This is a genomic window from Hahella sp. CR1 (assembly GCF_029813005.1).
Classification (GTDB): Bacteria; Pseudomonadota; Gammaproteobacteria; order Pseudomonadales; family Oleiphilaceae; genus Hahella.
In genome coordinates, this window is sequence record NZ_JAPELK010000010.1 from 1 (window position 1) to 56,658 (window position 56,658).

Annotated in this window: 58 protein-coding genes (1 of these 58 only partly in view); 34 read left to right on the forward strand and 24 right to left on the reverse strand. The window is 52.4% G+C overall.

Features of this window, described 5'->3' with window-relative positions:
* The 12 genes from ONV78_RS21865 to ONV78_RS21920 form a co-directional block, all read left to right on the forward strand.
* Window positions 1-1,650 (forward strand): RHS repeat-associated core domain-containing protein (locus ONV78_RS21865; protein ID WP_279506375.1); only part of this gene is annotated, 1,650 nt, incomplete at its 5' end.
* Window positions 1,650-2,120 (forward strand): hypothetical protein, encoded by a 471-nt coding sequence (locus tag ONV78_RS21870; protein WP_279506376.1) that lies wholly within the window; start codon window positions 1,650-1,652, stop codon window positions 2,118-2,120. The genes ONV78_RS21865 and ONV78_RS21870, both read left to right, overlap by 1 nt.
* Before the next feature lie 80 nt (window positions 2,121-2,200).
* A complete protein-coding gene (locus ONV78_RS21875; protein ID WP_279506378.1) occupies window positions 2,201-2,623 on the forward strand; it encodes a hypothetical protein in 423 nt (140 codons plus the stop codon).
* A 107-nt stretch (window positions 2,624-2,730) separates the two neighbouring features.
* Window positions 2,731-3,000: an immunity protein Tsi6 family protein gene (locus ONV78_RS21880; protein ID WP_279506380.1), complete on the forward strand. Its 270-nt coding sequence runs from the start codon at window positions 2,731-2,733 to the stop codon at window positions 2,998-3,000.
* 379 nt (window positions 3,001-3,379) lie between these two features.
* Window positions 3,380-3,892 (forward strand): hypothetical protein, encoded by a 513-nt coding sequence (locus ONV78_RS21885; protein ID WP_279506382.1) that lies wholly within the window; start codon window positions 3,380-3,382, stop codon window positions 3,890-3,892.
* A 64-nt stretch (window positions 3,893-3,956) separates the two neighbouring features.
* Window positions 3,957-4,670: an SMI1/KNR4 family protein gene (locus ONV78_RS21890; protein ID WP_279506383.1), complete on the forward strand. Its 714-nt coding sequence runs from the start codon at window positions 3,957-3,959 to the stop codon at window positions 4,668-4,670.
* A gap of 550 nt (window positions 4,671-5,220) precedes the next feature.
* Entirely contained in the window at window positions 5,221-6,069 is an 849-nt protein-coding gene (locus ONV78_RS21895; RefSeq protein ID WP_279506385.1) for a hypothetical protein, read from the forward strand.
* Between the two features lie 65 nt (window positions 6,070-6,134).
* The gene (locus ONV78_RS21900; RefSeq protein WP_279506386.1) at window positions 6,135-6,479 is read left to right on the forward strand and encodes a hypothetical protein; all 345 of its coding nucleotides are present in this window, start codon (window positions 6,135-6,137) and stop codon (window positions 6,477-6,479) included.
* Between the two features lie 3 nt (window positions 6,480-6,482).
* Window positions 6,483-6,968 carry a hypothetical protein gene (locus ONV78_RS21905; RefSeq protein WP_279506388.1) on the forward strand — a complete coding sequence of 162 codons (486 nt, stop codon included), beginning with the start codon at window positions 6,483-6,485 and terminating at the stop codon, window positions 6,966-6,968.
* The gene (locus ONV78_RS21910; protein WP_279506389.1) at window positions 6,962-7,219 is read left to right on the forward strand and encodes a hypothetical protein; all 258 of its coding nucleotides are present in this window, start codon (window positions 6,962-6,964) and stop codon (window positions 7,217-7,219) included. The genes ONV78_RS21905 and ONV78_RS21910 overlap by 7 nt, the downstream gene beginning before the upstream one ends.
* Window positions 7,220-7,464: 245 nt before the next feature.
* The gene (locus ONV78_RS21915) at window positions 7,465-7,950 is read left to right on the forward strand and encodes a hypothetical protein (RefSeq protein WP_279506391.1); all 486 of its coding nucleotides are present in this window, start codon (window positions 7,465-7,467) and stop codon (window positions 7,948-7,950) included.
* Window positions 7,951-8,038: 88 nt separating this feature from the next.
* The gene (locus ONV78_RS21920; protein ID WP_279506392.1) at window positions 8,039-8,302 is read left to right on the forward strand and encodes a hypothetical protein; all 264 of its coding nucleotides are present in this window, start codon (window positions 8,039-8,041) and stop codon (window positions 8,300-8,302) included.
* Window positions 8,303-8,370: 68 nt separating this feature from the next.
* Here the strand turns inward: ONV78_RS21920 and ONV78_RS21925 are convergent, their stop codons facing one another.
* Together ONV78_RS21925 and ONV78_RS21930 are read right to left on the reverse strand one after the other, a co-directional pair.
* A complete protein-coding gene (locus ONV78_RS21925; protein ID WP_279506394.1) occupies window positions 8,371-11,499 on the reverse strand; it encodes an efflux RND transporter permease subunit in 3,129 nt (1,042 codons plus the stop codon).
* Window positions 11,496-12,590 carry an efflux RND transporter periplasmic adaptor subunit gene (locus ONV78_RS21930; RefSeq protein ID WP_279506396.1) on the reverse strand — a complete coding sequence of 365 codons (1,095 nt, stop codon included), beginning with the start codon at window positions 12,588-12,590 and terminating at the stop codon, window positions 11,496-11,498. Before ONV78_RS21930 ends, ONV78_RS21925 begins: the two co-directional genes overlap by 4 nt.
* Window positions 12,591-12,901: 311 nt before the next feature.
* Between ONV78_RS21930 and ONV78_RS21935 the strand changes: the two genes are divergently transcribed.
* The gene (locus ONV78_RS21935) at window positions 12,902-13,945 is read left to right on the forward strand and encodes an amidoligase family protein (RefSeq protein WP_279506398.1); all 1,044 of its coding nucleotides are present in this window, start codon (window positions 12,902-12,904) and stop codon (window positions 13,943-13,945) included.
* Entirely contained in the window at window positions 13,918-14,619 is a 702-nt protein-coding gene (locus ONV78_RS21940; protein ID WP_279506400.1) for a gamma-glutamyl-gamma-aminobutyrate hydrolase family protein, read from the forward strand. Before ONV78_RS21935 ends, ONV78_RS21940 begins: the two co-directional genes overlap by 28 nt.
* Here the strand turns inward: ONV78_RS21940 and tcyN are convergent.
* From tcyN to tcyJ, 3 genes are read right to left on the reverse strand one after another with little or no spacing between them, the layout of a single operon-like run.
* The gene (gene tcyN, locus ONV78_RS21945) at window positions 14,595-15,371 is read right to left on the reverse strand and encodes an L-cystine ABC transporter ATP-binding protein TcyN (protein ID WP_279506401.1); all 777 of its coding nucleotides are present in this window, start codon (window positions 15,369-15,371) and stop codon (window positions 14,595-14,597) included. The two genes, ONV78_RS21940 and tcyN, sit on opposite strands and share 25 nt — an antisense overlap.
* Before the next feature lie 5 nt (window positions 15,372-15,376).
* Window positions 15,377-16,045: a cystine ABC transporter permease gene (tcyL, locus tag ONV78_RS21950; RefSeq protein WP_216740278.1), complete on the reverse strand. Its 669-nt coding sequence runs from the start codon at window positions 16,043-16,045 to the stop codon at window positions 15,377-15,379.
* A complete protein-coding gene (tcyJ, locus tag ONV78_RS21955) occupies window positions 16,042-16,842 on the reverse strand; it encodes a cystine ABC transporter substrate-binding protein (protein WP_216740277.1) in 801 nt (266 codons plus the stop codon). Before tcyJ ends, tcyL begins: the two co-directional genes overlap by 4 nt.
* A gap of 297 nt (window positions 16,843-17,139) precedes the next feature.
* Here tcyJ and ONV78_RS21960 point away from each other — a divergent pair, with 297 nt between their 5' ends.
* Window positions 17,140-18,078: a hypothetical protein gene (locus ONV78_RS21960; RefSeq protein ID WP_279506404.1), complete on the forward strand. Its 939-nt coding sequence runs from the start codon at window positions 17,140-17,142 to the stop codon at window positions 18,076-18,078.
* 135 nt (window positions 18,079-18,213) lie between these two features.
* Window positions 18,214-18,720 (forward strand): hypothetical protein, encoded by a 507-nt coding sequence (locus tag ONV78_RS21965; protein ID WP_279506405.1) that lies wholly within the window; start codon window positions 18,214-18,216, stop codon window positions 18,718-18,720.
* 51 nt (window positions 18,721-18,771) lie between these two features.
* Here the strand turns inward: ONV78_RS21965 and ONV78_RS21970 are convergent, their stop codons facing one another.
* A complete protein-coding gene (locus ONV78_RS21970) occupies window positions 18,772-19,944 on the reverse strand; it encodes a low temperature requirement protein A (protein ID WP_279506408.1) in 1,173 nt (390 codons plus the stop codon).
* 406 nt (window positions 19,945-20,350) lie between these two features.
* Between ONV78_RS21970 and ONV78_RS21975 the strand changes: the two genes are divergently transcribed.
* From ONV78_RS21975 to ONV78_RS21985, 3 genes are all read left to right on the forward strand, one after another.
* On the forward strand, window positions 20,351-22,339 hold the full coding sequence (locus tag ONV78_RS21975; RefSeq protein WP_216740274.1) for a methyl-accepting chemotaxis protein: 1,989 nt from the start codon (window positions 20,351-20,353) through the stop codon (window positions 22,337-22,339).
* A 324-nt stretch (window positions 22,340-22,663) separates the two neighbouring features.
* A complete protein-coding gene (locus ONV78_RS21980; RefSeq protein WP_127970261.1) occupies window positions 22,664-22,921 on the forward strand; it encodes a YjhX family toxin in 258 nt (85 codons plus the stop codon).
* A 73-nt stretch (window positions 22,922-22,994) separates the two neighbouring features.
* The gene (locus ONV78_RS21985; RefSeq protein ID WP_279506412.1) at window positions 22,995-23,546 is read left to right on the forward strand and encodes an N-acetyltransferase; all 552 of its coding nucleotides are present in this window, start codon (window positions 22,995-22,997) and stop codon (window positions 23,544-23,546) included.
* 148 nt (window positions 23,547-23,694) lie between these two features.
* Here the strand turns inward: ONV78_RS21985 and ONV78_RS21990 are convergent, their stop codons facing one another.
* Entirely contained in the window at window positions 23,695-25,623 is a 1,929-nt protein-coding gene (locus ONV78_RS21990) for a M66 family metalloprotease (protein WP_279506414.1), read from the reverse strand.
* 660 nt (window positions 25,624-26,283) lie between these two features.
* Here ONV78_RS21990 and ONV78_RS21995 point away from each other — a divergent pair.
* Window positions 26,284-26,817, forward strand: a complete 534-nt coding sequence (locus ONV78_RS21995) for an IS630 family transposase (RefSeq protein WP_279506416.1) — start codon at window positions 26,284-26,286, stop codon at window positions 26,815-26,817.
* A gap of 35 nt (window positions 26,818-26,852) precedes the next feature.
* Here the strand turns inward: ONV78_RS21995 and ONV78_RS22000 are convergent, their stop codons facing one another.
* From ONV78_RS22000 to ONV78_RS22020, 5 genes are all read right to left on the reverse strand, one after another.
* Complete coding sequence (locus tag ONV78_RS22000) at window positions 26,853-27,281, reverse strand: hypothetical protein (protein ID WP_279506417.1); 429 nt, start codon at window positions 27,279-27,281, stop codon at window positions 26,853-26,855.
* 254 nt (window positions 27,282-27,535) lie between these two features.
* The gene (locus ONV78_RS22005; protein ID WP_279506418.1) at window positions 27,536-28,189 is read right to left on the reverse strand and encodes an HAD-IA family hydrolase; all 654 of its coding nucleotides are present in this window, start codon (window positions 28,187-28,189) and stop codon (window positions 27,536-27,538) included.
* A 222-nt stretch (window positions 28,190-28,411) separates the two neighbouring features.
* Window positions 28,412-29,179, reverse strand: coding sequence for a hypothetical protein (locus ONV78_RS22010; protein ID WP_279506419.1), 768 nt, complete (start codon window positions 29,177-29,179; stop codon window positions 28,412-28,414).
* 2 nt (window positions 29,180-29,181) lie between these two features.
* Window positions 29,182-29,931, reverse strand: a complete 750-nt coding sequence (locus tag ONV78_RS22015) for a hypothetical protein (protein ID WP_279506420.1) — start codon at window positions 29,929-29,931, stop codon at window positions 29,182-29,184.
* Entirely contained in the window at window positions 29,928-31,076 is a 1,149-nt protein-coding gene (locus tag ONV78_RS22020; protein WP_279506421.1) for a hypothetical protein, read from the reverse strand. The genes ONV78_RS22015 and ONV78_RS22020 overlap by 4 nt, the downstream gene beginning before the upstream one ends.
* A 501-nt stretch (window positions 31,077-31,577) precedes the next feature.
* On the opposite strand from ONV78_RS22020, the gene ONV78_RS22025 reads away from it, so the two are divergent.
* The 5 genes from ONV78_RS22025 to ONV78_RS22045 all read left to right on the forward strand — a co-directional run bounded on the left by ONV78_RS22025 (window position 31,578) and on the right by ONV78_RS22045 (window position 36,223).
* A complete protein-coding gene (locus tag ONV78_RS22025; protein ID WP_279506422.1) occupies window positions 31,578-32,222 on the forward strand; it encodes a hypothetical protein in 645 nt (214 codons plus the stop codon).
* Window positions 32,223-32,720: 498 nt separating this feature from the next.
* Complete coding sequence (locus ONV78_RS22030) at window positions 32,721-33,305, forward strand: hypothetical protein (protein ID WP_279506424.1); 585 nt, start codon at window positions 32,721-32,723, stop codon at window positions 33,303-33,305.
* The gene (locus ONV78_RS22035) at window positions 33,302-33,535 is read left to right on the forward strand and encodes a hypothetical protein (RefSeq protein WP_279506426.1); all 234 of its coding nucleotides are present in this window, start codon (window positions 33,302-33,304) and stop codon (window positions 33,533-33,535) included. The genes ONV78_RS22030 and ONV78_RS22035 overlap by 4 nt, the downstream gene beginning before the upstream one ends.
* 249 nt (window positions 33,536-33,784) lie before the next feature.
* Entirely contained in the window at window positions 33,785-35,590 is a 1,806-nt protein-coding gene (locus tag ONV78_RS22040; RefSeq protein WP_279506428.1) for a carbohydrate-binding protein, read from the forward strand.
* A 237-nt stretch (window positions 35,591-35,827) separates the two neighbouring features.
* Complete coding sequence (locus ONV78_RS22045) at window positions 35,828-36,223, forward strand: hypothetical protein (RefSeq protein ID WP_279506430.1); 396 nt, start codon at window positions 35,828-35,830, stop codon at window positions 36,221-36,223.
* A gap of 673 nt (window positions 36,224-36,896) precedes the next feature.
* On the opposite strand, the gene ONV78_RS22050 is transcribed toward ONV78_RS22045, so the two are convergent.
* Genes ONV78_RS22050 through ONV78_RS22060 form a run of 3 tightly spaced genes read right to left on the reverse strand, consistent with a single transcriptional unit; the run spans window position 36,897 to window position 38,685 of the window.
* On the reverse strand, window positions 36,897-37,391 hold the full coding sequence (locus ONV78_RS22050) for a hypothetical protein (protein ID WP_279506433.1): 495 nt from the start codon (window positions 37,389-37,391) through the stop codon (window positions 36,897-36,899).
* A gap of 18 nt (window positions 37,392-37,409) precedes the next feature.
* Window positions 37,410-38,006, reverse strand: a complete 597-nt coding sequence (locus tag ONV78_RS22055; protein WP_279506436.1) for a hypothetical protein — start codon at window positions 38,004-38,006, stop codon at window positions 37,410-37,412.
* A 10-nt stretch (window positions 38,007-38,016) separates the two neighbouring features.
* Complete coding sequence (locus ONV78_RS22060) at window positions 38,017-38,685, reverse strand: HupE/UreJ family protein (RefSeq protein WP_279506766.1); 669 nt, start codon at window positions 38,683-38,685, stop codon at window positions 38,017-38,019.
* A 280-nt stretch (window positions 38,686-38,965) separates the two neighbouring features.
* On the opposite strand from ONV78_RS22060, the gene ONV78_RS22065 reads away from it, so the two are divergent.
* The gene (locus tag ONV78_RS22065; RefSeq protein WP_279506438.1) at window positions 38,966-39,349 is read left to right on the forward strand and encodes a hypothetical protein; all 384 of its coding nucleotides are present in this window, start codon (window positions 38,966-38,968) and stop codon (window positions 39,347-39,349) included.
* Between the two features lie 65 nt (window positions 39,350-39,414).
* Entirely contained in the window at window positions 39,415-40,149 is a 735-nt protein-coding gene (locus tag ONV78_RS22070; protein ID WP_279506440.1) for a hypothetical protein, read from the forward strand.
* Window positions 40,150-40,178: 29 nt separating this feature from the next.
* Here ONV78_RS22070 and ONV78_RS22075 read toward each other — a convergent pair whose 3' ends face one another.
* Window positions 40,179-40,565 carry a helix-turn-helix domain-containing protein gene (locus ONV78_RS22075; RefSeq protein ID WP_279506444.1) on the reverse strand — a complete coding sequence of 129 codons (387 nt, stop codon included), beginning with the start codon at window positions 40,563-40,565 and terminating at the stop codon, window positions 40,179-40,181.
* Between the two features lie 78 nt (window positions 40,566-40,643).
* Here ONV78_RS22075 and ONV78_RS22080 point away from each other — a divergent pair, with 78 nt between their 5' ends.
* The gene (locus ONV78_RS22080) at window positions 40,644-41,396 is read left to right on the forward strand and encodes an SDR family oxidoreductase (RefSeq protein ID WP_279506446.1); all 753 of its coding nucleotides are present in this window, start codon (window positions 40,644-40,646) and stop codon (window positions 41,394-41,396) included.
* Window positions 41,397-41,574: 178 nt separating this feature from the next.
* Here the strand turns inward: ONV78_RS22080 and ONV78_RS22085 are convergent, their stop codons facing one another.
* On the reverse strand, window positions 41,575-41,934 hold the full coding sequence (locus tag ONV78_RS22085) for a hypothetical protein (protein WP_279506449.1): 360 nt from the start codon (window positions 41,932-41,934) through the stop codon (window positions 41,575-41,577).
* 388 nt (window positions 41,935-42,322) lie between these two features.
* Between ONV78_RS22085 and ONV78_RS22090 the strand changes: the two genes are divergently transcribed.
* The gene (locus ONV78_RS22090) at window positions 42,323-42,613 is read left to right on the forward strand and encodes a hypothetical protein (protein WP_216736163.1); all 291 of its coding nucleotides are present in this window, start codon (window positions 42,323-42,325) and stop codon (window positions 42,611-42,613) included.
* Between the two features lie 43 nt (window positions 42,614-42,656).
* On the opposite strand, the gene ONV78_RS22095 is transcribed toward ONV78_RS22090, so the two are convergent.
* The 7 genes from ONV78_RS22095 to ONV78_RS22125 form a co-directional block, all read right to left on the reverse strand.
* Entirely contained in the window at window positions 42,657-43,991 is a 1,335-nt protein-coding gene (locus ONV78_RS22095) for a magnesium transporter (protein ID WP_279506451.1), read from the reverse strand.
* A 51-nt stretch (window positions 43,992-44,042) separates the two neighbouring features.
* Window positions 44,043-44,870: a hypothetical protein gene (locus ONV78_RS22100; RefSeq protein ID WP_279506452.1), complete on the reverse strand. Its 828-nt coding sequence runs from the start codon at window positions 44,868-44,870 to the stop codon at window positions 44,043-44,045.
* Between the two features lie 36 nt (window positions 44,871-44,906).
* The gene (locus tag ONV78_RS22105) at window positions 44,907-45,767 is read right to left on the reverse strand and encodes a mechanosensitive ion channel domain-containing protein (RefSeq protein ID WP_216736166.1); all 861 of its coding nucleotides are present in this window, start codon (window positions 45,765-45,767) and stop codon (window positions 44,907-44,909) included.
* Window positions 45,768-45,826: 59 nt separating this feature from the next.
* Complete coding sequence (gene rimK / locus ONV78_RS22110) at window positions 45,827-46,741, reverse strand: 30S ribosomal protein S6--L-glutamate ligase (protein ID WP_216736167.1); 915 nt, start codon at window positions 46,739-46,741, stop codon at window positions 45,827-45,829.
* Window positions 46,742-47,042: 301 nt separating this feature from the next.
* Window positions 47,043-47,648 carry a hypothetical protein gene (locus tag ONV78_RS22115; RefSeq protein WP_279506453.1) on the reverse strand — a complete coding sequence of 202 codons (606 nt, stop codon included), beginning with the start codon at window positions 47,646-47,648 and terminating at the stop codon, window positions 47,043-47,045.
* Between the two features lie 152 nt (window positions 47,649-47,800).
* A complete protein-coding gene (locus tag ONV78_RS22120; protein ID WP_279506455.1) occupies window positions 47,801-48,640 on the reverse strand; it encodes an alpha/beta hydrolase in 840 nt (279 codons plus the stop codon).
* A 157-nt stretch (window positions 48,641-48,797) separates the two neighbouring features.
* Window positions 48,798-49,976: a response regulator gene (locus ONV78_RS22125; RefSeq protein WP_279506456.1), complete on the reverse strand. Its 1,179-nt coding sequence runs from the start codon at window positions 49,974-49,976 to the stop codon at window positions 48,798-48,800.
* A gap of 296 nt (window positions 49,977-50,272) precedes the next feature.
* Here ONV78_RS22125 and ONV78_RS22130 point away from each other — a divergent pair, with 296 nt between their 5' ends.
* From ONV78_RS22130 to ONV78_RS22150, 5 genes are all read left to right on the forward strand, one after another.
* Window positions 50,273-51,979: an EAL domain-containing protein gene (locus ONV78_RS22130; RefSeq protein ID WP_279506457.1), complete on the forward strand. Its 1,707-nt coding sequence runs from the start codon at window positions 50,273-50,275 to the stop codon at window positions 51,977-51,979.
* Window positions 51,980-52,182: 203 nt separating this feature from the next.
* Window positions 52,183-52,551, forward strand: coding sequence for a response regulator (locus ONV78_RS22135; RefSeq protein ID WP_127970285.1), 369 nt, complete (start codon window positions 52,183-52,185; stop codon window positions 52,549-52,551).
* Window positions 52,552-52,583: 32 nt separating this feature from the next.
* On the forward strand, window positions 52,584-52,850 hold the full coding sequence (locus ONV78_RS22140) for an STAS domain-containing protein (RefSeq protein ID WP_216736171.1): 267 nt from the start codon (window positions 52,584-52,586) through the stop codon (window positions 52,848-52,850).
* Window positions 52,851-53,153: 303 nt separating this feature from the next.
* Window positions 53,154-55,286: a chemotaxis protein CheA gene (locus tag ONV78_RS22145; protein WP_279506460.1), complete on the forward strand. Its 2,133-nt coding sequence runs from the start codon at window positions 53,154-53,156 to the stop codon at window positions 55,284-55,286.
* 139 nt (window positions 55,287-55,425) lie between these two features.
* A protein-coding gene (locus ONV78_RS22150; RefSeq protein ID WP_279506462.1) for a methyl-accepting chemotaxis protein crosses the window boundary here: on the forward strand, window positions 55,426-56,658 show its 5' portion. Its footprint extends 426 nt past the window's final position; the window shows 1,233 of its 1,659 coding nt (coding positions 1-1,233); it begins with the start codon at window positions 55,426-55,428; its stop codon lies beyond the right edge, outside the window.

Here is a 56,658-nt window from a genome sequence, read left to right on the forward strand (position 1 = left end):
AAGTCACTATTGCCTGACGGCGGCGTCCTCAGCTTCGGCTATGACCGCCATGGTCTGTTCACCCAGGTCAGCCACAACGGCGACGTATTGGCCAGCATCGAACGGGACCAGGACGGGCGCGAATTACGTCGCCGCCAGGGCGCGGCGGAATCCCGCTACGACTACGACGTCATGGGACGCCTGATTCGTCATCGGGTCAGCCATCGTCAGAGCAAAGCGCGCATCATCGAGCGCAGCTACGGCTATGACGCCAGCGGCAATCTGGCGCTCATCGACGACCTGAAAAAAGGAACCACTCATTACCGTTACGACGCCCTCGATCGCCTGAAAACGGTCGAAGGCTATTGCAACGAAGAATTCGCCTTCGACCCGGCGGGCAATATTCTCGACGGCCAGAATCAGGCCAAGGGCAACCGCCTGAACTTCCATGGCGACCGCCACTTCGAATACGACGCCGCCGGCAACCTGATACTCGAAAAACGCGGCAAAGGCGGCAAGCTGGAGACCCGTTACCAGTACAACAAGCAGAATCAGCTGATCGCCATCGAAAAAGACGGGCAAAAGACCGAATACCAATACGACGCCCTGGGGCGCCGCATCGCCAAACAGGACGCCTTCGGTAAGACCGAGTTCCTCTGGAACGGCGACGTGCTGCTCTCGGAACAGCGCAACCACCTCAACAAAGTCTACGTCTACGAACCCAACAGCTTCCGTCCGCTGGCGTTCATCCAGGACAAACAGGTCTACCACTACCACCTGGACCACCTGGGCACACCGCAGGAAATGACCAATGCGGAAGGCGAAGTCGTCTGGTCCGCCCGCTACAAAGCCTACGGAAACCTGGCGCTGCAAGACATCGAAGAAGTACAGAACCCACTGCGCTTCCAGGGCCAATACTACGACGAAGAAACCGGCCTGCATTACAACCGGCACCGTTATTACGACCCCAGCGCCGCACGGTTTATCAACCAGGACCCCGTTGGACTATTGGGGGGAGGCAACAACTATCAATATGCGCCGAACCCCACAGGATGGGTGGATCCGTTTGGGTTAACTTGTAAGGAAAACAGCTGGAATCAGTTCCAGAAAGACACTAAAGGGCACTTTGCGAACAGTACTGAGGCGGCAAAAAGCTATCAGAAGATGAAGGAAGTCGAGGCTATGTCAAAGCCTAATAGACCGGCTCCTTCTACGTATTTGCCTCAATCATACATTGATGCGCATATAGCGAAGTTTAAACAGGAAGGCTCTGCATTTATTGCTGTGGAAGGATGGATAAGAAGCCCATTGTACCAAAACTTACCGCCACGGAAGTTTGTGGGTCTACGATCAGAAATGGATCAAATCATAGAGAAGTACGAGGCTTCAGGAAAAGATTGGAGAATCCTGCGGGATGATCTTGCCCTAGGTGATGTGGACTTAAGTGGTGAAAAGATTTTATATGTAACAGTATCGCCAGATGACCCCAGGTTTTCCTACGATATACCAGATGGTAATGAAGCCGGCGCTTACCCTAATGAATGGGTTCCTGGCGGGAAAACCAAAGGTGGTGCAACTGAAGCTGCTCTGGTTGGGTCAGAAAATATTTCCCATAAAAATAGTGTTGATGAACTGTCCAAGAGCTTCAAGAACGCTAAAAGGCTGCAATAATGTCAGAAAACTTATTTCAAAAGTCAGTTAACAATAGTGAGACTAATAGCTTCTTCAAGGGTGAAGGGATGTATTACTCACACAATCCTATGGATGGACAGCATTGTTATGGAGTGCGTCTCTCTGGAGATGTCAATAAATTTATTGACTCTGGGTCAGGGAAAGCGGATGAATTTAGCTATTACTTTAAGAAGTTTGTAGACTCACTAAGCCCTGCTTATGAAGATCTTGGGCATCTATTGGCGAACCTAGCGGAGGTGACTAGGTTGAGGCGTCAAGGCTTATTGAGTGGGGTGGAGTTTGATGAGCATGCTGAGTCTGATATCGCAGTTTCAATAAAAAAATACTTCCAGAAGTTAAAGCACCAAGATGATAGTGACCATCTTATTAAGCTATACCTGGGGCTAATCGAAAGAGATAACTCCATTGCTGTAGAGAGTATTCTCAAAGACTACCTCTCGGGAGTCTGATTGATGCTGTAGGAGCGTGTGGATTAATCCTCATATTCCTACATCGCCCAGGAACGAGGGCTGCTGCATTTGGATGAATTGTGAACTCTATCCATGCCACTAGTGGGAAGAATAAGTTGCTCAAAATGAATGTTAGTTCACTTCGCAAGCTTACAGAAGAGGAAGTTGATTTTGGCTTCTGTGAATGCTGCAGAAGCCAAAATCTAAAGTCTTGGGAAAATATTACTCCAGACATTAGTGAAAGTATTAGGGCCGTGGCAGAGTTTGAAGGCGCAGAAGAGTCAATAAAAATGAATGGCTATAGCGAATATCATGTAGATGGTACTAATTATTGGAGCAAGGATGCTCCAGTAGCCATTCACTTTTATCCTTACCATGAGTCATATATAAATGTTTGCATGATTTGTAAGGCGGTATTTTTAACCTATACCGAATATGCAGGCCATGGGCCGCAGAACAGGATCAGATATGTAGATAAAAGGCTTGTGACAGATAATTACTGAATTGGCAGTGATTAGACCATTATGCAGTATGCGCTGAGCCCTGGCAGTAGGCGAACAAAGCCAATCTCCGCTAGGGCTAATAAAGGGAGCTATAAAGCGGTGGTTGGATGAATAAAAAAGAAACACTATGCAAAGCTATAGCAATAAATGAAGAAAGGCTTAAGCAAATACCAGATTTTGAAATTTATCATAGTATAGCTAGGCAGCTTAATTATTTGCTTACGATAATTGATGGAATGGAAAAAGACAAAAGCAAACTAGATAAAATAATTCTTGGGCACTTCGCTGTTAGAGAATTTGAAGAGTCAGACCCAGAATTGTCGCACTTCTTGAAGAAGTGTCAAAATGTTGCATTTGATTTGGAGCTAGAAAGTTAGATATAGGCGTAGCTGATCTGTCTGGAAAAGGTGTTAAGGAGTTTAAGGGAGTGAAACGCATAATTTACTAACCCGTAAATAAGTATCCGATCACTAAGCCATAATATATTTAAGTTCTGGATGCCTAAATAAACTTTGAATCAATGATGGCGTTCTTTTCATGCTCCGAAGGATTTTTAAAGCCATCTTTCTTAATTGGTCTGGACCTGCAATCTTCTGATCTTACCCACCAATGATAGACACCCTGTTAGAAGCTGGTCATCGATAGGCCGAGTTGTGCTTCTTGCTCCTTAATGATTAAAAAGTTCGCTGAAGAAAGACCTGGTATAAATATAAATGTTGTCACGGGTCCCTCAAGAGACTAATTAGGAAATATGGCATGAAAGACTTAACGGATATTTTTCAAAATTACTTGAGTGAATTGGAGAAAGAAGGAGTCGTATTAAAATCTCGGATAAAAGGGTGGTCACAAGAGCAAGTCGAAGAAATTGAAAAGCTTTTTGGTGTGAATATTCCACTGTTTTACAAATTGTTTGTTGGCGCGTTAGGTGAAAAATCTGACTTGCTTATTGATGGCAATGAGTATGAATATAATTCGAATTCCGTAAAGGAAATGAATTTCTATATAAAGGAATATTTTGATGAGATAAGAGAGGAAGGTGGAACTATAGATGAAGATCTATTTCCTGGTAAGCCTTTTTTCATTTTGGGTCGCTATGCGACAGTGTTCTATTTCATTGTGTGCGAAGATGAGATTGATTCAAAAGTTTATCAGTTCGACTCTGAAATATTTCTGGTGAATGAAGCGTGTGGATCACTGATGGAATTTTACGAGTGGCTTGAGGAGCAGGCGATAAATGGAATAAAAAGTGGAGTCAGACGTAGATATTAGAAAGTGAAAAAGTCCCATTAATGATTTTTAGGCTTGTATAAAATATTGTGAATGGTGATTTGGAATGGAGTATGATTGGATTGATCGCCTTGTTTCTCTTTATTCTGGGGTTGCTCCTATATTAACCGAAGGAGCTTCGAAGGAGGACATAGAGAAGCTTGAGGCCATTGTCTCATACCCGCTTCCTTTAGAATACATACAGTACTTGTTAAAGTGCGGCCGCTGGAATGGTGGCATATTGGAATATATTCCTTTTTTAACAGACATTACGAATATCCTCCTTACGTATGAGGAATTTGAAGAATTTCCAGAGGACTTTCCTGAAGGTGGTTGGGTGATAGTCGGTGCAGGACATGCAGGAATCGATCTTGCACTGAACGTATCTAATGGTCTTGTTCATTATAGTAGTTGTGGTGATATTGGTCAGTTCTATGCTGATAGCTTCAAAAAGCTAGTGTGTCAGAAAGCCTATGTAAAATATGAGATATTAAGTTGTGCGGAAAGTGTGCGCATATCATCCTCGGTTAAATCTGTTGAGGAGTGTCTGAAGTGTTACAATAAAAATGAAACGTATAAAGAAATAAGCAGAATGCTGAGGGAGTTTGGCCCTCCAATAGATGAATTGTGTGATCAGATTAGGATTGTTGGAGAAGGTGAGAATATAAAATATTTCGCAGAGATTACTGAGCAAGGAGGACTAATGCTGTATTTTGGTGGTTATGGAGCTGATAAGGCGGGACAGAAATATGCGAAGATTATTGGGGCAAATATAAATTGAGATAACGCTGCTTCTGAATAGCTGAAGGCGCAGTCCTCAGTAACTTAGAGATTAATGATTTTTTAGCCATACTCCTACGAATGCTTGCTGGCTTCATGACCTGTATATAAGGTGTTTATGAATTCCTGCTTTAGCTGTATTGAGTTTTGACAGACTTTTCCTGAAAAATCAGAGACCTGAATTTTTGTTACCGTAGTACTAAGTGGAAGTGTTATTTTAGGTTTTTACAGCGGTTTAAGTTGATAGTTGTATTGTATCTTTCTGTCTCTAGGTTATTAGGCTAGGATGAAGGAGTGCAGAGCTTTAAGATGTGTGGCGAAATCAGTCGTTGAATGGGAGTGGTTTTTTAATTTTTACGTGATGCTCGGCGCTAATCAGTAAGGTAAGTATCTAAAGTAGTCCATAAATCCTGCAATAATTTTACTCTTTTCTGATCAGAATTTGGTGAGCAGTTAAAAGCTGTACATCCTTGTACGGTTGAGCTGAAATAAGGCAGATTTAGTAATTGATTTTTTGAAGCGGCATCCTGATTAAATTACTGGAAACATATATGAAAATGCCTGAATTTATAGGGACTGGCTGGCTCACTTTAGAGCAAGGGACTACTTATCAATATCCGATACCTGAAGCCACTAAAATGGCGCTTAGCGAAGTGAACTGTGACCCCTGGCTTCGGCTTATTTTTGTATTTGAAGAAGCTAAAGAGGGACGTTTTAAGCACGTCGATTTGGTTTTGGATATCTTGAAAACGCCTGATTTGTTTGATCTTCACGAATATGCGATTAGGTTGCTCGGTTTTTGTGCACCTATAAGCGCATTAAGAGAGCTGTCTAAGATGGTGATTGAGCTAAACTATGATTTAAGAGTTGAGGCATATGATGCGTTGAGAAACTCCGGAGGGCTTGAATTTATTGAGGACTATTTGGAATTCAAACGTAAGGCGTCCGGTGATGAGCTCCAGATTATTAAGGATAGAATTTCAGATATATTAGAGAATAATGAATGCATTTTCTCTGATGACTACAACGATATAACTGCGCCCAGCTATGAAAAGATGGCCAGGGATAAAGTGTCCGAACTTAAAAAATTATACGGAGAAGACTCATTTGTGCTCCAAGGGCAGGAAGTGAATGTGGAGTTTATATCGAAGCAGTTAGAGGCTGAGATCGACTTTGTTCCCAATGAGGATGATGGCGCTTTCTTTTGTAATGGCTTGTTTATAACTTATGTAGAGCTTTTCGAAGCTATGATAGGTGTCTCTAGTTCTAATATGATTAATGACGAGTTAATGCCAAACAAGGTTGCTATTATGTCTATACTGAAAGAGTTTGAGAATAATTTTGACATCAATAAGTTTTCACGTCGTGGAAGAATATTTTTTGGACATAAAATAGACTGATCAGCTTGCTCATAATCAGAAAAAGAATTTGGCCACTACTCTATCTTTTAAAGGGGGTAAGCGATATGGAACAACTGAATGTATTTCAGGAGCATGGCGGAGTTCTCTACACTAAGATAGGGCGCGCGACTATTACTTTTTTTGGATATCAAATGGCTGTGCAAGAAGGTCGTTTAACTCTACGTCCTACAAGCGTAGAAGTTGATATAGCTGAAGAAGAGGAAAGAGTATTACAGAGCTATATGCAGCCTCTTGAGGCAAAACACCTATACTCTAAAGCCAGATCTGCGATTAAAGAAATGGTTTTGTTGGAAACCGATAAAACAGAAAAGACACTCTTTTTGAAAAAATTAAAAAAGGAGGTTAGTGCGCTCATAAATGAAACTGAGTGTAGAAGCCATGAGAGATAAATCTTGACCAGCAACCCCAACACGTTTGAGTACGCCCTCAATCGCAATGAAATAGATGACTTTTTCCGTGGTAAAGGTCGGTATTTCGTGCGTAGTCCGGATTATTTTGGACATGTGCATGGGGCTAATATCAGTGGTCAAGTCTGTCGTTTTGTGGGTGAGTCCGAAGAGAATGGTGAGATATTCGAACAGGCGTTTTTGGCCTATATGACTGGGCTTGACGTGACGGGTGAGGAGCTTTCTCATCTACTGGCGAATCTGTCTTCTTATTCTGCGGAAAAGAACCGGGGACGGATGGCGGAGGTTAACCTCTTTTCGAGTCATGGCAGCCCGGCGGCGCAACTTTTACGGCGTTATTTGGCTTTACTGCATCACGCTGGCCTATATGACGCAGTGAAGCCAGACCTGGAGATTCATGCGAGCTATATCGAAAAGCTTGGAAGCGATGTGGTCTTTGCCTGTATGAGGGAGGTTAACGAGGGATGTTGAAACTTATTTTCCAAGAAGCATATTTTTATATGCTGATGCAAGACGAAGAAAATTGGTATCTGACTTTTCTTTCAGGAGGAGTCGGGATATATGATACCAGCGTGAAGCTAAATGAGCAGGAAATAGCGAGGGTAAGAGATAATCAAGTCGCAGCAGGGCAACTAGCAAGGGAGTTTTTGCAGGATAGCACCTTGTATCAAGGGCGAAGAATTATGCCGTCCATCTATCCAAAACAAACTCCAAAGAACTAAATCGGTTCTACCATCGATAGGTAGGATAAGATAATCGCAAAATGGCCTGTACTGCTGTTTCGACCAAAGACCAAATTGGCTCGTCTTATGCGTCAGGTTTTATATTGAGAGTGAAAATAGGTGCTGTTTTAAGTTTGATGCTTTTTAAGTATGCTCTTTTATCTGTGATTTTTTCATGGGTTGTCAGACTGATTTTTCCCAAACTGAAATTGGCGTAATTTCAAATAAAAGCATAAGGCATGACTATGAGAAAAGGCAGTGGAAAGCAAGTTCTTAATTGCATTATTAAGGAGCTGTCGACTAGGTTGACGCCTAATGAGGAACTGCCTAGGGCCACTGATCGTATAAGGGCGGGGATGCTTCTTCATGGTTCTACCTCTGATGAATCACTTAATCTTGTGAGTAAGCTGCATTGGGCAAGCACAGAGAAAGAGGGAGAGGTTATACGTCAAGGCATAGCTACGATAAATGGAAATGTCTTTGTTGCTGATTTATTAGACAGTATCTGGGCTAACGAAAATATTAGAGGGATGATACTGTCTGAATTTCCACATTTAACACAAGACGATTATGAGGCCTGTCTTTTTTCTATCTGGGCAATAGTAACTTCAACTCAGATGTTTACTCAGCTTCTTTCTGTTGAAACCGATGATCAAATAGACGTTGATGACTGGGTGCGTGTCGTCAGCAGGAAGCTTTCTTATTATGATGACGAAAGTAGTAATAGATAGATTTTTTTAATTACGGTAATAATCAATTATCAAAAATCAAGGCGTCGGGCAATTGCCAGAGACTTACTTTTTCTTTTGAGGTGGCTTGTTGAAGGTTATTTTCAGAGAGGCGTATTCCTATTTGCTGATGCAAGAAGGTGAGGTTTGGTATCTGACTTTTCTGACTGGCGGGCCTTTTGTTCAGGATATCAGCGTTAGATTGAATGAGCAGGAAATCGCCAGGGTGAGGGATAACCAAGTCGCAGCGGCGCAGTTAGCCAGGGAGTTTTTGCGGGATAGCGCGTTGTATGAGGGGCGAAGAATTACTCCAGCTGTCCACCCAAAGCAAACTCCAAATGCGCCGTCTCATTGATGATAAGAGTGCGCTAGGGATGTAACCCACCGGCAGGCTTCCCTCCCGACGGGTTGATAGGAGTGAATCTAATCCGCCAGATGCTCTATGGCGTGGTCTTCATGCAGTTTGAGTTCTTCTTCTAACTGTTTTTCCACGGCTTTGGGCGAGCGGGTTTTGCGGGCCAGCAGGCTGTACGCTACGGGCACGATGAATACCGTAAACAGGGTGGCGGCGGAGACGCCCCAGAGGATGACGATGCCGATGACTGAGCGGGTTTCTGAGCCGGGGCCGTCGGACAACATCAAGGGGACTGCGCCGGCGATGGTGGTGACCGCGGTCATCAGAATTGGTCTGAGACGGGCCATGGATGCTTCCACCAGGGCATTGTCGAAGGTGAGCCCCTGATCCCGCAATTGGTTGGTGAACTCAACAATCAGTATGCCGTTTTTCGCCGCGAGTCCTACCAGCATGATCAACCCAATTTGCGTGTACAGGTTAAGCGAATTGCCGGTGACATAGAGGCCCAGCATGCCGCCGGCCACCGCTAATGGCACTGTCAGCATGATCACGAACGGGTGCACGTAGCTTTCGAATTGCGCGGCCAACACCAGAAACACAATCAGAATGCCCAATACCAAGGTGGTCGCCAGCGCGGTTCCAGCCTCCCGGAAATCGGCGGACTGGCCTTTGTAATCGATCTGGGCGTGAGCGGGAAGATGGGTTTCCACCAGATTTTCCAGATAGCTCAGCGCTTTTCCCAGGGTGAGGGAATCCTCCAGGTTGGCTTCCAGAGTGATCGCACGCAGGCGATTGAAACGATTGAGATTGCTGGAGTCGGCGAATTCGCGCAGGGTCACCACGCTGGAAAGAGGGATCAGCTCGCCGCTGCGCTGCGACCGCACGTAGATGTTCTGGATGCTGGCGGGGGTGCGTTGCGCGTCGCGTTCGCCTTCGACGATCACATCGTATTCCTGGCCGTTGTCCAGATAGGTGGTGACCGTGCGTCCACCCAGGATCGATTCCAGCGTGCGCCCGATATCCTGTACTTTTACTCCCAGGTCGGCGGCGCGATCATAGTTGATCTGCACGGACAGGTAAGGGCGGGTTTCCTTGTAATCGAAGTCCACGCCGGCGAGGCCAGGATTGGACGCATCGATTTCCTTGGACAGAATGTCGCGCCATTCCGCCAGCTCCTCATAAGTGCCGCCGCCGATGACAAATTGCACCGGCTTGGAGATGCCGCCGCCAAATCCCTGTCGCATGACCGGGAAGGCGCGCACGCCCGGCAGGTCCGCTAAGGATTTACGTACGTCATCCATGATGTTCCAGGCGGAGCGGCGCTCTCCCCAGGGGCTCAACGCCACCAGGGCGAAACCGGAGTTAAAGTTTTCGATATTGCCGAACCCACGCGGGGCGCGCACCAGCACCCGTTGCGCCTCGCCCGAGTCCACAAACTTCATCAAACGCCGTTCGATCTCATTCATGTAGTCGAGCATGTAGTCGTAAGTGGCGCCTTCAGGGCCGTTCACCAGAATAAAGAACGCCCCGCGATCTTCTTTGGGCGCATACTCTTCCGGCAAATCCTTGTAGAGCCAGACGGAGCCCGCGCAAATCGCCAGCATCAGCACTACAAACAGCCAGCGCACCTTGAGACAGGCCGCCAGCATGGCGCCATAGACACGCTGCACGCCATGGAAGAAATGGCCGCCTTCGCTCAGGTCCTGGGCTTTGTCGTCATTGGGCAAAATCTTTGACGCCAGGGCGGGGGACAGAGTGAGGGCGATGACGCTGGAAAACGCCACCGCGGCGGCCAGTGTGAGGGCGAACTCGGAGAACAGACGGCCGATGTCGCCCTGCAGAAAGGCGATCGGCACGAACACGGCGATCAACACCAGGGTGGTGGCGATAACGGCGAAGCCGATCTGACGACTGCCGCGAAAGGACGCCACCAGTCGCGTCTCGTTGTGTTCATGCATGCGACGGTAAATGTTCTCCAGCACGACAATGGCGTCGTCCACCACCATTCCAATGGCCAGCACCAGCGCCAACAGGGTGAACATGTTGATGGTGAAGTCGAAGGCGTACAGGGCGCAGAAGGTGGCGATCAGGGAGATCGGAACGGTTACGGCCGGCACCAGGGTGGCGCGTAAATCCCGCAGGAAAGCCCATATCACCAGAATAACCAGCCCGATGGCGATAAACAGGGTTTTCACCACTTCGTTGATGGCCCCCTCCACAAAAACGGAGGAGTCGTAGCTGGCTTGCAGGGTCATGCCTTCCGGCAAGGTGGGATTGATGCGCTTGGCCTGGGCCTGCACCGCGCGGGCTACGTCCAGCACGTTGGCGGTGGACTGTTTGGTGACCCCCACGCCGACCATGGTTTCGCCATTGCCGCGAAATATTCCCCGTTCCTCCACAGAGCCCAGCTCCACTTTGGCGACATCGCCAAGGCGGATGAGATAGCCGTCCTGTCCCGCGCCGATCACCAGCTTGCGAAAGTCTTCCGGGGTATGAAAGTTGCGCTCGGTGCGCACGGTGAACTGGGTGTCCCTGGATTCGATGCTTCCCGCCGGCAACTCCACGTTTTCCGCCCGCAGTGCGCCTTCGATATCCGTCACCGTAATGCGCCGCGCCGCCATGGCGCTGCGATCCAGCCAGATGCGCATGGCGTAAACCTTGCCGCCGCCTACCCGTACGCGGGCGACGCCGTCCAGCACCGACAGGCGATCCACCAAATAGCGATTGGCGTAGTCGGTCAGCTCCGGCACGGTCATGTTGGATGCGGACAGGTTCAGCCACAGGATGACGTCGTCGCTGCTGTCCTCTTTGGCGATATCCGGCGGCTCCGCTTCCGCCGGCAGGTTGTCGGCGATGCGGGATACGCGGTCGCGAACGTCGTTGGTGGCGGCGTCGATATCGCGGCCGATGTCGAACTCAATGGTAATGCGGGAGCGACCATTACTGGACTGAGAGGAGATTGACACGATGCCTTGCACCCCGGAAATGCGCTCCTCGATCACCTCGGTGATGCGGGTTTCCACCACATTGGCGGCAGCGCCGGGATAGTCCGTGGTGACGCTGACCACGGGCGGATCAATGGCGGGATATTCCCTTAACGGCAACCGTTCAAAGCAGAGATAGCCGAAAGCGATCAGCAGCAAACCGATGACGGAGGCGAACACCGGTCGTTTGACGGAGAGGTCTGAGAGCATCATTCCGTTTGTTCCGCCTGCTGCTCGCCTTGCAACAGCTTGGCGACATTGAGGGCGCCGTCATCCACGGCGATGACTTTTACTGCGGAGCCATCGGAGATTTTCACCAGACCATGACTGATAACCAAGTCGCCTTCCTCTAATCCTTTCAGAATCTCCACTTTGCCGGCTTTGCGGGAGCCGATCTCCACCTGTCTGCGCTGTGCTTTCGCCGGTTCTCCTTCGACAACGACGAAGACGTAATGGGCGGTTCCCACGGTGGCGATGGCGCTTTCCGGAATCACCAAAGTGGTGCGCGGACGGGATTGCAGATCCAGTTGCAGCAGCATGCCGGGCAATAGCATACGGCCAGGGTTGTCGAACAGCGCGCGCGCCTGCACGGTGCGGGTCACGGGGTCGACCCGGGGGGAAATACTCTTGAGTTCGCCACTGAAAATCTGTTTGGGATAGGCGCTGGTTTCCGCTTCCACTTTCAGGCCGGGTTTCAGGTTGGCGAGGAAAACGGACGGAATGGCGAAGTCCACTTTGACGACGCTGAGGTCATCCAGGGTGGTCAAAACGTCACTGGGCTCCACCAGGGCGCCGACGCTGATATTGCGCAGCCCCAGCACGCCATTAAAAGGCGCGGTGATCTGATGGGCGGAAATGCGGGTGCGAATGGCTTCAATTTCCGCCTTGCTCTGATCCACCCGCGCCCGGGCGGCGTCCAGATCCGCCTCGCTGCCGACGCGTCGGTTATACAGTTCCTGGGCGCGACGATAAGCGCTTTCACGCTCCGCCTGCACCGCCAGGGTCGAACGCAGATTAGCCTGTTCTTCCTCGTCATCCAGTTTGATCAGTACATCGCCGCGCTTCACGCTGACGCCATCGTCGAAATGGACGCTGATGACTTTTTCGGTGATTTTGGGGGTGATGTTCACTGACTCGTTGGCGCTGATGGTGCCAAGGGCTTCGATTTTGTCGTAGTAGGGGGCGGATTGCGTGGACGCGGCGACCACAGAGGTGGGCGGCCTGCCGGCGGCGAGCGTCGTTCCTGCGATGCAAATACTAATCAGGGTCGCTGTCAGCGCCCCGTTCAGCGTTCGTGAAGACATGTCCTGAGTCCTTAGCCTGAAACGTTAATACAAGCGCATCGTGCGCGCCGGCGGAATCGGGGCGGCCTGGCGTTGTGCTCGCTTCGGACGCTGACGGCGCCGCCAACGTGGGCGTCATTGTTATACGAGAAAGATTATCACTTTGATCTGGGCGCTTCAGCAGAATTATGCGCGCCTGAATTCTTCGTAATCTTTCACCCGAGACAGCGCGTTTTCTGGCCTTTGGAGACATCGGACGCCGCCTTGCGTATGTATCAAACCAATCAATGAAGGCGCGTGAGGCGGATGCCGCAGCCAGCGGACGGCGTCGGATGCTACAATCCAATCATGAATCCGCAGCGCCAGGGCGCAATATCGGAGGTCACTGCATGAATGCCGGCGATAACAGCTTCAAAACCCCATCCATCGTCCGCCGGGGCGACGGTGAGGTGCGGCTGGTCGGGTTTGAGCTGGAGTTCACCGGACTGACCCTGGATCAGACCGTGGCGGCGCTGCAGAGCGCTTTGGGCGCGCAGGTGATCTCCGGTTCGGCGGCGGAGAAAAAGCTGCATGTGGAGTCGTTGGGCCGTTTCAGCGTGGAGGTGGATTGGGACTACTTCAAACGCCAGGCCGCCCGCCAGCAGGGAGAAGAGGAAGACGAGTGGGTGCAGTTGCTGGGGCAGGCGGCGAAGCTGCTGGTTCCGATGGAAGTCGTGTGCCCGCCGTTGCCGATCACCAGCCTCACTGCGCTGGATCCTATGGTCGTCGCCCTGAGGGACGCCGGCGCCCAGGGCACGGAAGATTCTCCCATCGCCGCCTATGGCGTGCACATCAACCCGGAAATTCCCTCTCTGGATTCCGCCGCCATCGCCGCCTATCTGAAAGCGTTCAGTCTGTTGCAGTGGTGGCTGGTGGAGCGTCTGCAAGTGGACGTGACCCGGCGCATCAGCCCTTACATCGATCTTTACCCCGAATCCTATGTGCGACAACTCTTGTCGGACCCGGCGCCGAACCTGGATCGGCTGTTTATTGACTATCTCGCCTATAATCCTACCCGTAACCGCGCGTTGGATATGCTGCCCCTACTGACGGAAATCGACGGCGAGCGGGTGCGGCGCGCCGTGGACGACGGGCGCATTCAGGCGCGTCCGACCTTTCACTATCGCCTGCCGAACTCACTGATCGACCGTCCTGACTGGAGCCTGGCGGTTCCCTGGAACAGTTGGTGGGTAGTAGAGGAGCTGGCGTGTCGTCCTGATGATATTGAGCGACTTAGCGCTGCTTATCTGGATGCGTGGCGTCCGCTGTTGGGCGTTAGTCGCCATGACTGGATAGAGACCATGGAACAATGGATACAAGACTCCGGGTTGGCGTAACCGGCAGCGGCCGCAAGTGGTCGCCGTCGTGGTGGTGCGCGCAGTTGGCGCTGCGCATGGCGGGGGCGCATCCGGAGCGCATCAGCGTGCGCCATGCGCCCAGCGGCATTCCCCTGGACGCCCTGATTATTGGCGGCGGCGACGATATCAGCCCGGAACACTACAACGGCGATATCAATGAGAAGGTCAAAATAGATCCAGACCGGGACGCTCTGGAAATCGCCTGGATTCACAAAGCCCTGGAGCACAACATTCCCCTATTAGGCATTTGTCGCGGAGCGCAATTGATCAACTGCGTGCTGGGCGGGGCGCTGCATCAGGACATTCGTCATATGCGCAAGCTCACCTACAACCGGCCAGGACTGTTGCCCACCAAACAGGTGCAGCTGGAAAAGGACTCACGGGTATCCGCCATCTGCGGCGCCAGAAAACTGCGGGTCAACAGTTTGCATCATCAGGCGATCAAAGTGCCCGGTGCGGGCCTGAAAGTGGTGGGGCGCGATCTGGACTTTATCGTGCAGGCGGTGGAATGCATCAGCGGACGCAAGATTATCGGCGTGCAGTGGCACCCGGAGTATCTGTTTTACCTGCCGTCGCAGTTCGCGTTATTTCGCTGGCTATTGCAGGAGCAACCGCACCGGAAGCACGCTCACGCGTCTTCCGGCAGGGGCTGAGCGGCGTTGTCGCCGAGGAATTTGTTCAGGAACTGGCGGGTGCGCGGTTCCTTGGGATTGCTGAACAGGGACTTGGCGTCGCCTTGCTCAACGATCACGCCGCCGTCAATGAATATGGCGCGATTGGCCACATCCCGGGCGAAACTCATCTCGTGAGTGACGATCACCATGGTGCGCTTTTCTTCCGCGAGACTGCGAATCGTCGCCAACACTTCGCCCACCAGTTCGGGATCGAGGGCCGAAGTGGGCTCGTCGAACAGAATCACATCCGGCTCCATGGCCAGTGCGCGGGCGATGGCGACTCGTTGCTGCTGTCCGCCGGAAAGGCGTTTAGGATAGGAATCCTCTTTCCCGGTCAGACCGACGCGGGCCAACAGACTGCGGCCTTTGGCGTCGGCCTGCTCGCGGGGTTCCTTCTTCACCACCACCGGGCCTTCCATCACGTTCTCCAGCGCCGTGCGATGAGGGAACAGATTGAAGTTCTGGAAGACGAAGCCGACATGCTGCCGCAGCTTACGGATCAGGCCTTGCTGCGGTCCCAGAGGACGGTCGGCGTCAATGTCGAAATCCCCGACGCGGATATGGCCGCCACTGGGCTCCTCCAGCAGGTTCATACAGCGCAGCAGCGTGGTTTTACCTGAGCCGCTGGGACCGATGATAGCGACCACTTCACCGGGCTGAATCTCCAGGTCAATGCCTTTCAGTACGGCTTGTCCTTTGAATTGCTTGGTCAGATTGCGCAGGGTGATCATATCAATCAGGCGTCCTTTTCATGCAGGTTGACCCGGGCTTCCAGGCGATTCTGTAAATGCGCGAGAAGGCTGGCGAGCACCCAGTAAATCAGCGCCGCGGCCAAATACATGGTGAAAATTTCGAAGGTGCGGGCGGTGATCAATTGCGCCTGACGGAACAGCTCTGGCACCTGAATGGTCGCCGCCAGGGCGGTGTCTTTCACCAGCGAGATGAAGCTGTTGCCCAGCGGGGGCAGGGCGGTGCGCGCGGCTTGCGGCAAAATGGTGCGGTACAGCGTTTGCGTGCGGGTCATGCCAATACTGGCGGCGGCTTCCCATTGTCCCCGGTCGATGGAGGCGATGGCGGCGCGCAGGATTTCCGCGGCATAGGCGGCCATATTGAGAGAGAAACCGATCAGCGCGGCGGTTAACGGCTCCAGACGGACGCCCAACTGCGGCAGCCCGTAGTAAATCATGAACAGTTGCACCAGCAACGGCGTGCCGCGAAAGAAGGAGATATAGACCCGGGCGGTCCAGTCCAGGGCGCGGAAACTGGACAGCCGCATCATCGCCAGCGTGAAGCCCAGTATCAGGCCGAAAAACATACCGCCGAGACTGAGCCCGACGGTGTATCCGGCGCCTTTCAGCAGGAATGGGGCGGAGTCCGCAATCAGCTTGAGGCTGCTTTCGATCATTGCGTTACGTCAGCCTTGAACCATTTCTCCGACAGTTTTTGCAGCGTGCCGTCTTCGCGCATTTTGGCGATGGCCTTATCAATAGCCGCCAGCAGTTCCGGGTTGCCTTTACGCAGGGTGACGCCAGCTTCCTGACGGGAGAAAGGCGAGCCAGCCAGGGTGAGCGCGTCGCCGGTTTTATTCAGCAGTTCGAACGCGGCGAAGCGGTCGATCAGAATGGCGTCGATGCGGCCGAAACGCAGATCCTGGTATTTGGTGGGATCGTCGTCGTAGGTTTTCACTTCCGCTTGCGGCGCGTTTTCACGCAACCAGGTTTCATAGTTGGTGCCCAGACCCACGCCCACTTTCATGCCCGCCAGATCGGAAGGGCCGTTAATTTCGCTTTCCAGATCCTTGCGGGTCAGCGCCTGAATGCCGGACACCGTGTAAGGCGCGGAGAAGTCATATTTCTGTTTGCGCGCATCGGAAATGGTCACCTGATTGATCACCACGTCCAGACGCTCGGATTCCAGCGCCGCGAGCAGGCCGTCCCACTTGGTGGTCTGATACTCCGCCTTCACGCCCAGCTGATCCGCCAGCGCTTTGGCGAACTCCACTTCGAAGCCGGTGAGCTGGCCATTTTCATCCTGATAGTTAAACGGAGGGTAAGTGCCTTCCAGGCCAACCTGGATGGAGCCCCGTTTTTGGATGCTTTGCAGCAGGTCTTCTGCGGCGAAGCTAGGGGTGACTAACGCGGAGGCAAGGGCCAGACCCAAGCCGCCAAGTACAAGAGTGCGACGTAAGCGATTGAATTTCATAAAAGCCTCCCATGGCCCGTGATAAAGATCGGACAATTCTAGGTGTCTTCTTATATGCAATAAAATAATTAAAAATTATGTGCTAATTCGTTTTATGAATATTGTTTCTGCGCTTTCGTGACAATGTCACATTTTTGCGTCCAAAAAGTTAACTGCCCCCTGATCCACCCCTTCGTAAACTGAACCCATCCTGATGACAGGCAACGACTCAAATCAGCGTCGTTGCAGCAAGGTTTCCAGCAGGCTGCGCCGTCAGTTCATCGCGGAGCCCATGGATCATAAATGCAGGAGGCAGCTATGAAAACCATTCATTTTTCTATCGCCATCGTTTTAGGCGCGGCGATCAGCGTCGCCGCCATTAATTTATTGGGGGGGCGCGCGGAGCCTGTTAAACGGGGCGTTGAAGTCGCCTCCGTGGCGTCTGTCAAAGCGACTGCTTCTGAGCGCGACACGCCCGTCTATGTCCCGGAAGAGATCCCGACGCAAGAGAGCGCAACCACGCCTGCGGATGGGACTATCGACGTCGCCGCCAACGGATTGGTGTCAGTCAATGTGAACGCTTATCCCTTGTCGTTACTGACTAACAAGTTGGAGGCGCTGACCGGGGTGCGTTTTTATCTGGATGACCGTCTGCGGGATAGCAAGCTGTCCTTGTTGGTGGTCAACGCCTCCATTCCCGACGCCATGAAGCGCCTCTCCCAGACCTATAACCATGCGGATCTTTACCACGGTGAGTCTTTGGCGGCGATCAGTCTGTATCCGAAAGAGCAGATTGAGCTGACGGAGTCTCTTTTGTTCCTCAACGCCAGTCTTTATGCGTCCGCGCCAACAGAGGCAGTGGATGACAATCCGGTGACTCAGTATCGGACCAGCCTGTTGAGCGCAACGTCTGAACAGGTGAGTGAGCTATTTGATCAGGGCCTGCAATCCAGCGATGCGGATACCCGCGCGATGGCGCTGAGCGCCTATGCGGAGCGGGGCGAAGCGGCGCCGTTTGAGCAACTGAGCCGGCTGGCGCGGCAGGACCCATCGCCACTGGTGCGCGCCATCGCCTTCAACCAGCTGATGGTGCAGGAAGAGATTGACGTCTCCCTCAGGCGGGATCTGGCCCTGGCGATGCAAAGCGACAGCGATCCTTTCGTCAAAGAGCAGGCGACAGCCATCCTCGCCTCCCTTAATTCAACCCGCAGCGTGGCGGCTTTGACCGACAACGAGCAACAGGCGCAGACGCCTTAACCGTTAACTGACCTCAAATTTCCAGCGCATTTATCCGGAATTCACAGAGCACACATTCCCTCGTCGTCGCAGTCGCGGTTTAGACGACGAGCGGGCGGTGCGCGCCTCAATACGAGCAAACAAGAGGGCATTACTATGAAAACCAAACAAAGACTCATCTCCTTGACCGCTGGCGCGCTGCTAGGCGCAGCCTCCGCTTTCAGCTTCGCGGATGTGGAATCCAGCGTTTATTACCTCAATCCGGTAATCTATTCAGACGGCGCGGCGCACGCGCTGCCGATCACGTCCAGCGGCGGCACTATCGCCTATGTCTACGCCAGCAACGTGGATACCCGGGCGGTGTTCTTCAACGCGGAATGCGCCGTGCAGTCTGCTGACAATTTCACCTGGTTCGATATCAATCTGGAGGTGACTTATCCCAACGGAACCGTCTCCATCATTGCGCCATCCAACAGCGACAATGCATTCTGCACAGGCCACGGTAATAACATTCTGGGCACCTGGAGCAGCAACGAAACCCATGGAACCTTCTACGCCTCGCAAACCGGCTGGTATCGCATTCGCGTGATCGGCCAGTTGATGGGCTACACCAGTGGCGAACGGGTGCGCATGGATGACATGTCCCTGATCGTGATGGATTAAAGGTGGATTAAGAGAGCGCCAACGCGTATCTCAATCATGTGGGGGCCGGCGTCAGTCGGCCTCTTTTTGTTGTGTTTGCAGCTGGCGCGCATTGAGACGGCTGCAAATGACGCCTTCGAAGACCACCAGCGCCATCAGTCCCAGGGCGGTGGACAACGCCGCCAACTCCCGGCTTGGGTGCAGTAACGGCAGCGACACCAAGGCGACGGCGAGCAGACTGCGGGCGACGCGCACCGGACGATTGGCTGCGCCTTGTAATTGCGCTTGCGCAATGGAGATCGCGGCGAGAAATACCGCGAGGCCGCCGCAATACGCCCACAGACCGCCTGTGACGCCATGCTCTCCCTGTTCTCCCACCATGACTCCCACGCCGGCGGCGACAAAAGTCAGTGCTCCTAGAATGGGCAGGTGGGCGTAGGCATAGGCGACGATAGGCAGGGCTTTGCGCGGCAGATGTTTCCCGTCGATTTGTTCGAAATAGAGCCACCATAATGACACGGCGGCGATGAAGCAGCACACCAGGGTCATCACCAGTGAGCCGCTCCACTCGACTTCCAACGCTCCCAATGTCACAGAGACGATAAGCTCGCCCAGCACAATAATGGTGAACAGCCCTAGACGCTCCGGCACATGCTCCGGGTCGGTGGGAATATGTTCGTGTAAATGCGTGGTGAGCCAGGGCTGGGCGAGGTCGAGCAGCACGGCCGCCGCCCAGAGCCCCAGAGCGACGGGCAGGGGAACGAAGGCGGAAATGATCCAGAGACACACGCTGAACGCGTATACGCCGCCATAGCGGGCCGCGAGGGGTTTGGCGACGGGGACGAAACGCCACACCAACGCATACAGCATCACCAGAATGCTCCTGAGCGCAGCGAACGCCAGGGCGAAAAGGCTGTGGTGACCTTCCGCCACATGAGGCGCCTGCGCCGCCAGCACCAGCATCGCCAGCATTTGCCCGAAGGCGGCGATGCGAAAGGCGGGGTCGTTGTTGTCGAAGCGGTCCGCGTAAAAGCTGAAGCCCTGCCAGCCCAGGAAGATCACGCAGAACAATCCGGCGGCGGCCAGCGCGGCGGCGATGGAAGGGTGATGAATATATACATGGGCGATCTGGGCGATGGACACCACGATCACCAAATCGTAAAACAGCTCCAGCCATGAGGCGTGGCGGCCGCCATCCGGGGTTTCCAGAGTGCGTAAACTGGGACGACCAATGGGTTTGCTCACAATGACCCCTCTCAAAAAATCGTGACGGAATGATAGAAATACATGACGGCTTGATAAAACTGCATGCTGGCTTGATAAAACTACATGGTGGCTTGATAAATATAGCTAGCGAAGCCAATACGGCAACGCCCTGATGGCCCGAGTCGCAAGCCGTTGGCGCAGGTTGCGAATCCCTGCAGACATAACAGACTGAGAATAACCTTTGATGACAGCGGCGTTCTGAATCTGGCGGCCGCGCCTTCGCGTTTATCCCCGATCAGCCTTGGCATTCACGGCCGCAACCGGCGACGTAAAGGGGAAAATCTGGAATTTAGTGCTATATCTTATAGTTAGTCGCGATGCGGCTTTCGCATCCTGAATCGACCCAAAATATCCAGTAACCGAGGCGCATATTCGGGGAGACGTCATGTCCATACGTTACAGATACACCTTGTTTTTAATCGTGTTTCTGGCCATCGTCGGCGTATTTACGGCGTTAGGAATACAGCAGTGGGTAGCGCCCACCCTGGTTCAGGGAGAACAGAGAAACATCAACAGCGTGCTGCATGCGCTGGTGCACGAGATTCTGTCGGAGCTGGCCGAGGTGCAGGCGCAACAGCGAGTGATCACCCAGACTGTGCCTTTGCTGGAGAGCGATCAGATCGACAAGCAACTGGGCGCAATGATCGATCAATACGGCAAGAAGCAGGTGTTCGGCGGCGGCGTCTGGCCTCTGCCGCGCAAGCGGGACAGCAATGTCGTCAAGAACAGCACCTTTATTCATCGCGACGGCAGCGGCAAGCTGGTCACCAACACCTACTGGAATTCCGCGGAGTCGCAGAATTATTACGAGCAGAGCTGGTATAAAGACGGTTTGAACGCCCCTGCCGGGCAGTGCGCCTGGGCGCCGGCCTATCGGGATTCCGCCAGCCCGGAGGCGCGCACGAATTGCTCCATGGGCATTCGCGTGAACGGCGAAGCTTATGGCGTTTCCACTATCGATGTGACCCTGGGGTTCTTTAATGGCCTAGCGGCGGAGAAGGAAAAGGAGCTGAACGGCCAGCTGCTGATCTTTGAACGCGACGGCAAGATTCTCAACAACAGCAGCGGACTGCAGGGCGATGCGATTCTGAAGAACGTCAGCGAGCTGGCGTCACAGTCTCCTTTTCTGGCGGAGGTTAAAGATTATCTGGGCTCCGCGTCCAATCAAGAAACCTATTCCAGCGAGTATGAGAACGCCAAAGACGGCGAGGATTATTCCTTTTTCGTCCGCGATGTCCCCGGCACGCCCTGGTTGCTGGCGGTCAGTATTAAAACGTCTTTGCTGAGCGCGGCGACGGACTCGGTGATGTCCACCCTGGCGGCGATCCAGATTCCCATTGCGTTGGCGATCGTTTTCTTCGGCTTCCTGGCCTTCACGCAATTGAGCAAACGCCTGGGCGTGCTGCGCGCCAATATCGATATTCTCAGCACTGGCGAGGCGGATCTGACCAAGCGCATTCAAATCAGCAGCCACGACGAAGTGGGCAATGTCGCGGAGTCGGTGAATAAGTTCATCAAGTATCTGGCGGCCATGATCGGTGAGTTGTCGGTTTCCAGTAAACAGATCTCCGGCATTGTGTCGGAGGTGGAGAAGCAGAGCAGAGAAAACTATCGCATGATGAACAAGCATGCGGGAGAAACTGAGCAGGTGGTCACCGCCGTCACAGAGATGGCCGCCACTGCGGAATCCGTCGCCAAGAACGCCACGGAAACCTCAACGTTCACAGAAGAAGCCAGCCGCTCTGCGCAGAAGTCCAAAGAGACGGTGTCGCGGGCGCGGGTGAGCGTGGTGGATCTCAGTCGCCGGGTGTCGGAGGCGGTGGAGAACGTCAACACCATGCGTCAGGAAGCGCAGTTGATCAGCAATGTCATCAATGTGATTCGCGGCATCGCCGAGCAGACCAACCTGCTGGCCCTTAACGCGGCCATCGAAGCCGCCAGAGCAGGGGACCAGGGCCGGGGCTTCGCCGTGGTGGCGGACGAGGTGCGCGCACTGGCCGCCCGCACCCAGAACAGCACGGAAGAAATCGACGGCATGTTGAATCGTCTGGAAAGCGGCGTGTCCGTCGTGGTGAACGCCATGTCCGGCATGAAAGACAGCAGTGAAGTGGTGGTGAAGGACAACGAAGAACTCACTCAGGGCCTGGACAAAGTGCTCAGTTCTTTTGATGAGATCAACGACCTCAACACCCATATCGCCACCGCCGCGGAGGAGCAGAGCCAGGTCAGCGATAAGATCAGCGAGAACATGTCGGAAATCTCAATGATCATCAGCGAGTTGACCAAGCTGGCGCAGGATTCCGAGGCGTCCATGAATCAACTGTCCAGCGCCAACGAAGGGCTGAATGGACTGGTGTCGCGCTTCAAGTTATAACGCAGCCCTTTTTTCTCACCCCAGTCGCCGCTGGAAAGCGCCTCCGGCGGCTTGACGCCTGCAGGAAAAATAGGCTAACTTCTCCCGCCTGACGCAAAGCGTCTGTTTTCAATCAGAATTTTTTATTTCATCCCAGCTAAAAAAAACAGCGGGATGGAATTGCTTATCAGCCTTTCAAGAGGTGTATATGTTGGAGATAGCAGTAATCCGATAACCCAACCCCTGTTTCCTCAGGAGTTTCGGTTATCGATACGCGCATTTTCGTGGCGAGCATGAATGCATGCTTGCCGTGTCGCATATTTGATTACTGCTACAGGTTCCAACATGAACATTTCCAAGCCGGAACAACGGACGTTGCACGTCCTCGCCAAAGGCGGCCGCATCATATTTACACGTAATACCTCAGGTAAGGTGACATTCGTTGAATGCTACACCCGCGAGGGCTATGTGCTTGCCGACTGCACGTTGCCGGTCTTCACTAAACTCAAAAACAAACGCCTTATCCATTCAAAAAGCGGAAAGCCTTATCAAATCAATATGGCCGGGCTGAAAGCCGTGCGTCCGCAATTGGATAACCAGTAAAACTTCATTCCCTGGCGGCTGGCGACAGCCCGCCAGGGCTAGCCTTGTTTGGCAAGCAACAACGAGACAACACATGAATTTCCATATTCGCAATGAACAACCCGGCGACTTAGAAGCGATCACCCGCGTCACCGAACAAGCGTTCCTGAACGCGCCTCATACCAGTCATACGGAGCAACACATCGTCAATGCGCTCAGGCAGCGTGGTAAGTTGACCATTTCACTGGTGGCGGAAGCGCAGGGCGAACTGATCGGCCACATCGCTATTTCCCCGGTGGCTATCCAGGGCCATCAAAGTTCTGGGCAAGCCGATGCCGCTAATATTCAAAACTGGTACGGCCTCGGCCCGGTTTCCGTACACCCGGATCGACAAGGCCAGGGCATTGGCTCCGCCCTTATCAGGGAAGCATTGAGCTGCCTGCAAGCGCATAACAACGCCGCTGGCTGTGTGCTCCTCGGTGAACCCGATTACTACGGCCGTTTCGGCTTTAAACCTCATCCTGGTCTGGAGTTACCCGGCGTACCGCCGGAGTACTTTATGGCGCTGGGGTTTGGGGGAGAGACGCCAGTCGGCGTGGTGAAATATGATGAAGCGTTTGAGTTGGAGGCTAACGCCTCCAACTGAAGACCTTCGCAAACGGCGACTTAAATAACGTGAAACTTTCCCCCAAGCTTGATTCCGCTCTTGCTAAGAAAGCCTCGGCGCATAAGTCGCTTCGGTTTTCTAAAGCTGAACGCTCAAGCATTGGGGGCAAGCTGAATGTGTATAGCTGCTACAGCTGTTTGACGACCAGCGCTTTCGCCGCCATAACAGCGGTGGGGCTCAAATTCCACAGCATGGGCGTGTCGAGCAGCTCAAGCTTTTTCACCTTCGGCGCGCCCTCGGGCGCCACCAGCGCTACCGCCCAAAACAGATAGCTGTCTTTACTGTTTTCATTCAGATAGTCGTCCTTCCACACAGAAGGTTGCCAATCCTTGCGGGCGCTTCCTTTTAACACTCGGTATGAGGTCGAGCCGTCTTCGTAGGTGACCTTGAGGGTGAAGTCACACCCCTGGCGTCGGCAGTAATCGGAGTATTTAGCTCTGGCGCCGCTTGAGATATCGGCGTTAATGCTGTTGAGGTCGTCCTGATCGATCGCGTCGACATACTCAATGGCGTTTCCTTTGTACCGGATCGGGTTATAGAACTGCGACGCAGCGTCGGTCCCCGCGAGGCTGTACGTGACCATGATGAAGTCAGTGGTTTCATCAAACGACACGGGGAAGTGTTCCTTGATATGCCATCCCGCGTAGTGTTTGGTTTCTGGAACAAAGTCCGCCCAGTCGCCGTTATCGTCAAGCACCTGAAAACCATCGTTGGAGGGATTCATCCTGGCGCGGTTACGCACCCAGCGCTGCATTTTTCCTGCATTAAAATCCGAGAATAACGGGAAGTCGGCATCGGGGTCTTTTTGCTCGTCCGCAGAGTGCATTGGGTCGAATCGATAGCAGCGTCCTTCCGCGTTTTTCTGGAAAACGCCACCGCCTCTTTCTCCGCTACAGACGAAGTAGCGGGAAGTCGGCGCGGTAAGGGGAGAGCGGAAATAGCCCCTGTATTGATCATATCCCCAGACGGAGCCGCTTAAACTGCCCTCTGCATAGGGATAGTAGGGGCCATTCGCGTCTTTGCTGCCGCTCAACGAGTGTGGAAGACCGATGGCGTGTCCGCCTTCGTGCCAAAGCAGTCCGAGAGAGGGGTAGCCCATAGACGCCCCGGAGCCGGTGTAAGCCACGCCGCCCAGTCCACGGGTTTTAATCGGACCCGTTTTGGAGTGGTCGATGAGCATGGAAGGGGCGAAGGTGATTTTGTTCAGCGCCATGTCGCCCAGGGCGTATTCGATGTGCCAGACCATATCCAGAATCGGTCTGGAATAGTCCGGGTCCGCCGCAGATTCCACTTTCTTCGCCGGAGCCGAGCCTGACGGCGGTACAATCAGATAGTCCGATTCAAACACTCCCAACGGATGGTTAACGATATGGGTCTTTGAGAAGGGCATTCCCGCAAAGCCCTGTCCGGCGGTGTCGGGGTCTGCGAACATTACTTTCAGGTCGTCGATTTTAAACGGGATATTGCTTTCATTGACGCCGTAGATCAGAAAGGGCAGTGATTGAATAGTGAGATCCAATTCAGGATGCATGGCGGGCGTGACGGTTTCCGATGCGCTCTTACCTTGCGCGACGACGCGGATATTCACGCCTTTAGACATGTCATCAGACGGAATCACCGCCGACCAGGCGTCGTCCGAGTAGGGCAGATCGTCGCCTTCAGTGGGAGGAAGATTGCTCGGCTTTGACAGGTTCAGGGAAGAAAGTAACTGATGGTTTTTATCATAAACGCGCACTTCTGCAGCCTGCACGGCCTCGTCGAAGGTGGCCAATACCAGCGTGTCTCTTTTTTCGACCAATTGCAGCTCGCCGGATTCTTTAAGGTCCCAGCTCAGACCGCTTGGAGGAATAACGTGAGACTGGGCGAACTCAACCGAACGCAGCGATGTCGGTTCCAGCGGGGCGTCATCATTGGATGAAGAATTATCGTCGGGCGCCACATCGCCGCTACTATCGTCGCTCGCTTGAGTCCCTTCCGACTTATTGTCGTCGTTCCCTCCGCAGCCGGACAATTGTCCAGCCAATACTAACAAAACCATGATCATAGATAGCTTCATAAAAAGCACCTCATCTATTTTCCGAATCAGTTGTTTAGCGGTGTAAGACTCCTCTACGGCGCCATCGCTGACGTCAGTGCGAAGTCATCGAGTTTATTTTTCTTTGAATCGTCGGCGTGTTGACTGTGAAGGCGTCTGGCTATGCAGGAAGAGCCGTTGTCGCGTATTCCTGATAAATACTGGATCGACAGGCTCTCTGTGTCGGCGGTGTGGCGTCACTCCCTGATACTTTTCCAAACACTTCCTCGAAGCGCGGGAATAGGAAAATACACTGCTCCACCCGATAGATGTGACGCCATCATCTGCATTAAGGAGTAGTTTATTGGTACAACGAAACCTTAAACCGGTAATCCATTGCAATGGAGTGACCCATTAGCCGCTTAAACTAATCGTGATAAGTTTCACCTACAACCCTCAATCACAACAGATTCTCCCTACCGTGACCCAGCCCGCAAAGTTGAAGAAAAGTGCGGTGCGATTTTGGTGCGTAGTGGTTTTTTGTATGGGAATCAGTGCACTAGGATGGGGCGTGGTGATCATCGCAAAGAAGACTGCTGGGGGCGGTGGCGTCTGCTGAGTCATTTTTATCAGCTTTCGCCTTATCTGAAGTTGTTGTTTATTATTAACCTGGCATCGATATAGGCATGACACGCTGCCCATATGATTATAGAAGACGCTCGCTCATTACCTGCCTCAGCGCAGGAAGAAAAAAGAAAACAGGCCGTGCGACTGCGCAAGCAGGGGTATAGCTATCAGGAAATAGCCGATAAGGTCGGTGTCCATAACCTGACGGTGGGAAAGTGGATCAGAGCTTATGAAGCGCAAGGGGTTAGCGGGATTAAATCCAAGCCCCGGGGACGAGAGCCCGGTTCGGGACAGCGATTAACGCCAGGGCAGGAGAACCGAATCAGATGTTTGATTGTCGATAAAAGCCCGGACCAGCTCAAGCTGGAGTATGCGCTCTGGACCCGTAAGGCGGTGCAACAGCTTATTGCGCAGGAGACGGGAGAGCACTTGGCGATCCGAACGGTTGGCAGTTATCTGACCGCCTGGGGTTTCACGCCGCAGAAGCCGGTGAAGAAAGCGTATGAGCAAAACCCGTCTCAAGTCGAGAAGTGGCTGTCTGCACTAAGGAGTAGTTTATTGGTACAACGAAACCTTAAACCGGTAATCCATTGCAATGGACCTGTGTAAACTGTAATTAGCTCATCACCACTGTCTGGAACAGCTTAATCGTTATACACACAGACAGGACTTTGTAATCTCCTCGCTTCCTCATAAACCGCAATAACGGCTTCGATCATTTTGCAATATTCTTCATTTTCAAATTCGTCGTAAAAATCATCAACTCTATCTTTCAGAGATAAAATCGAGGGACTATTCCTTAATTTATCTTGAACAGAATACAAAAGATCAATAATGCTTGTCTGCTCACTTTTAGATAGATTCAAGTAATAATTATATTTGTATGATCCGAAAGTCATATTCTCCAAGAAATCCGCCTTGCCTGGCATAATTTCCCGTACAAACTCCAAAATTAATAACCAATGATCAAGGGGGATATACGCACTTCGCTCACTATGCCACATAGATGGTTCTATAGGCAGCGTAGCTGCTTCTCCACCTGGCGCTTCAAAAACTCGAATTCTCTTACTCATTTCAAACAACTCTGTTTATATGTGCAGTTTTTCAGTTTGACAATTTTTCTTTATCATATCTATGGTAATTTCAAATAACTTCTCTCTCGTAACATATAATTTCAATTTATTTGGTTTGGCGGTGCTATTTTTAGGCGTAGGCGCCACATATTGGGTATTTGCTCCTGAACCCAAAAGTTCACTACAGAAACTGCCTAGTGATTGCGTGCCTGCGCTTGACGTTACTTGTACATCTGTAATCGTATCGTACCCTATTAAAATAAGCCTGAGATAGACGATGTTTCATTTTTAATGACATCTATAACTTCGACAATATTGTTGATAATAATTTCATTGAACTTGGGTTTGTCGACAGATGTCGGGCTGTAGTATGCGGACTTCATCTTGGCATTGAATGCCGCCTCGATGCCAACATAACTGTCTTCTACAACGAGACAGTCTGCGGGGGATTTATTCATGCTTTTTGCCGCATGTAGAAAAATATCCGGTTCAGGTTTCCAAGAGTTTATTTCATATGAGCTGAAAATATTGCCTCTAAAATAGTCCAGCAATCCAGTTACTCTCAGCGACAGTAGGATTTTCTCCATTGGAGCTGAAGATGCCACACAAAAGGGAATGTCGAGCGTTTCTAATAACTCTAACACCCCATTGTTAGGCTTTAAATTTGTTGATATTAGCTGATTCATCCTGTGTCGATAGTTGACTTCAAATTCTTTTGGAAGTACTTTTCTGTATTGTTGTTCTATGGATTCGATGATCCTCGCTAATTTCATTCCACGATAGTTGTTTAAGAGAGTTGTCGGGTTGCTTTCTAAGCCTAGTAGAGCTAACTCCTCGTGTAGAGCTAAATTGCATAAATGTTCACTGTCGACGAGTGTTCCATCACAGTCAAAAATTATTAACTTCATTTTGCTTAGTATCGTCCTTTCAATTGTTTTATTTTGAAGCGTTATAATATGTATGCCTACTCGCAAAAGGCAAAATTGGCTTTTCCGGGTAGCCTGAAGTGCAAGTCATAGCGCACCATCCTGTATTCCTTCACCGTAAGTTCAGAAAAATCTAACCCTTTGCCCGTTAAAAGTCGCTTCAACAGCTGCTTGATCATAGTAAGCCCAATAATTTCTTAACTATCAGGCTTTTCGAAGCGCGACCATCGACATAATGCGCTTGGCGTCTTCGTACATGCGTTGGTATCTCAGCTCTTTGTCGCCCACTTCGGAGGTCAAATGAAAATTGAATGTTAGGTAGTAACCAGCGCCCAATGGATAAGCCCAGTAGTAGTTCAGACCTCGGCCGACGCCTTCGCCGCGAATGCCGTAGTGCAGCCAGTCGACGCCGTTGATTTCTTGTCTGTAGTAGACTTCCGGCAGATGGGTGACTAAGACGAGTTTCCCGAGTGGAATGTAACCTTGGGCGCTCATTTCCTCTGGGTGCTCAAATGCGTACCGCGCTTCCCAGTTGGCTCCGGGTTTTCCGTCTTTATTTTTCTCGGTTTCGTAGTAGTCCCATAAGTCCTTTTTCAGGTATGTCTCCAGGCTATCGAGGTCTCCCTCAACTAGCGGGGACTGAGGTTCTGAACGGTTAACGTCGATAGTGACGCTCATGTCGCTGAGTTTGCCGAAATGGCCTTGCAAGAATAGCCCCCTGTAAGCCCACCACTCGAATTCTATTTGTACAAAAGCTCGGTTGAACCTCTGCATGGTTTCATATGAGCTAAATAGACCTTGCTGCAAATTAAGCTGCGTCGGTTTTGGTCTTCTTGCTCTCCCAATATCAATCACATTTCCGGGAAGCTTGTAGTGCAAGTCATAGCGCCCGATCCTGCATTCCTTTGCGGTAAGCTCAGCAAAATTCGGCCCTTTGCCTGTTAACGCAGGTTTGAGTAATTGGTTGATCATTATCAGCCCTTACGAAGCTCCATCATGGACATGATACGTCTGGCGTCATCGCGCATTCGTTCGGACCGCATTGATCGGTTTCCTATTTCGAGCTGCATCCAGAAACTGACGGTGAGGTAGAAATCCTTGTTTAGGGGATAGGCCCAGTAGTAGGTGTGGTGGTGTCCGGCCATGCCTTCCGAGTTGATGTGGTAGGAGAGCCAGTCGACGCCATGGATGCGTTCTTTGGTGTAGGGATCAGGTAGTTTCACCAGAAAGCCGGAGACAGGCGTGTCGCCCATCAAAACCTTGTTATTTTCGTAGTGCTGTCTGGCTCTCAGGTTTATGCCGCCGCCTGTTTCTTCTGTTTCGTAGTATGTCCAATACTCTTGTTTCAGATAGGACTCTAAATTATCGAGGTCGCCCTCTGATAAGGGGGTATGAGGCTCTGCGCGATTAACATCCACATGCAAAGACATTCTTCCTAGTTGGCCAAAACTGCCTTGTAGGAAAAACCCGCGATAGGCCCACCACTCAAAACCCATTTGCACAAAGGTGCGGTTGAATTCTTTGTCGCACTCATACGTCGCAAACAGATCACTATTTAGATTTAAATGCGAAGGATTGGGCTTCTTAGGTATGCCAATATCAATGGCGTTCCCTGGCAGTTGATACTTCAGCCGGTAGTCTCCGATGATGAGTTCCTTTGCTGCCAGTTCTGAAAAATCTGGCCCTTTGCCTGTTAAGATCGGTTTGAGTAGCTGGTTGATCATAATAGGCCTAACTCTTTCATTGTGTGCTTCGCCAGCCTTTCCGCTTTTCTTTGGTAGCCATTCATTTGCAGATGCCTGATGGCGCATTCGGCGCTGAGGAAGGGTAACGTATGGGGGCTGGCCTGCACAGGACGCTTATCGCGGAATACCAGGAACATGTTGTTCATGCTGCGCAAGAAAGAACCGGGGGAGAGGTCATTGAAACCAGCAAGGTTTGGCACGAGGTCGTTTGGGTGATCCCGCTTGATTTCATCAATGGTTAAACCGGCCTGCTTGAAGGCTTTCTCTGCGCGAGTCTTCTCGTTACCTCCCGCATGAATGGAGACTCTTTGTCCCTCCAGGCGTATGCCTCTCTGATTAATCAACTCAACGGCTCGCGTCAGGATAATGCCACCTTGACTGTGCGCCGTCCATTTACGTTTCAAACCTTTTTGCTGGTTTTCGATCAACATAACCGCCAGAAATTTCGCCAGTTTGGTAGTGGATATTGTATCCGCGATACATTCGAAGAAATCGATTTTCCCACGAGTTGGGTTGTAGATAAGCGTATAGGCTTTGGCGTAGTCGTCCCAATAGGCGGTGTCCATATGAACGCCCATCAACCATGAGGCTTTTTTAAGGTCATTTGACATGCCATTAATGGCAACGTGCTCAGTGCGAATTGTGGGCACTAATACAGGGGCTCCCCATGAATTAGCCAGCCTTTCAATATCTTGAGCCGTCGTTCCCTCATGCCATCTAACACTTGAGGCTCGGTGGATTTCAAACAACCCCATCTGCTGCATGTTCGCCGGTGTTTCAACCTGTGTAATTTCCCGCTCCAGTTTCATCCGATTAATAACAATCATCTCGGGATTCACGCTGTACATAAAACTGACTCCGCCTGAGCAGATCTTATGACGCATAAACATGGGCGCTTTTTGAAAACCTCTGCTGTTCCAGCCATAGCCGCCGTCGCTGGTTAGTTTGAGGGCCTCTTTGTATACCTGGGTTTTCTCATACAGATTCAGGCTGCGCATAAAGACATTTGCTTCTCTGGTGATCATCAGCTTTTTGCCAGCCTTGGGAGTTTGAGAGTTCCAAGCAGGGAGCGGGTTTTCCAGCGGCAAAAGTTGATGCTGAGCAGGGAGGTTGTTGTTTTGCATTTCGCTTTCCTTAGGTGTGCAAGAAAAGCAATAATTCTAGTAATTAGACGAGTGAAAGCAATTTGTCTTTTGTTCGAGGCTGTTTGGTCTAAAAGCCAGCTTGCAAACAATTAGCGATAAAATGCGCTAATTAACATGAAAATAAAGGGAAAAACTTCCCGTTTCGCGAAAGGCTCGATAGGTGGTGTTTGATACTATAAGGCAATGATGCTTGCTTTTTGGCGCGAGCTGAACTGGCGTTGATAATTGAACAAGGGCTTCTGTCTTGTATCTTGGATGGTCTGACTAAACCGGGAAACAGGGAGCGGATCGTGCCGCCATTCACTCTGCGTGAAGGTAAATTTCCAATAAAAACGATAAAGGGTTTTGTTTCAGGTGGGCGCTAACTTAAACGAAAAATGCAGCGTCAGTGAATGACGTGGAAAGCTGGCGCGTTGAAGTTGAGCTGAGATTAATAAAAGAATCTGGACACAGAATTCAGCAGGGATCAGGGATTTACTTATGGCATTAATACATGTGCAAAACGCGATTAATATTGCTGAGCAGTGGCATCAACAAAACCGACGGATTACATGGTCTCCGTTAGTTATGCCGCCTCAGGTCATGGGGCGTCGCTGGCGTTATACCAGCTCCATGGAACGCTGGGCGAGAGGGCTGGATCATAATGTTCCCAACCCGCTGACAATGGGACCCAATCAAATAGAAATATGCTGTTTTGAAATGCTGTTTCTGGCCGCCGCCGCAGCCCAGGCGCCGAGACAATTTTTCTCTGATCGTTATAACCGTGCGCATACCGCCAGGGTGATCAATGGACGCAACTGGGGCGTACAGATAATGCGCAATATGTTTCACAACGAGACGTTTTATCCCTGGCCGGCGCCATTTCCCGCGTCACTGAATCGAGGCGATGTCGTCGTTTTTTCCTACCGCAATCAACCTCTCTACAACGGACAGTTCCAACTGGGACACGCCGTCCTGCTCACTGGCCAAAGAGATGCTTTTGGCCGACACATCGCAATGAGCTTTTGCGGAACCAATACGCAGCCAGTCACCCGAGTGGAAAGAGTGACGGTTGAAGAACAGATTCTTAACGGCGGCAACATGGCCAGGGCGTTTTATGGGAGACCCGCCTGGTTGGGAGCGTAGGTGTATTTAAAAGGTAAGGGGGAGCTCCTCATTAGCTAAAGTTTGGCGGATTTAAGGCTGGATGCCTTTGGTGCTTCTACTCGTGTGGACGGTAAGAAATGAGTAAGTCAGAAAAAGTGTATGTAGAGATTGACTGGTGGGATGAATTGGATTCACTGCTACGCCAAAGTCGGGAAACTCCTGAGGCCTACCTTATCAGCACATGCCACTTTTGAAGTCATTAGAGTCGCTATGACGAGAGTGGACCTATCGAGTAATATGGCATGTTATAGAGTAGAGCTGCACTATTTTTGACATAAATAGTAAGCACGCTTTTAAGTGAAGCCAGGATTTTAGGATATTTCATGCATATAAACTTGTCAGGATCTGTAATGCAGAGAAAAAAGCACATTCTCGGGAGATCTAGTCTATTTGGTTGGTGCTGGTGGAGTCGTATTTTTAGTATCATTTGACAACTAGGTCTCTGTTCGTGTTCGATTTTTTAGCCAAGGAAATATAGTGTACCCTGATATCTATCCAGTTGATCCTCAGACTAAAAGGCGGCTGTCTTTTATAAGCAATAACTTTCACAACACTTGTCGTCCTATACTCAGTGCTACCGCTGACCGAAAAGAAAGTATTCTTAAAAATACCGTTTCTTTTTTTAATATTTCAAATAATTTTCAGGCTGATGGTTCTGAGCCTTTATTTGAGGCTAGTATATTTGATCAGACAAAAAAATATAGTGATATGATTGATGCTTCTTCATTAAAGTATAATGTTGATGCAGGCTTGATAAGAGCAGTTATGTACATGGAAACAACACATGGTTATTATGACTCTATATACCCTCTCAGGGTAACTGTTTTACCCATGAATATTCATTATAAGTATTGGAAAGAGCTCGCAATTAATGAGAAAACGATGGAAAATCCATCCAAAAATATAGATGTAGGCGCATTACTGTTGAAGCGGATTCAAGACAGAGTAACTGATCCAACAGTGGCCAAAATTGCCTCAATATACAACGTACTTGGACGCGAGATTGTAAACCAGTACGGTGCGCGTGTAGCCACAATTTACAAAAAAATCACCCAATTATGAAAACGTTGATAGCATCATTAACCCTGGGCGTTATAACCGCCTCACTTATGACGTATCTAGGACTTTCCCACAACGCCATGGGCGAGTTTTGTCGCAACCCTGGTGAAGTAGAATGCGATATCGATTGGGTCATGGTTTTGGGGTTGTGGGTGTTCTGGATGTGTGTTGTTTCTGGCGGTTTGGGATTATTGGTTTTTGTCTTTAAAACTTTCAAACGTACGGGGCAATAAGCTCCCTGTCAGCTTGGCCCAAGATACTGTAGACCATGAAATGGGCGGCGCTGTCCGCCCGGAAAGTTCCTGTTCGTTTCCTGCGTTATTTCGGGCGATTGATAGCCGTCCGTGTGGGCTCTCACATAGGCGCGAAGGCCTGTGCTTCAAAACATGGATTCCTACGCCATTTGGGGGGCGTTTGGGACGTATTCCCACTCTAGACTCGGGAATGCGCCCTAATAACGACGACCAAAAAGGACTGGATTCATGCCAAAGAAGAAATTTCGACTCGCCCTCTTATCGGCTCAGCTGCTGCTCGCGGGCATCGGCGCCGCTGGCGCGCAGGGCGTTTTCGCCGCCGACTGTCCCGCTAACTGGGCTGAAGGAGCCCAATATCAAGTCGCGCAGGAAGTGCTGTATCAAGGCGATATCTATCGCGCACTGGTGACGCACACCGCCTATCCAGGCGCGGGCTGGACTCCGGAGGTGGGATCTCTGTGGGAGCGAGTCGGGCCCGCTGATTGTGATGATGATAGCGGCGGTGGCGATAACGGCGACGGCGACAGCGGAGGTGACGATGGCGATGGTGGAGATCATGGCGGTGGCGAAGGTCCTTATAATGGCGCGCCCATTCCGATACCGGGTGTACTGGAAGCGGAGCACTATGATTACGGCGCCTTCCAGGACACCACTCCCACCAACGAAGGCGGAGCTTTGCGCCAGGATGCTGTGGATATCGAGCCCAGCACGAGCAATGGCTATAACATCGGCTGGATCGAGCCCGGGGAATGGTTGGAATACAGCGTTAACGTCAGTGAGGGCGGCGTTTACACCATGTCCTCACTGGTTGCGGCGGAAAGCGTCGAAGGCCGCTTCGCGGTGAGCATTGACGGCGCCAGGGCGGTGGAAGTGACGGCGCCGGTGACTGGCGGTTGGCAGAATTGGACCTGGGTGGACGCCGGCATTGAGTTAAGCCCTGGTGCGCACACGCTGAGAGTCACCATGCTGCAATCCGGCTTCAACCTGAACGCCCTGCAATTCACGCTGGGGGACGGCCCGGGGCCAGACCCTGACGTGTCCCACCTGTGGGCCGGCGCCAACCAGTATCAGCTTGCGCATATGTCCGAGGCGGATCGTCGCAAACAATTGCAGGCGATGAAGGACAGTGGATTGAAAGTCTTACGCGTTTTTGTCACGCGCAGGGGCGATGCGCCATGGGAGATCCAACCCAAGGGCTGGACCTATGAGGAACCATTGGGCGTATACCACGACGATCAGCTGGAGAAAATGGATAAGCTGATGCAAGAGTGCCAGGAGATGGGCATAAAGATGGTGCTGGCGTTGATCAACTTCGCTTACGCACAGGATTCCAACTCAGTCTATTACAATGCTTTCGGCCCTGTCGGGATGTATCAGCAGGATGCGATAGACGCTTATAAAAAACGCTTCTCCCACTTTCTTAACCATCAAAACCCTTATCTCGGCAATAAGAAATGGAAGGACATTAACGACGTGGTGCTGGCTTGGGAAATCGCCAATGAATCCGGCGTGTCCCTGGCGGATGAGAACCTGTCGAACGATCAGAAATACAATATCCACCGCAACTTCCTGACCCAGATGGCCGCTCACCTGAAAGCGGAAGACCCGGACACCTACGTCGCCTTGGGGATCGCCGGCTACGATAAGTACTACAACAAAGGCAGCGCCGACGATATTAAAACACTGGGCGACATACCGGCGGCGGATATCTATACCTTGCACTATTACGGCGGCGACCTGGATCAGTGGTTGAACGACGCCCTGCCGTCAGTGCGACAGTGGGGCAAACTGTTGTTCGTGGAAGAGTTTGGTAAAGAACTCAAGGTGGGGATGGAAACGATGACAAACGAATACCGCCATGTGGCGGAGACTGCGAGGCGTCGTGGCATCCCCTGGATGTTCTGGCGCATGGGATTGCGCAAGGATGAGAATACCTGGTCAGTCATGAATGACGATGGCGTCTGGCGCGACGTTATTGATCCCGAGTCAAAGCGGATATCGGAGATTGAAACCAGCGACCCCTGGTTGCGTTAGATTAGTCCAGCAGACAAGTAGCTTCCTTCTATTTGTGCTCGAATGACAGGTTGTCTGCGGATGACAGGGATGAGAATAGTTGACCTTGTGTTACTATTTCTCCGGCTTAAATGGAGGCGTCGGATGCATTAAATCCGACTCCTCCTGAACCGACCATTGTCTGACCTGTCCCACAAACATATTGAGAGCCTGTGAAGACTTATTTACGCCAATACGCCGCTCTCGTGAGGAGATAACATGCCGAAGGGAATCAAAGTCATATCCATCATCAACACAGTTTTTTTGTTGCTTAACCTGGTGCTGGTCATCATCGTAGCTGATGATTTATCCCGCTATGTGCTGATGGCGAATTGCGTTGCTTGGACCCTGTGCGGACCCTTGCTGTGGGTGCGTTCGAAGTATGTCTGGATGCTGGCCAGACCCTTGATATACGGCTGGGCGTTACTGACTGTATTCGGCATGTTGATGGGAGATTGGGCGTCTTTGATTGTTAGTTTGATCACCGGTATTCCGTTTCTGGTCTACATCATTGGCGTTCGCGGATACCTGAATGAAGACCACGTCAGAGCCTACTTTGGCGTACCGCCGAGTGAAGTGAAAACAACCCCGGAAGATGAAACCGCTCCGGCGTGAGTAGGTGCTCTGGTTTTATATCTTCCAATTCCCTGGCCATATTCCCCCGTTCGCCCTGAGCCTGTCGAAGGGCTTTTCAGAGCGCTGGTTTGAAACCGTCATATGCGTCACGACTCTGGGTTAGGGTGATATTTCCTTTATTCGCCCGGGAGGGCCCTTCGACAAGCTCAGGGCGAACGGAGTGGGGATGAGCGCGAGGGGAAATACATTCTAATGATCCTTGAAGATCGTGTGATGGCGCTGTGCCCGGGAGGGCCCTTCGACAGGCTCAGGGCGAACGGAGTGGGGATGAGCGTTGGAGGAGGATTGTAGGACGGTTTAGCTAGGTCTGGTTGGGAGGATACTGACCGGAAGGATAGATGGCGCAGGGTGAAAAACTGTGTGTCCTAAGTATTGAGATCAACTTAAATCTCACGCGAAATGAAAACTGGGCCAACTATTTTCCGTTCAACTCAACTTTCCATCTCCCATATTCCCCGTTCGCCCTGAGCCTGTCGAAGGGCTTTCCAGAGCGCTAGTTTGAAACCGCCATATACATCACGACTCTAGGATAGAGTGATTTTCGTTTATTCGCCTGGGAGCGCCCTTCGACAGGCTCAGGGCGAACGGAGTGGGGATGGGCGTTGGAGTAGATATGAACGTGGGTGAAGGTTTGGGAGTATGGTGTTTGGGATTATTCAAAAGCCTGTTTGTATTCAAGCATGGGTTTTTTAGTCGCTTCCAGGACTTCTTCTTTGGTGAAGGATATGACGTTGCTGGAGTAGTCTGGAATTATCATGGGGTCGTATCTTAGCTGGAAGTCGATGCGGTCGAATTCGAATGTTTTCAGATACGTGAGACATTCGTGAAAGCTTCTGTAATTGGGATATGCGCCGTCTAATGTGCCATCAAAGAAATCCACTTCGTCATTGTCTTTCACGATTGTGGCTCGGAATTGATTGAGGAAATCTTCCGTATCTATCGGTTGATCGGACTTAAACGTAATCACCAAATAATCGCCATCAAATAAGTAGGGATCTCCGTTCGCCCACTTTTTAGTTTCTTTGACGTCAATGGGTAACAGCTCGGCGTGGCTGATTGTCAGTTTCTGTGTGGAGCAGCCGAACAGGAAGGTGGCAAGCAGCGTCAGCACAGCCAGTCTTAACTCTTTCTGTGTCTTCTTTGACATGGTGTGAAGCCCCTGCGACTACAGTTTATAAAGTTTCTCGTAAAACCCGGTTGTGGTGACGGTTACGGTGACGGGTTGATTGCCGCCGTTGTGCCAGTACCAGCCGTGAACGCCTTCGAAGGGGGCCTGGAAGGCGCCGTTGGCGTTGGTTTTATTTCTGCCTACCCAATAGCTGGTGAATTCGTCGCCGGCATTGGGGCGTTCGCCGTGCATGTCGAAGTTGACGGGGCCTTGCGCTTCCCATTTGAACATGAAGCGGTCGCCCTCCTGCATTTGCGCCTTGATCTCGGCTCCTTCATTGGGACCGAGAGTGATGGTCAGGGTGTCGTTGCGCAGTGGGGCGCTGCTTTTCCATACCGGGTTGAGCAGGGAGGCGAGTTGGGCGTCGCTGATCATGGGGTCTTCTACCGGCTCTGCTGCTTCCTGTGGGGCGATGGCGTTGAGCTGGGTCAGGCCCAGGTAGCCGCCGACGCCGGTGGGATCGATGCCGTATTCCGCTGGCAGCACCGTCGTGACGAGCAGGCTGGCGCCAACTACCATGGCGATCGCGGTTGCTTTAAACAGTGTTTTGCTGGATGGCGATTCAGCGCGGTTGCGGTGGGTGATGTCATGCATGTCGATTGTCTCAAGAACTCACAAAAAAGCCGGTGAGTTGGTAGCCTATTAACATAAATCCGGCGCTCATCAGGAGCACATTGGCGGTGAAGGCCTGCTTGGCGAAGGCGTCGGTTTTGCGCCAGAAACTCATGATAATGAGAATGGCGCTCAGCGCCAGTAACTGACCGATTTCCACGCCCACATTGAAGGCGATGATATTGGGGATCAGGCCATCCTGGGACAGGGTGAAATCCTGCAGCTTCGTCGCCAGTCCGAAGCCATGAAAAAAGCCGAAGATAAGCACTGCCGCTTTGGTGTTGGGCTGAAAGCCGAACCAGCGAGGGTAAGCGCCAAGATTATCCAGCGCCTTGTAGACAACGGAAAGACCGATAATGGCGTCGATCAGATAAGGGTTAACCTGCGCGCCGCTCAACACGCCGTACAACAGAGTGACGCTGTGGCCGATGGCGAACAGCGTGACGTAAACGCCAATGTCTTTCATCCGATACAGGAAAAAAATCACGCCGATAAGAAACAGTAGGTGATCATAGCCCGTCACCATGTGCTTGGCTCCGAGATAGATAAAGGGAATCAGGTGCATGCCTTCCGCCTGTTCGATGAACAGCGCGTCGCCTTCCGCCACGCCGTGCGCGAACACGGGAGACGCAACGATGGCGAGAAACAGCAGGAAGAGAATGAAGGGACCGCGTGCGCTAAGCGTCGTATTTTTATATTGAGCTGAAGAAATCAAAACCACCCGGCATGGCCTCCGAAGTCTGTGTATGAGGTCGCTGTCGTAAATGCCGAAAAACTATAGCCCAGCTGTATGGCCGAACCTATCAGCCGAAATGCTGAACTTGTCGCTTTTGTGAAGAGTACGGCGAAGGTTATGCCTCCCGGCGGGGGCTCGCAAGCATTGAAGTCTGGGATCTGTTATTGCGATACTCGTCAGTCCCATCCCATGTCTCAACTTGATTATGGCCAAGAAACGCAAAACGAAACCTTCGCCCAAAAATCCCCTGGACGCCAGTTGGCTGCTGGCGGAGGCGGATAAGCGCGACAAACTGGAGGCGAGGGCGGCCAGAATAAACGCCAGGAACGCCCGCATCGCCAGTCAAGTCGTGAATGAACTGGTGCAGACGGACGCCGACTGGGAGCAAATCTTCAAAGCGCTGAATCCCCGTAAAGACGAGAAAATTCAAACACTGCTGCTAAGATTCCGCGGCCCGCATATGTTCGCCCCCCATGTGGCGTTGAACATCCTGCAACACTGCCTCGAAGCGAATCCGACCCTGGATTTGAATGGCTTGGTAAACGCGGCGGTTGATGAGTCAGGTAAAGTGACGAAGTTTAGAAGTTAGTGGGGCGACTCAAATGAAGTTTTCTATCTTGTCCCGTTGATTGCGAAATCCGTGGAGCTTTTATAATGCAGTTTATGAAAATAGTTGAGAGGCTTGTAGAGTACTATGATCCTATGCTTCAGCATATTATAAGCTTGCTGAAAAAAAGTGATTATAGACAGCCCATTGATGGCGATTTTATCGCCATCGGCTATGAGCAGTTTAGATTTCGATACAACTATATGTTTGGCGACTCTGTATGTGACATAGATGATCTAAGTGACATAAACTTGGGAGAGTCAATTGTTAAAGAAATTGAAGTGGAACTATTGAATAATGGCATATTCGTTAGAGAGTACGAGGACGATGAAGGCGAATGGGAGGTTGACGACTCCGAAGCGTTTCTTGAGTTGATCGTGTTTGCGGCTCTGCCATTGGTATTGCTCATGTGTAGACAACGTTTAGCCGAGTCAGGCTTGACTCTAGATGGTATTAATTGGATTGTATTTGACGATGCAGAGGGAATGCCTGGCCAAGCGAATTTGTATATGAAAAGCGATGTGGGCGACACAGATTCTGCTATCGCACTTCAGTGGTTAGTGTCTATTAGTTCAGATGAAAAAACTGCTCGTTTCTTACAAACAATATACATACTCAGGTTTTCGGGATTCTCAACTAGTAGGAATAAGATAAAACGAAAATCTATTTTAGAGGCGTTTCTCACTACGATTTCTGGAGAGCACGTGGCTCTTACTTCTGAAGATTGGCTGGACTGTGAGCATATTTGGGAGGTGGCGCTGAAATGCTTCCCAGAGCTCTGACATTTGCAGCCTCCATAATAGCTGCCCTTTTAACTCGCGTTATTCCGACTATTCGTCAATAACTCATCCCGATGCTCGGTCATCCACTGCGCCAGTGAGTCCAGTGTGGGTTTCAGCGTTTTTCCGAGTTCTGTAATCCGATACTCAACTCGTGGCGGCATTTCCGGGTATTCCTGTCTGGACACGATGCCTAATGATTCGAACGTCCTGAGTTGTTTGGTTAATTCTTTTTGCGTAATGCCGCCAATGCCTCTTTGCAGGGCGCCAAATCGAATAATATCGTCGGTAATAATCAGGCGATATAAGGTCGGTATCGCCCATTTTCCGGAAACGATGTTGATGAAATCCGTCATTGGACAACGTGAGTCGTCAGGAACTTTTTTATCCGAATGACTGATTTTCTCTTTAGTATCCATTTGGAACCTACTGTTTTAACCAAAATAGCCTGCCTATACTATAAATCCTCTAATGAATTGCAAGTAAAGGCGAGTAGTATGTCGAAAAGGCTGGATGGGAAATATGCATTAATTACAGGTGGAACAGCGGGTATTGGTTTGGAAACCGCTAAGCAATTTCAACTTGAAGGGGCGACCGTTGCCGTCACGGGCCGTAATGAATCTGGTTTGAAATATGCGCAGGATCAACTGGGAGAGTCGGCGCTGGTTATAAAGAATGATGCTGGCAAAGTATATCAACAAACTATATTGGCGCAGCAATTATCTGACAAATTCCCGCGCATCGATATTGTATATATCAATGCCGGGGATGTAACCCATAAACCATTGGATAAATGGGACGAAGAGTGTTTTGACAGAGTCATGGACATTAACTTGAAAGGGCCCTTCTTTTTAATTCAGTCATTGCTCCCTTTATTGTCTGACTCGGCATCCATTATTTTATGTGGCAGCGTTTCAGCCCAGATCGGGTTGGCGCAAAGCAGTGTGTACGCGGCGAGCAAAGCGGGACTTATTTCTTTTTCCCGGACGCTATCCGGTGAGCTGCATCACAAAGGAATTCGGGTTAATACTCTCAGCCCTGGGCCTACTTATACCGACGCTTTTCAGAAATTTGGTTTATCGGAGGAGAAGCAGCAGGAACTGATCGAGGAGGTTAAGGAAATCGTGCCGTTAAAGCGCATGGGAACACCATTGGAACTGGCGAAAGCCGCCGTTTTTCTGGCGTCGGATGAATCGGCTTACATGTTGGGAGCAGAGCTGTTGGTGGATGGAGGAGTGGGAAATTTATAAAAGGGAAAGACTTTTCTTCTTTAAAAGAATCAACCTGACATTACCGGTAACCGTCAGGTGTAAATACCCCTATGGTTGGCCTGGAGGGGCGATCCCAGCGCAATAACTCAACGTATAATCGCGAGACCTTAATAAGGTTCTATCTATGGCCGGGCGCCCCCATATTCTTTTTCAGCGATTACCTTTTTAAGTTGATGATAAAGTCGTTTTCATCAGCGTTGCCAATGACCTGCGGCTCTTCCAGTTTCACCAGGACTTGTGAGTTGAAGGCGTGGCTTGCTTCTGGCTCTTTCGCATTGCTGATAAAATCAACATCCACGATGTAATCGGCGTTCTGCTTCTGAATTTTTCCAGATAGTTGCACGCTCTTCGTATCCGTTTCCATGGCGCTGGCGAAGGCGTTGTTTTCGTCGATAGGCGCTGACATTAAGGTATCGCCGTAAGTGAACACCACCTGGGTCGGCTCCGAAGGTTGATTTGACGCACAGCCGATTAATAGTGAGCACATTGCGAGCATTAATTGGGACTTGATCTTCATTCTGCTATGTCTATAAATTTCCAAAAAAGAGCGCTAACTATTCGTTGTTTTATTAACGATGTAAAGTTAACAATTCCAACTACTTAGGCCGCATTGGAAAATTCTTGAGCAAGCCTGAAAGGGTGGTCTTTTTTTCTGGTGTAGTTTGATAATGATCTGGCCAAAAGTTTGGGTTTGTTTTCGTTATGAAGCGCTCGCATTTTCGCTTGGGATCTGTTTACACTGAAACTTCGTAATCACCCCGTTGAAATTTAAAGAGCGGCAAAACTTATTGAGTTGCAGCCGGGCAAGACGGCGCGAAAGCGTATGAATCACCGCCCGCCGATGGAAGATTGTTCCTGGCGCTTCTCCATAACACTCAAACAATGATTAAAGACAGGAGCAAACTGTGTACGTAATGCTGCATGAACCGGGCTCGTGGTTTCTTTTCGAGCAGGACACGAAGTTCTATCTCGACGCTAGATGTTCTCGCTCGTTTGTGGATTTTTCCATTCTTATCGAACTCAATGAGGAAGAGAGCGAGGCGTATCAAGCTGAAGGCAAGGCGTTCATTGATCAATTGGCGACGCGCATCAACGCCTGTCAGAACGAGTTTTTGCCCCGAGACATCACCAATGCTCATTTGGCCGCAGTGAGCCAGGCGGTTTCCGAGTGGCGGGAAACCACCGTCAGGCATTAATTGTCGTCAGTGACTGGTCTGGCCTGTCTACATCAGCAAGCCTCTATCCCTCGGGCAAGAGTCCCGACAGCAAGGTCGCAATCCCCAGAAATGACATAAAACCGGCGATGTCGGTCACCGTCGTCAGGACGATGGAAGAGGATTGCGCCGGGTCCAGGCCGAGTTTCTTGAGCGCCATAGGCACCAGGGCGCCGGCGCCGCAGGCGATGGTCAGCGATAACACCATGGCGAGGGCGATGATCAGCGCGAGGCCAATAGAGCGGCTCCAGATCCAGACGCCGATAGCGCAGGTCACGGCGATAATGACGCCGTTGAGAAAACCGGCGAAGCTCTCTTTGCGAAACACCTGTCCCATATTACGAATCGTGATTTCCTTGAGAATCAGGCCGCGCATGGTCACCGCCAGGGCCTGAGCGCCGGCGTTGCCGCTTTGGCCCGCCGCCACGGGCAGCAAAATCGCCAGGGCGGTGTACTTGGAAATAATGCCTTCGAAGGCTCCGACCACGCCAGCCGCCACAAACGCCGTTACCAGATTGATCTGCAGCCAGGGCATGCGTTTGCGTACGGCGAACCAACTGCTGGAAAGCGCTTTTTCATCCTTGCTCGCGCCCACCATCGATGCGATATCGGAGGCGAGGTCTTCCTTGGTGCGCTGATAAATATCCGCGCTGCGAATCAGGCCAACCACCTGGTCATGCACGTCCAGCACCGGAAGGCTGTTGGCGCGCATCCCTTCGAACTTTTCGATGACGTCGTCGACCGGGTCCAGGGTGCTGAACGACGCGGTGATGGGACGCACGATTTTCGAGGCTTTATCCTTGGCGTTGGCGAGAATCAGATCGCTCAACTCAAAAATCCCGATGACGTTGCGCTCATAGTTGATCAGGAAAAAGGCGTCCATGTGTTTGGGGCGTCGGTACTTAATCTGCTGTAGCACTTCTTCTACGGTTAGATCTGCGTGAAACATCTGCACCCGAGCGTCCATCATGCGGCCCGCCGTGTTGAGCGGATAAGAGAGCAGTTCGGTCAATTCCTTTTCCGTCGCTTTTTCCGTCGCGGCGATGTGGGCGAGAATCGCCTCTCTTTGCTCGTCCTCCAGACGGGACAACAGCGCGGCGGTAAGCTGAATATCCAGCTTCAGCAGCAGCTCCATCGCGGCTGCCGGCTCCCAGTTGGCGATCAACTGTTCGCCCAGACCGGGAGGCATATAGGGAAACAGATTGGCGACGACGGACGCGGGTTGCTGGCTCAGGAGCGAGACCGCCTCCTGATTCGGCATCTTGGCGATTTCACGTGCGGCCTTGGCGGGAAAACGCAGCAGATAAGCGTCTGTCAGCTGTTGCGCCGTGTCTTTGATGTAGGACGTTGTGTTATCCATAGAGATTCCTTGCCAGAAGTTCAGGGGCTATGCGCCTTGTCTGTGAGCCGGTCATACCAGGGAGTCGCGCACCGCCTCCACCATCGCCTGCATGCTTTCGCCATGGGCGCGCAGTAAATCCAGCGCCGCCGATCCCGACGGCTTCTGCGGAGACGCCAGCCAGTCGGAATGAGTAGACAGCAGCTCGCGTAAACGGCTGTGCCATATCACGCCCATGAATTCACTGTGGTGAAACACAACCGGCGCGAAATCCTGGGAGGTCCATAAAGGATGACTGGCGGCGTTGCTCAGAGATAGACGACTGTTCAGGCTGATCAAAGCGGGCTTGACCAGGGCCCCCAAAATCACCTGTTTGGGCGAGCGCAGCAGCTTGATCGCAGGGATGGCGCCCAGGGGCGACCGTTGTTGATCGAGTACGAAAACGATCCGCTCTTCCTGATATTCCCGCTTTTTCAGCCGGGTCATGGCGTCTTCCACGGTCATGTCGCGGGTGAAAACCGGAACGTCAATTTCGGTCCAGGCGCCCAGCATACTGTTGCTGTACGAAAGCAACTGCTGACACAGCGTGCGCCGCGCCAACGGCAGCAGATTCAGTACGGTTTCCCGACGTTTGGGCGGCAGGTGACGCAGAATATTGCAGAGCTGGTGCGCGCCCATCTCGGCGGTCCACTGCGTGGCGCTGCTTTCCGGCGCAGCGTGAATCACCGTGGAGCAGAAACGCGGAAGCATTTCTTTCAACACACTGATGGCGACGGGCAGGGGGGCATTGGCGAGGAACTGCGCCACTTCTCCTGCGTCTCTATCCTCCAGTAGTCGCGCCGCCGCTCTGGGCTCCTGGCGCAGGAAGCTGAACGCTAGCTGGTAGGTCTGATCGGTCATGGCGAAACTCCGTCTGTGTCAGGTCGCGGCGGCGGTTTATTTCTCTTTGGCGTGGTTGGCGGCCCCAGCCCTTATCTGGCTGATGTGCTCCATGAAAAAGGAGCCGGGAATCGCAGTTCTGCCTTGCGGGGTTTCCAGCACGATGACGGAGCTGGTGATGTCGACGACCACGCCGTCCACGCCGGCGATGCTGACTTCGTCCCCCAGTTGCACCAGCTTGTTCACCTGCTGGGAGCCGATAATGTTCGCCACCAGATATTTCGCCCCGAGGGCGAAGGCTAAGGAGAAGCCTCCTGCGATGACGGCGGAGAGAATGATAGTGAACTGGGTGAAGAACTGGATGTTGATGCCGATCTGCTCGATGCCGATCACCACAGCGATAAAAATCACCGTGAACTGCACGCTGCGGCCGATCAGCGCCGACTGCCTGATCCCTACCGACTCCGCCGCAGAAGTCATCACCAGATTGATCACTTTGCTGAGCAGATACCCCCCCAGCATGATCAGCATGCCTGCGGCGAAATGAGGCAGGTAGAGCAGGAGCTGACTCATCCACTGGGAGACAATGTTCAACCCCAGACTGTTGGCGCCGGCGGCGATAAAGAACAGCAGCACCAACCAGAAAACCGCTTTGCTGATCACGTTGGTGTAGGACTGCCGCAGCTTGAGGGAGGAGGGGCTGGTGGAGAAACGCGCAAACAAACGGCCAAGTAATTTCTCCAGCAGAGTCACCCCGGTGCGCACGGCGCGAGCCAGCGCCAACGCAATGAAAAAGCCGAAGAAGAACAGCGCCAGCGCGCCCAGAATATTGGGCGTAAAGGCGATCAGTTGCTGTATTGTCTGCTCGTAAGTCTGATGTAAGAGTTCCCGCCAACCTTGAGTTTGTATCGGATCCATGGATGCTCTCTTAGTGATAACGAGGAAATAGACTGACCTCAACGCCGTCTACGGGCGTCTTATCCTTTCCCTTTGGGCTTGTTCGGGCCGTTCCGCACGTCCTTAACAATGTAGTCGATGATGGCGCCGGCGATGTCTTTATTGGTGGCGCTTTCAATGCCTTTCAGGCCGGGGGAGGAATTGACCTCCAGCACCAGTGGACCGTGACTGGAGCGGATAATGTCCACCCCTGCCAGATCCAGCCCCATCACCGTGGCCGCCTGCACAGCCAGACGCCGCTCATCCGGACGCAGCTTCACCACCTGGGCGCTGCCGCCGCGATGCAGATTGGAGCGAAACTCTCCCGGTTGCGCGGTGCGCTGCATGGCGGCGACCACTTTATCGCCGATGACAAAACAACGGATGTCGCTGCCGCCGGCTTCTTTAATGAATTCCTGCACCAGAAAATCCGCCTTCAAACCGCGAAAGGCGTTGATCAGGGTCTCAGCGGCCTTATCCGTTTCCGCCAGCACCACGCCATTGCCATGAGTGCTGGCCATGACTTTCACGATCAAGGGCGCGCCGTTCACGGATTCGATCAGGTCATTGGTGGCGTCCGCCGAATGCGCGTAACTGGTCACCGGCTGTCCCACGCCTTTGCGGGCCAGAAGCTGATGGGCGCGCAGTTTATCGCGGGACCGGGTAATGGCGATGGATTCGTTAATGGAATACACCCCGCTGACCTCAAACTGACGCAGCACCGCGCAGCCATATGTGGTTACGCTGGCGCCGATGCGGGGGATCACCGCATCGAACTGCAATTCCTCAGAGACGCCGCCGCTGCGGTAGCGCACAGTGGGCGCATTGGTGGTGATGTTCATGTAGCACTTCAACACATCCACCACGCGCGGTTCATGCCCACGCTCGCGGGCCGCCTCCACCAGACGGGACGTTGAGTAGAGTTTGGAGTTTCTTGAGAGTATGCCTATTTTCATTTTTTTTATTCCTTGTGACGGTTGTGGGGCTACTGACATCCCTGTGACAGCCTGTCTGCCCCGGGCGAAAAGAAGGGGTTAATAGACGTTTTTGAAATAGGTCTGCGATAAATTATTGGACTGCTATGACTTCCAATGCAGCAACTGCGGACTGCAATCAATAAAGTATAGACCCGAAGTTGCATTCGTTCTGTCTGAGTGACGGGAAATCAGGCGATCAGGCGCAAGCCTGTCGAGCTGGCGTAACTATGAACAAGCCTTGCGCAGCGCTGGTACTGCCGGTGTGAACGGGGAGATTGGGTTATCTGACGTTCATCAACCTGAAATTCATCAACCAGTGCCGGTCCGCTTCATTGCGATAACAGGCGTGGGCGAACTCGCGGAGAGAATTCTCAGAATTGAACAGCGCCGTGATGTCGCGTTGGATCGCGTCATCATAGAAGTGAGTGTCCTGCATGGTTTTTTTCCGCAGTGAGAAATCGCCAGCCTCCTCAAACAGAACCACAAAGTCATCGGCGGTTGTATATCCTGCTGTTTGCACAAAGTCATAAACGGCATGCTCGATAACATGCAGATTGGTATTCCACAGTTTGCACATCAGTGCGCCGGCGCTGAAAAACTCAAACTGATGGGGAGGAATGTCGGGAAACGTTTTGACCAGAAAGTCGTTGACCGGATCGTCTTCATCCATGTTGGGCGGCAGGGCGCAGTCATCACGGACTGGGTCTATTTGCAGTTCGGTAATCTGGTCATTTGCGTCAACCCAGAGGCACAGGTCAGGCCAATAACAGACTTGTCCGCGCAGAATATGTATTGATCCAATCGGCGTGTTTTCTGGCAGGTTTTTCCGTAATGCGTCTTCAGTGCAGGCGATCACAGCGTGGCGATAGATATCAAGGTTATACATGCGGTGGCGACTCTTAAGGGCGTTGCGTTTTTGTGGCGGCGGCGTTGTTTAAGCTCAACGCTAGCAGATGCCGCGGCCAGTGGAAACCGACGCATTACTGTGGACCGTTGTTTAACTGCAGATAAGGGGCGTTGGCCCCCTGTTACGTCGAATCACACTGAGGCCAGAAAATCCAACAAAGCCTGATTAAACAACTCTGGCTGGTCCATCAGCGGCAGGTGGCCGGCGTGAGGAATGCGATGCAGTTTTGCGTTTGGCATCAGTCTGGCGGCGGCTTCGCCGTGCTCGATAGCGAACAGTTGGTCCTGTTCTCCCCAGATAATCAGCGTTTCATTGTGAATGCCTTGCAGCGCTTCCTCCGGCAGAGCCGCTACTGCCGCGCCACGGCCTTGAGTGAAGGGTTTTTTACCGCCGGGGCGTTTGAGCACTTCAATGGAATAATGAGCATGATTGGGGTCCCGTTTGTCCGTATCGAACAGCAGCGAAGGCGTGAAAAAGCGATTCGCCAGCGCGGACGGAAAACTGTTCAACCAGATCATGCCGACCATGGGACGCAAGGAAGGCCGCGCGCCTAATGCCGCAGCGTCCACCAACACCAGTTTGTCTACTTTGTCGGGGCAATCCAGAGCGAATTGCAGGGCGATGGCCCCGCCTTGGGACAGACCGACGATATGGGCTTTGGGAATGGCCAGCGCCGCCATGAACTCCTGCAGCCAGGCGGAAAAATAAGGGCGATCATAGGGGGCGTCGGGCTTGTCGGATTCGCCGTAACCGACGATGTCCGGCGCTATCACATGAAAGTGCTGAGATAGCGCCCCCAGAGAGGGATACCAAGTGACCGCGCCAGCTCCGGCGCCATGCAGGCATATCACCGGCGCGCCGGCCCCGGCGGACAGGTAGGCGGTATTGATTTTCCCGGCGCTGACCTGATTTTGCGTGACGGGGATTCCCATTTTATCTATCAGCGCCTGCCGATAGTTCATATTTTCCATTAGGTAACATCCTGAATTTTAAGCTGATCCATCGAAAATAGAGGCGAAGCCTAACGGGAGTGACGCGGCCAAGTCAATAAAAGGGGGGTAAAATTAGCCGGGCGCGTCTGGACGCGCTCATTGCGGATGAAAACGAAAGGAGTAGACGCCGCGCGCGTCAATAAATCATGTCGCAAGATCCTCCCGCCGAGGCGCGATAGGGGAGGCGGATGAAAAAGCTGCTGCCCTGACCGAGTTCGCTTTTCACCTCGATGCTGCCCCCATGCAGCAGCACCAGTTTATGCACCAGGGCGAGGCCCAGACCGGTGCCTTCCACGTTTTTCTTTTTCATGGAGGATTCCGCCTGTTCAAAGGGCAGGAAGATACGCTGCAAGTCTTCTTCGGACACGCCGCAGCCTTGATCGAACACCTGGATCAGCAATTCCTGGTCGTTATGCAGGCTGACCTTGAGACCCACTTGCTTACCCGAGTCAGTGAACTTGATGGCGTTGCTGAGCAGGTTGATGAGAATCTGCTTGACCCGCAGGGGATCAAGCTCCGCCGGACCGATATCTTCCTGTATGTCAGTCAGCAGCAGGATGCCATGGCGGGAGGCCTTTTCCTTGATAATGCCAATCACGCTGTTGACCAGAATTTCGATGTGGGTGGGCTGGATTTCCAGCTGCAGTTTCCCCGCTTCGATTTTGGACAGGTCCAGTAAATCGTTGATGATGATCAGCAGATAGGAGCCGCTGTCGTAGATCTCTTTGCAGTATTCCGTCTGCTTAGGATTCATTTCGCCCATCATGCCGTCCAGCAGCACTTCCGAGTATCCCAGAATCGCGTTGAGCGGAGTGCGCAGCTCATGAGACATGGAGGACAGGAAGTTGATCTTGTACTGATTGGACATGCCCAACTGCTTGTTCTGCTCCCGCAACTGCTGCTGGCTGCGCTTGAGCTCGTCGTCGAGGCGTTTATGCTGGAGATGGTGGCGAATGCGCGCCAGCATGACGGGGAAATCAACCGGCTTTTCAATGTAGTCGTTAGCGCCTTGTGCGAACGCGCCGATGATGTCTTCATGGGCGTTTTTGGCGGTGACCATCAACACCGGCAGTTCGACGGAATTGAAGTCTTTCCTGAGAATCGCCAACACTTCCATGCCGTCCATTTCCGGCATCATGACGTCGAGCAGAATCAGATCGGGCGGTTGCGCCTCCACTTGCCGCAATGCCTCACGGCCGCTGAGTGCGATAGCACAGCGAAAGCCCTTACGCTCCAGGCGTCGGTTCAACAGGTCGCAGTTATTCTGGTTGTCGTCAACGATCAGAATGGATGCATTGTCCGATTGCTCTGTCATCACGCCCTCCAGGCGGAATTCGCCGCGGTCGCAGTCGTCGTTACGGGGGAGGGAAGCGACGCGCCGCCGGTTTCCCATCCCTGATCGCTTTGCGGAAGCGCTTATCTATAAAAACTACCGCTAATTTGACAAAAATCAAATTCAGAGCTGTATTAAGAGACAGATGCTCATGGAGCTGATTAGTCGGGCCAACGCCCGGATGCGAGACTCTTCCCCCGTGGCTATAGAGGGATCTTTCTTCGCTGATAATCCTTGTTCTGTAACATTCATCCTTTCAACGGCAGGAGCCTGTAGTCATGCACCCACTCACCGGTAGCAGGCTGCTTATTGTTGATGACGAGCAGCGCAACACCAAACTGCTTACGGATATCTTTCGGGCGCAGGGATTTGACGCCTTTCCTCTCAATGACGCCAATGAAGTGATTGGCGCCGTCGCCAGCTACGAGCCGGATTTGATTATCCTGGACGTTATGATGCCGGGTAAGACCGGCTTTGAGCTGACCCGTGAAATCAAGGCCCAGGAACACTGGAAACACATCCCCATTATCCTTCTCACAGCACTGGCCGATCGCGATTCCTGCGTGTCGGGACTGGAGTGCGGAGCGGAGGATTACGTCAGCAAGCCGTTCAACCGGCGTGAACTGCTGGCGCGGGTGAACAACCTGCTCAAGCTTAAGAAGCTGCACGATTTTCAACATCAGAATCTGCGTCTGCTGGAGGAATACGATTCTGTCACCGGCTTGCCGAAGAAAGATATTTTGATGGAGTTGATCGACTCTCTCATCAAGCGGAAAAACAACGCCAACGTTTGCGTGTGCGTCTGCGAAGTGGATATGGATCAGACCCTGATCGGCCTGCTCAGCAGTCATGACCGCGACCAGTCCGAACGTCAGGTCTGTCGCACTGTGGTGGAGCGCATGTCGTCCATTTTCCCGCCAGGCATGCTGCTGGGCTGTCTTGGCTCCGGCAAATTTGGCGTGGTGCTTGAAGCGGATGAGGAGGAAGGCGCGGCGCATTTGCGTCAACTACAGCAGAAATTAAGTATGCCCATCCTGGTGGAAGGGCAGGAATTTTTACTCAAATTCTCTGTCGGGTACGCGCCGCCGCCGCATCCCCGCGTAGAGTGGATCGTACTGTTTAATCATGCGGAAATCGCAGCCCTGGAAGCCAGGAAAGAAGGCGGCAATCTGGTGAAACGTTTTGCGCCGGAAATGGATGTGGAGAACCACGAACGCTGGTGGATGTCGCGGGCGCTGTTTCAGGCGGTGCGCGAACAACAGTTCGAGGTCTATTACCAGCCCCAGGTGGATATTCTGCAAGAGTCCCTGGTGGGGTTTGAGGCGTTGTTGCGCTGGAAAACCCCGGAGAAAGGCCATATCAGCCCGGCGCGCTTCATCCCGCTGGCGGAGGAAAACGGGCAGATCTACGACATCAGTCTGTGGATGATGGAGCAGGTGTGCCAGCAGATAGCGCTCTGGAAACGGGCCGGCAAGCGCCTGCGTATGGCGATCAATATCTCGCCGGTGCAACTGCATCGTGATGAGTTCACCCAGGACTTCGTCGATCTTTTCACCCGCTATCATCTGTCCCCCAATGACTTCGAACTGGAGCTGACGGAAACCAGTCTGATGGACCCGAAAGGCGGCGGACAGTTGCGGGAGTTGTGGCGCCAGGGTTTCGATATCGCCATTGACGATTTCGGCACCGGCTACAGCAATCTGGAGTATCTGCGCAAATATCCCTTTAACCGTTTGAAGATTGACCGTTCGTTCATCAGCAATATTTGCGACTCCGGCGATGACTTCGCCATCGTCAAGGCCATATTGGCTATTGCTCAGCATATGGGCTTCAAGGTTATCGCCGAAGGCATTGAAACCGCGGATCAACTGGCGCGTTTACGCAGTCTCGGCTGCCATGAGGCGCAGGGATATTTATTCAGCAAGCCGGCGCCCGCCGCCAACGCCACGGCCATGCTGTTCAATGGACTTAAGGCGCCGGCCTAGGGCGCCCTGAAAGGCGGGCGGGACTTGCATAGCTGGATTTTGTGGCTAAATTTTGAACTACACTTAATCTACTTTTATTGATTAGTTATTTAGGACGGTATCTTAAGAGTTTGTTGATGATTCGGCGTCGCCACCCATGACGCCGAAGCATTCACAGGCGCAACTGGAAGACCAACAACGCACGGCGCTAATGGACGATTGCTATGGCGAAGACCATTCTGATCATTGACGATTCCATCTCTCTGCGGCAAATGGTGGACATCACGCTCAAGTCCGCAGGCTACAACGTAATACAGGCGGAAAACGGCCAGGACGCGCTGGGAAAGCTGCCTGACGCCAAGCCCAGCTTGATTGTCTGCGACGTGAACATGCCGGTCATGGACGGCATCTCCTTCGTCAAGGAGCTTAAAAGCCTGCCTGAATACAAATTCACTCCGGTCATCATGCTGACGACGGAAAGCACCGAAGATAAACGTATGGAAGGTCAGATGGCGGGCGCCAAGGCGTGGATGGTGAAACCGTTCCGTCCGGAAGCCATGCTTAAAGCCGTCCAGAAACTGATACTGCCCTGACGCGCAGTCACCCGTCCAGGGAGGGAGACACAATGAGCATAGACTCCCAACACGACCCCGAGCAGAACCGGCTGACCCTGAGCGGTGAGCTGACGATCTACTGTGCGGCGGAAGCCAAAGCGCCCCTGCTTGAGCATAAAGATATCGACATCGATCTTAGCCAACTGACGGAACTGGACGGGGCGGGCCTGCAACTGTTGATCCTGGCCAAACGGGATCGGCGCGCGCGGCTGGTGAACGCCAGTGAGGCGGTCGACAAAGTGTTCACGCTGACCGGGCTCGCAGACATGTTGGAGTAGACCGGTCTGTTCCGATTGAGCGTATAGAAGAAAAAATAGAAAACCGGGAAATAGAAAAGTCAGAAATAGAAGCAGAAAGCAGAAGAAATAAAAGCAGAAGGAAGCAGAAGGAAGCAGCAGGAAGAAAAAAACATGGGGCCGCTTAACGACGGTCCGGGAAGGACCCCTTCTCGAACGCCCGGAGGGCGACAATCAGCCGGTATGACGAATAAGACTTGCCGGGCTGACAGGATTCGCGCTCGCCGATGAATCTGCCTCGGCGACGTAACCCGCAGCCTGCGTCACGGAAAGGGAAGACGGATAATGAGCCTGGATTTCAGCGGCGCCTTAAAGGCCTTCGCCCAGGAAAGCAAAGAACTGCTGGCGGAAATGGAGCAGTCGCTGCTGACCCTGGAGGAGGAGGGCGCCAAAAAGGAACTGGTGGATGCGGTGTTTCGCGCCGCCCACACCATCAAGGGGTCCGGTGGGCTGTTTGGGCTGGACCATGTCGTTGCTTTTACTCACGACGTGGAAGGCGTGCTGGACGCTGTTCGCGATGCGCGCCTGGACATTGACGGCGATCTGATCAGCCTGCTGTTGAGTTGCGGTGATCAAATCGGACGGTTGGTGGAAAGCTCCCTGGCTGGGGAGGTGGAAGGCGAGCTGCTGCGTAAAGGCGCTGCGCTACAGGCGCAACTGCAACGCTATCTGCCCGGCTCCGCCAGCGCCGTCGCCACGCCGGAAGCCGACGTCGGCGAGACGCCACAAGGCGCGCGCGGCTGGCATATCTCTCTCCGTTGTGGTCGCGATCTGCTGCGCGACGGCATGGACCCTCTCAGCATCCTGCATTACATCTCCACCCTCGGTGAACTGGTTCGGGTCACCACCTTCTGCGGGCATATGCCGGCGGCGGAGGAAATGGACCCGGAGTCCTGTTATCTCGCCTTTGAAATGGACCTGATCACCGAACAGGCCAAAGAAGAAATTGAAGACGCGTTTGAGTTCGTCAGCGCCAGCAGCGAGGTGCGCATTACTCCGGTGGGTGATCCTGACTCTTGGGACGAAGCCATTGAGGCGACCCCGGAGGGAGAACATCGTCTCGGCGAGATTTTGCTGGATAGCGGCGCCGTCACCCGCAATGAGCTGGAGCAGGCCTTGAAACAACAGGAGAGCGTGCCGGAAAGACCCAAGCTGGGTGAAATACTGGTCGCTCGCAACGCCGTGCAGGAAAAAACCGTCAATACAGCGCTGGAAAAGCAGGCTGGCGTAGTCAAAAAACAGCGTCAGGACAGTTTCCTTAAAGTCGATGCGCAGAAGCTCGATCACCTCATCAATCTGATTGGCGAACTGATGATCGCCAACGCCGAAGTGCGGGTGCGGGCGGAACGCATTCAGGAATCCGTGCTGCATGAATCCGTCGCCAACTCCACCCGTTTTATCGAGGCCGTGCGCGACTGCGCGCTGAGTCTGCGCATGGTGCAGATCGGCGATACCTTTAACCGCTTCCAACGGGTGGTGCGCGATCTTGCTCGCGATCTGGGCAAAGATATCCGGCTCGTCGTCAGCGGCGGCGACACCGACCTCGATAAAACCCTGGTGGAGCGTATCAGCGAGCCGCTGACCCATCTGGTGCGCAACGCCATCGATCACGGCATTGAATCAGATTCCCTGCGCCGGGATCGAGGCAAGGCGGCCACTGGCGTGATTCGCCTGAACGCCTTTCATGAGCGCGGCAGCATCGTCATTGAAGTCAGCGATGACGGCGGCGGCATGAATCCGGAAAAAATCGTCGCCAAAGCGATTGAAAAGCAGCTCATCCGCAGCGCTGAAGGCATGAGCGACAGCGAAATTTTCAAACTCATTTTCGAACCGGGATTCTCCACCGCGGAGCAGGTGACCAATGTCTCCGGCCGGGGCGTGGGTATGGACGCAGTGAAGAAAACCCTGGAAGAACTGCGCGGCAGCGTGGAGGTGGAGAGCGCGCTGGGCAAAGGCTCCACCATTCGCCTGCGGCTGCCGCTGACCCTGGCCATCATCAACGGCTTTTTGGTGGGAGTGGGGGACAGCAAATATGTGGTGCCCCTGGAAATGGTGGACGAATGCGTCGAGTTGAACGGCGATGGCGGCGGCGACTTCATGGGCCTGCGCGGGCTCGCGCTGCCGTTTCTGCGACTGCGTGATCTGTTCAGCATCGACGGCCGCCCCTCCGATCGGCAAAGCGTGGTGGTGGTGCAATACGCCGGCCGCCGCGCGGGGTTGGTGGTGGACCGTTTAATGGGTGAATTGCAAACCGTTATCAAGCCTCTGGGAGACATCTTTACGCCGTTGAAATGGGTCAGCGGATGCACCCTGCTGGGGAGCGGCGATGTGGGGCTGATCCTGGATATACCGGAACTGGTCACCCGGGCGGAAAACGCCCAGAACCAGTCTGTGGGCAGGAAAATGGCGGCGGGCTGACGTCGGCATGAAAGGCATGTCCGACGGAACGAATTCACTGACTGCAAGCCAGTAATAAAACCAGTATTAAAGCTAGTAACAAAGACAGCAACGAAGCCAGTAATGCAGAGAGAAACACTGGAAACATGGGAGAGGGATCATGGGTTGGTTTAATAATCTGAAAGTCTCCGTAAAGCTGATAGGCTCCTTTCTATTGATGCTCGCGCTGATGGCGGTGGTGGGGTATCTCGGTATCTCCAACATGGGCAAAATCAACGAGTCCGACACCAAGATGTATAAACGCGACACCTTGGGCATCTCCCACATCAAGGAAGCCAATATCCAGCTTCTCAACCAAAGTCGCGCGCTGCGTAACCTGATGCTGGCGAGCACCATGGAGGAGCGCGAGGCGTTTATGCGCTCGGTGCAGGAGTTTGACACGGCCATGCACACTGAGCTGAACACCTCCAAAAGCATCGCTGAAACGGAAGAAGCAAAACGCCTGTATAAAGACCTGGATCGCGCCTATCAGGAGTTCATTCCACTGCGGGATCGCTTGTTGAACATCATCAGACAGGAAAGCCTGATGTCCAACCGCGATTCCGTCGACTTCGCCATGACCACATTGCGCCCGAAAGCGGATGCGCTGGATAACCTGATGACAGAGCTGGTGCAGGTGATCGAGCACAATGCGGAAACCACCTCCAAATCCAACGATGAGCTATACGCCACCAGCAAAGCCGTGATGCTGGTGGTGATCGGCGTCGCCGCCGTCTTGGGCCTAATGTTGGGCTTTATTATTTCCCGCGCCATATCGCGTCCGCTCGGACACGCGGCGGATGTGGCCTATCGTTTATCCGAAGGCGATTTGAACGTGAGCGTCAACGTCAACAGCCGGGATGAGACCGGACAGGTGCTGGCGGCCATGTCGCAAATGGTGGAGAAATTTACCGACATCATCAGCGACGTGCGCAGCTCTGCGGACAACTTGTCTTCCGCCAGTGAGGAAGTCAGCTCCACGGCGCAATCGCTGTCTCAGGCGGCCAGTGAACAGGCGGCCAGCGTTGAGGAAACCACTGCGTCCATGGAGGAGATGAACGCCAGCATTTCGCAAAACACCGAAAATGCGCAAGTTACTGAAGACATCGCCACCAAGTCGTCCCAGGAGGCGCAGGAAGGCGGACAGGCGGTTCAGGCCACCGTCACCGCCATGCGCGATATCGCCGGCAAAATCAAAATCATCGACGACATCGCCTATCAGACCAACTTGCTGGCCTTGAACGCCGCCATTGAAGCGGCGCGGGCGGGCGAGCACGGCAAAGGCTTCGCCGTGGTGGCGGCGGAAGTGCGCAAGCTGGCGGAACGCAGCCAGACCGCCGCGCAGGAAATCAGT

Excerpts from the sequence above, each read along its gene's own strand:
- ONV78_RS21870 (WP_279506376.1), top strand. The coding sequence starts at position 1,650 with ATGTCAGAAAACTTATTTCAAAAGTCAGTTAACAATAGTGAGACTAAT.
- ONV78_RS21880 (WP_279506380.1), top strand. The coding sequence starts at position 2,731 with ATGAATAAAAAAGAAACACTATGCAAAGCTATAGCAATAAATGAAGAA.
- ONV78_RS21885 (WP_279506382.1), top strand. The coding sequence starts at position 3,380 with ATGAAAGACTTAACGGATATTTTTCAAAATTACTTGAGTGAATTGGAG.
- ONV78_RS21890 (WP_279506383.1), top strand. The coding sequence starts at position 3,957 with ATGGAGTATGATTGGATTGATCGCCTTGTTTCTCTTTATTCTGGGGTT.
- ONV78_RS21895 (WP_279506385.1), top strand. The coding sequence starts at position 5,221 with ATGAAAATGCCTGAATTTATAGGGACTGGCTGGCTCACTTTAGAGCAA.
- ONV78_RS21900 (WP_279506386.1), top strand. The coding sequence starts at position 6,135 with ATGGAACAACTGAATGTATTTCAGGAGCATGGCGGAGTTCTCTACACT.
- ONV78_RS21910 (WP_279506389.1), top strand. The coding sequence starts at position 6,962 with ATGTTGAAACTTATTTTCCAAGAAGCATATTTTTATATGCTGATGCAA.
- ONV78_RS21915 (WP_279506391.1), top strand. The coding sequence starts at position 7,465 with ATGAGAAAAGGCAGTGGAAAGCAAGTTCTTAATTGCATTATTAAGGAG.
- ONV78_RS21925 (WP_279506394.1), bottom strand. The coding sequence starts at position 11,499 with ATGATGCTCTCAGACCTCTCCGTCAAACGACCGGTGTTCGCCTCCGTC.
- ONV78_RS21930 (WP_279506396.1), bottom strand. The coding sequence starts at position 12,590 with ATGTCTTCACGAACGCTGAACGGGGCGCTGACAGCGACCCTGATTAGT.
- ONV78_RS21935 (WP_279506398.1), top strand. The coding sequence starts at position 12,902 with ATGCTACAATCCAATCATGAATCCGCAGCGCCAGGGCGCAATATCGGA.
- ONV78_RS21940 (WP_279506400.1), top strand. The coding sequence starts at position 13,918 with ATGGATACAAGACTCCGGGTTGGCGTAACCGGCAGCGGCCGCAAGTGG.
- tcyN (WP_279506401.1), bottom strand. The coding sequence starts at position 15,371 with ATGATCACCCTGCGCAATCTGACCAAGCAATTCAAAGGACAAGCCGTA.
- tcyL (WP_216740278.1), bottom strand. The coding sequence starts at position 16,045 with ATGATCGAAAGCAGCCTCAAGCTGATTGCGGACTCCGCCCCATTCCTG.
- tcyJ (WP_216740277.1), bottom strand. The coding sequence starts at position 16,842 with ATGAAATTCAATCGCTTACGTCGCACTCTTGTACTTGGCGGCTTGGGT.
- ONV78_RS21960 (WP_279506404.1), top strand. The coding sequence starts at position 17,140 with ATGAAAACCATTCATTTTTCTATCGCCATCGTTTTAGGCGCGGCGATC.
- ONV78_RS21965 (WP_279506405.1), top strand. The coding sequence starts at position 18,214 with ATGAAAACCAAACAAAGACTCATCTCCTTGACCGCTGGCGCGCTGCTA.
- ONV78_RS21975 (WP_216740274.1), top strand. The coding sequence starts at position 20,351 with ATGTCCATACGTTACAGATACACCTTGTTTTTAATCGTGTTTCTGGCC.
- ONV78_RS21980 (WP_127970261.1), top strand. The coding sequence starts at position 22,664 with ATGAACATTTCCAAGCCGGAACAACGGACGTTGCACGTCCTCGCCAAA.
- ONV78_RS21985 (WP_279506412.1), top strand. The coding sequence starts at position 22,995 with ATGAATTTCCATATTCGCAATGAACAACCCGGCGACTTAGAAGCGATC.
- ONV78_RS21990 (WP_279506414.1), bottom strand. The coding sequence starts at position 25,623 with ATGAAGCTATCTATGATCATGGTTTTGTTAGTATTGGCTGGACAATTG.
- ONV78_RS21995 (WP_279506416.1), top strand. The coding sequence starts at position 26,284 with ATGATTATAGAAGACGCTCGCTCATTACCTGCCTCAGCGCAGGAAGAA.
- ONV78_RS22000 (WP_279506417.1), bottom strand. The coding sequence starts at position 27,281 with ATGAGTAAGAGAATTCGAGTTTTTGAAGCGCCAGGTGGAGAAGCAGCT.
- ONV78_RS22005 (WP_279506418.1), bottom strand. The coding sequence starts at position 28,189 with ATGAAGTTAATAATTTTTGACTGTGATGGAACACTCGTCGACAGTGAA.
- ONV78_RS22010 (WP_279506419.1), bottom strand. The coding sequence starts at position 29,179 with ATGATCAACCAATTACTCAAACCTGCGTTAACAGGCAAAGGGCCGAAT.
- ONV78_RS22015 (WP_279506420.1), bottom strand. The coding sequence starts at position 29,931 with ATGATCAACCAGCTACTCAAACCGATCTTAACAGGCAAAGGGCCAGAT.
- ONV78_RS22020 (WP_279506421.1), bottom strand. The coding sequence starts at position 31,076 with ATGCAAAACAACAACCTCCCTGCTCAGCATCAACTTTTGCCGCTGGAA.
- ONV78_RS22025 (WP_279506422.1), top strand. The coding sequence starts at position 31,578 with ATGGCATTAATACATGTGCAAAACGCGATTAATATTGCTGAGCAGTGG.
- ONV78_RS22035 (WP_279506426.1), top strand. The coding sequence starts at position 33,302 with ATGAAAACGTTGATAGCATCATTAACCCTGGGCGTTATAACCGCCTCA.
- ONV78_RS22040 (WP_279506428.1), top strand. The coding sequence starts at position 33,785 with ATGCCAAAGAAGAAATTTCGACTCGCCCTCTTATCGGCTCAGCTGCTG.
- ONV78_RS22045 (WP_279506430.1), top strand. The coding sequence starts at position 35,828 with ATGCCGAAGGGAATCAAAGTCATATCCATCATCAACACAGTTTTTTTG.
- ONV78_RS22050 (WP_279506433.1), bottom strand. The coding sequence starts at position 37,391 with ATGTCAAAGAAGACACAGAAAGAGTTAAGACTGGCTGTGCTGACGCTG.
- ONV78_RS22055 (WP_279506436.1), bottom strand. The coding sequence starts at position 38,006 with ATGCATGACATCACCCACCGCAACCGCGCTGAATCGCCATCCAGCAAA.
- ONV78_RS22065 (WP_279506438.1), top strand. The coding sequence starts at position 38,966 with ATGGCCAAGAAACGCAAAACGAAACCTTCGCCCAAAAATCCCCTGGAC.
- ONV78_RS22070 (WP_279506440.1), top strand. The coding sequence starts at position 39,415 with ATGCAGTTTATGAAAATAGTTGAGAGGCTTGTAGAGTACTATGATCCT.
- ONV78_RS22075 (WP_279506444.1), bottom strand. The coding sequence starts at position 40,565 with ATGGATACTAAAGAGAAAATCAGTCATTCGGATAAAAAAGTTCCTGAC.
- ONV78_RS22080 (WP_279506446.1), top strand. The coding sequence starts at position 40,644 with ATGTCGAAAAGGCTGGATGGGAAATATGCATTAATTACAGGTGGAACA.
- ONV78_RS22085 (WP_279506449.1), bottom strand. The coding sequence starts at position 41,934 with ATGAAGATCAAGTCCCAATTAATGCTCGCAATGTGCTCACTATTAATC.
- ONV78_RS22095 (WP_279506451.1), bottom strand. The coding sequence starts at position 43,991 with ATGGATAACACAACGTCCTACATCAAAGACACGGCGCAACAGCTGACA.
- ONV78_RS22100 (WP_279506452.1), bottom strand. The coding sequence starts at position 44,870 with ATGACCGATCAGACCTACCAGCTAGCGTTCAGCTTCCTGCGCCAGGAG.
- ONV78_RS22105 (WP_216736166.1), bottom strand. The coding sequence starts at position 45,767 with ATGGATCCGATACAAACTCAAGGTTGGCGGGAACTCTTACATCAGACT.
- rimK (WP_216736167.1), bottom strand. The coding sequence starts at position 46,741 with ATGAAAATAGGCATACTCTCAAGAAACTCCAAACTCTACTCAACGTCC.
- ONV78_RS22115 (WP_279506453.1), bottom strand. The coding sequence starts at position 47,648 with ATGTATAACCTTGATATCTATCGCCACGCTGTGATCGCCTGCACTGAA.
- ONV78_RS22120 (WP_279506455.1), bottom strand. The coding sequence starts at position 48,640 with ATGGAAAATATGAACTATCGGCAGGCGCTGATAGATAAAATGGGAATC.
- ONV78_RS22125 (WP_279506456.1), bottom strand. The coding sequence starts at position 49,976 with ATGACAGAGCAATCGGACAATGCATCCATTCTGATCGTTGACGACAAC.
- ONV78_RS22130 (WP_279506457.1), top strand. The coding sequence starts at position 50,273 with ATGCACCCACTCACCGGTAGCAGGCTGCTTATTGTTGATGACGAGCAG.
- ONV78_RS22135 (WP_127970285.1), top strand. The coding sequence starts at position 52,183 with ATGGCGAAGACCATTCTGATCATTGACGATTCCATCTCTCTGCGGCAA.
- ONV78_RS22140 (WP_216736171.1), top strand. The coding sequence starts at position 52,584 with ATGAGCATAGACTCCCAACACGACCCCGAGCAGAACCGGCTGACCCTG.
- ONV78_RS22145 (WP_279506460.1), top strand. The coding sequence starts at position 53,154 with ATGAGCCTGGATTTCAGCGGCGCCTTAAAGGCCTTCGCCCAGGAAAGC.